Below are 50,432 nucleotides of genomic sequence, written 5' to 3' on the forward strand. Positions count from 1 at the left end.
CGCGGTGTTGCCGGCGGCATCGACGCCGGTGACCATCACCTGCACATCGTTGTTGCCTTCGTTCAGGGCATTCGTCGGCACCGGCACTTCATAGCGCAGCTGGCCGTTTTCATCGGTGACCACTTCGCCGCGATATTCATGGCCGTTAACACTGACGACGACTTTATCGCCCGCCTGCGCGTCACCGCTCACTACGCCGGAGATCAGGGTCGGCATCCGGGATTCATTGTGGTTCACGGTATCGTCACCGGCCACAGTTTCAATCGTCAGGACGTTATGCGCCTGGGTATCAAGCGTGACGTTGTGGTGCTCAACGGCAATCGCTTCGTTACCCGCCGCATCGTGGCTAACAACCTGAACCTGAACGTCGTTAGTCCCTTCAGTCAGAATGCTGGTTGGAACCGGCACCTCATAACGCAGCGTGCCGTTGTCATTGACCACAAATCCATGGAAATTCTGCCCATGCACCGTCACGGTCACCGGATCGCCTGCCTGTGCATCACCACCGACCGCGCCGCTTATGAACGTCGGCATACGAGATTCGATGGCATTGACTACATCATCTCCCGCAACGGTTCCGATAGTGACCGAGTTATGAATATCCAGGTCAATATCAACGTGATGATCCGCATAGGCCTGAGTCGTGTTGCCCGCCGCATCGGTAGAGGTGACGGTGGCATGAATATTGGGGTCAGTGAGTAAGCCCTGGGTTGAGACATTAATCTGATAGCCCAGATTGCCATCGGCTAACACAATGACCTCGCCGCTATAGTTCTGACCATGAACGGTGAGTGTCACCGCGTCGCCAGGTTTAGCATCGCCTGACACATTGCCATGGACTAATGTCTGCGGCTGGTGAGATTCGGCGATGTTAATCACGTTGTCTGGCGTGACGCTATCAATGGTTATCTGGTCTTGCGGGCCGTGGGTGTCAATTTCCGATTCGGCGGTGCTTTGCGCAGTGCGCCCGGAAACATCAGTGGCGGTGGCAACCACGGTAATTTCACCGTCTACAAGACCGCTTAAATCAGGCTGGATTGTCCAGTGTCCGTTAGAAACAGGAACATCGACGCTGATTGTGTTTTTTTGGCTATCTGTGAAGACCAGCGTGACGTGATTTTGGTTACTGGTGCCGCTGACGTTGGCGTGATTTATTTCTTCTTTGTTAATGAAGCCATCGTTACCGGCAAAATCTTCAATGTTAACCAGCGGGGGAAGTACAGGCGGGGAGCCGCCGTCGTTTAAACCATTCTCGGGGAGGTTTATTGCCCAGGTCGGTGCGCCGATACCTTGCGTGTTGAAACCGGCCGTTGGGTCGATGATTTGCCCGGTTAAATCCAGCTGCACAAGGGTGTGTCCACCGCCACCGCCTTCAATCTGCACAGGGGGTTCATTGCCCGCTGCGGTCGCTTCTAAGGCTTGCGTCGGGTCAGTACCGTCGGCGATGGCCTGCTGTATGGATGCGACATCTTGCGTGTCATGCTCCACATTATTCACCGCGTTTAAGCCGTGTTCAGTCCAGTGGCTATTACGCCCGAGATCGAGTGTTTTACCGTCTGGCAAAGCCACACTTACCGCACCGCTGGCACCAGTGACAATTTCCTCGCCACTGTAGATTCGGTCACCTTCTTTCAAGAGACGCTGCGAGCCATCTGCTTCTACTACATAAACCTGGCCTATTACCGCCTTGATCACACCGAGTAAATTACTCACAGTACCCTCTCTTGAATATCATCTTTATTTTTATAAATGCCGCAATAAGTTAATTAACCAATAACATTATTCTTTCATTCGCAATACATTCACGGAATATAGAAAAATATCCATTAATGGACATCTCTAATTCGGAGATAATTTAAAATGTAGAAAAAAACACAGTTATTAGAACTCTATTACTGGAGGCTTGACTGAGCGTTAAATATAATCAAAAATGACGCAAAGTGAAACATCACATTACAAAACATTAAATTTCATTTCGAATGAAAGCCGCATTTATTGTGGACAGGCAAACACTTCAGCACTTGTTAATTAATATGATGTTTCGTGTTAAGAGATAATGGATATAAAGCGTGATGTAGGGATATCATTACTATGCGTAATAAGGCATTCAGACAATGCAGAAGTTTTTCTTTTTTATAATTGGTTGTTTATCAATACAATCTGTTAACGCAGAAAGTTTACAAAATACTGTCAAACAAGCCTTATCAAATCATCCTGAAGTTAATGCCTCTGTTAATAGTCGTTATTCTGCTGAACAAGACTTACGCGCAGCTCGCGGCGGCTATCTGCCAACATTAAATCTGGATGCCGAAGCAGGCCAGAAGAATATTAATGATGCTACTACACGCGCAGGCGGCAGTAACAAAGGGATGAACCTTTCCCCGAACGATGCCACGATTAACCTTAATCAGAATGTCTTCGACGGGTTTGCGACGTCAAGCGAAGTAGATCGCCAGAAAGCCACGGTGGACTCTCGTGCTTTTAACGTCTTGAATGTTAGCGAAACAACCGCATTCGAAGTGGTTCAGTCCTATCTCGACGTATTGCAACGCCAGGAATATGTCCGTCTGGCAGAAGACGATTTGGCAAACCATGAACGCATCTATGACCAGATTCGTTTGCGTACCGATCAGGGTGTTGGCCGTTCTGGTGATTTAATGCAGGCAGAGGCCCGTCTTGCGCAGGCTCGCAACAATTTACTGACCGAGCAAACCAACCTCGAAGATGCAAATACGACGTTCTTGAGTGTCACCGGTGAAGCGCCAGAAAACCTCAGTCTGCCGGAAAACATTGATGCTTTGTTGCCAAAATCGCTTGAAGATGCGAAACGGATTATGGAATCCAACAGTCCGCTTCTGAAATCTGCAAATGCCGATATTGAAGCGGCTCGTCAGCAATATGAAGCATCTAAATCAACGTTTTACCCACGCGTTGACGTCGAGCTTGCCCGTAGCGTCAGTAATGACACTGACACCACGCGTGCACATTCTGAAGAGTGGCAAGCGATGGTGAAAATGCATTACAACCTCTATCAGGGTGGCAGCGATAAAGCCGCAATGCAGTCTCGTGCCTATTTGCAAAAACAAGCGCAGGATGTTCGTAATAACACACTACGCCAGATGAATCAGGAAATTGGCCTGGCATGGTCGGCATTAAAAAGTGCCCGTGACCAATTACCCGCAGCCGCTGATTATGCCGACCGTAGTGTAAAAGTCCGTACCGCTTATCAGGATCAATTTAGTTTGGGTGAACGTACGCTGTTAGATTTATTAGACAGTGAAAATGAAGTTTTTTCATCCAAACGTCGTTTAGTGGAATTACGTTACCTGGAAATATCCAGCGGCTACCGTATTTTTGCCCGGACAGGTGAATTATTAAAATCGCTGAAAATTAACCCAACAGCCGCAGGCCAGCCAATAGATTCGGCAAGTAATAATACGCTGCCAGAACTTAATTAATCTCTCGGTGTAAATGGTGGATGACGCTACGCTTATCCACCCTACAAACACAAAACAGTTATTTCGTAGGTCGGATAAGCGCAGCGCCATCCGGCAGAAATTATTTCGTTCACCAGACATAACGCCTAAATGAATTCACAAGTTGAACAGATGAATACCCTGTCAGAAACGCCTCCTGTTGAGGAGTCGCATTATCATGACCCACGTAGCCGCCACGATGATCCTTTGCTCGACTGTCTGTTGGTGCTGTGCTCTTTGCATGGTAAATCTGCGAGCCGCTCAACATTAAGTAGTGGTTTGCCGCTGGAAAACGATCGTCTGACGTTAGCGATATTACCGCGCGCGGCAGCTCGCGCCGGTTTGAAAGCGCGGGTCATCAAACGCACGCTCGATAAAATTCCGGCAATGTCTCTGCCTGCGGTAGTTCTACTTCGTGATGGCGGCGCTGCCGTATTACTGGGCTGGAATGCCGACGGCAAAGCACGCATTATGCCAAGCGAAAGTGAAGGCGGTGAAATCACCATTGACGCAACCGAGCTTGAGTCAATCTATGCAGGCCAGGTCATTTTCGCCCATCCGCGCCATGAGTTTGATTTGCAGTCGGAATCATTCCTGCCACGTACCAAGTCCTGGTTTAAAGATACGCTCAAGCTGTCGCGCTATCTGTATATGGATGCGGTGCTGGCAAGTTTGCTGATTAACCTGATTGCGCTCGGAACGCCGCTGTTTACCATGAACGTGTATGACCGTGTGGTTCCTAACCACGCCACGGTGACGTTGTGGGTTCTGGCGGTTGGGATTTGCATGGCGTTCATTTTTGATTTGATATTAAAAATGCTGCGCGGTGTCTGTCTCGATATCGCCGGGAAAAAGAGTGACCTGATTATTTCCGCCACGCTTTTTGAGCGTATCACCGGCATGGAAATGAAAGCGCGCCCGGCACGCGTCGGCAGCTTTGCACAGAATATTCATGAGTTTCAGTCGCTGCGCGACTTCCTGTCTTCGCTGACGCTGACCACGCTTATCGACCTGCCGTTTACGCTGGTGCTGTTGCTGGTTATCGGGATTATCGGCGGCACTCTGGCGTGGATCCCACTGCTCACCTTCCCTATCGCATTGCTGATTAGCTGGGCATTACAAAAGCCAGTGAATGCGGCAGTGGCCAAAACCATGAGTCTGGCAAGCGAGCGCCAGGCATTGCTGATTGAAACCCTCAGCGGCCTGGATGCCATCAAAGTTAATAACGCCCAGAGCGAGCGCCAGTATCAGTGGGAACAAACGCTGGGTAGCCTGAGTCGCCTGGAATTGCGCGTGAAAACGCTGTCCAGTTTTGCCAGCAACCTGACCGGATGGTTCCAGCAAATGTCTGGCGTCATCATGATTATTGTCGGCGTGTATATGATTATCGGCGGCAAGCTAAGCATGGGTGGCCTGATTGCCTGCTACATGCTCAATAGCCGTGCACTGATGCCGATGGGGCAATTGACCGGGTTGATTGCGCGTTATCAGCAAGCCCGTCTGACCATCAACAGTACCGAAAAAATGATGTCGATGCCGCAGGAACGTCGCGAGCACGAACATCCGCTCAAGCGTGAAAACTTCCGGGGCAGCATTGAGTTTAAAGACGTTGATTTCAGCTATCCCGAGCAGAAAAACCCTTCGCTGCAAAAAATTAATCTGACGATTAAGCCTGGCGAGCGCGTCGGGATTATTGGCCGTAGCGGCTCCGGTAAAAGCTCCATCAGCAAGCTAATTATCAATTTGTACCAGCCAACCGGCGGTAACATTTTGATCGACGACGTCGATGCACGCCAGCTGGATGTGAATGATTTACGCCATAGCATTGGTTACGTTCCGCAGGATATTCAGCTATTTAACGGCACGCTGCGCGATAACCTGATTTCTGGCGCGCGTTATGTTGACGATGAAACCATGCTGCGTGCGGCGGAACTGGCGGGGGTTAACGAGTTCGCACGTATTCACCCGGACGGTTATAACCTGCAAGTGGGCGAGCGTGGAATGCAGTTGTCTGGCGGGCAACGCCAGGCCGTAGCGCTGGCTCGCGCGCTTCTGCTCGAACCTCCTGTTCTGCTGCTTGATGAACCAACCAGCGCTATGGACAACACCAGCGAAGACAGAATCAAACAGGGCCTGGTGCCGTTTGTTGCTGATAAAACCTTGCTACTGGTGACACATAAAGCGTCGATGCTGTCGTTGGTTGATCGCCTGATTATTGTTGATAAAGGACGCATTATTGCTGATGGCCCGAAAGCTATCGTGATGGATGCGCTGAAGAAGGGTCAAATCAATGCGTCTCGCTGAGTTATTTAAAGATTTCCGTCAGCAAGCCCGCCACTATTTTAGTGGTCGCGATGAGAACCAGGCGGAAAATATTAACGAGGTCAGTCATGCACTTATTGATGATTCACCGCGTGTTATCCGTCTGACGCTATGGACTATTTTGGCGTTGGTGGTGTTGGCGTTCATCTGGGCCGGATTTGCCCAGCTTGACGAGGTAACGCGTGGCGAAGGCAAGGCAATTCCCTCCTCCCGCCTGCAAAAAATTCAGAACCTGGAAGGCGGGATTGTCACTGAACTGTTTGTTCACGAAGGGCAAATTGTTGAAGCCGGAACCCCTCTGCTGCATCTGGACGACACGCGTTTTGCATCGAACGTCGGTGAAACGGAAGCAGACAAACTTGGCCTGCAGGCTAAAATTGACCGCCTGAGTGCTGAAGCGGAAGACAAAGATTTCATTATTTCGGATGAGATAATGAAAAAAGCGCCTGATGTCGCTCGTGGCGAACTCGACCTTTTCAACAGCCGCCGTCGACAGTTCCAGAATGAAATCGAAGGGCTTCAGGAACAGTTGGTGCAGAAGAGACAAGAGCTGCGCGATTTCCAGTCTAAGCAGTCGCAATACAAAAACAGCCTCAGCTTGTTACAGCAAGAGATCAAAATGTCTGAGCCACTGTTGGCGTCAGGTGCGATTTCTAAAGTCGAGATTTTGCGTTTACGCCGCACCGAAGTGGAAACCAAAGGTTTGCTGGACTCTGTCGCGCTTTCCATTCCTAAATCTGCGTCCGAAACCAAAGAGATTGAGAATAAGATTGGTGAAAGCCGCAACCGCTTCCAGAGCGATGCACTTTCCCAGCTCAACGAAGCACGCACTAACCTGAGCAAAGCCGAAGCCACGGGCAAAGCCCTGGAAGACCGCGTTAATCGCACTATGGTGGTTTCACCTGTTCGCGGTATCGTTCAGCAAATAATGGTCAACACCATTGGCGGCGTGATTCAGCCGGGCAGTGATTTAGTCGAAATCGTTCCACTTGACGATAAGCTGCTGATTGAAGTGAAGATCCAACCACGTGATATTGCTTTCTTGCATCCAGGCCAGCATGCGATGGTGAAATTTACCGCTTACGATTACACCACTTACGGCGGACTGGACGGTGAACTGGTGCAGATTAGCCCTGATACCGTGACGGATAAAGAAGGCCACAGTTACTATATTGCCCGTCTGCGTACCGACAAGAACTACCTGGGAACAAAGGAGCATCCAATGCTTATTATTCCGGGAATGGTCGCATCGGTAGATATATTGACGGGTAAGAAATCCATTCTGAGTTATCTGCTAAAACCGATTATCCGGGCAAAAGCAGAAGCCTTACGCGAAAGATAAAAAAAAGCCGCAACGAATAACGTTGCGGCTTTTTTCGTCGGCCAGATTAGCTACTGAACGAAGACAACTTCCCACGATTGAGTGTCAACTTACCTTCATTAACCAGTTCCTGTAGAACCTTATGAATAGCACTACGAGAAATATGGTTTCTGCTCAAAATGAAAGTATAAACTGACGTCTTTTCGCGGATCTCAGGCTCAAGTGACCATATATGTTTCACATGCTCAATCACGATTTCGCGAATGGTCTTGTGCGAACGCATATTTTCGCGCTGGAAATAACGTTGCAGATGATTGGTTAAAATATCAAATGCATGCATCCACAAACTTTTTCTGGTGAGCATTTCATTGGCATTAGCCGAACTCATTACCCACATCTCACAGTCGCTATCACAACGCAGATAATGAGACATGACATCATTACGCATCTGTGCCAGGCCGAGTATGGCGGGGGCCGTGAAACTCACCGTGACTAAATCGTTTTCAACCCGGTAAACAGAGACGGAACCTTTTTCAAGGTAAAATATGTTGCCATCCTTTCTCATTTCGATGCGCTGACGTTTCTTTCTCAATGAGAAATACGCGTTTTCAGATTTTTTTATCTCGTCTCCGATGAGCATTACAGATTCATCAAAATTAGGAGTGAACATCAGCTTCTCTTACTCGTGTTATGGGATTGAGATTATCTCCCGATGCAAGGCAAAAGGAGACAGCCCTAAGTGATGATACGTGCTACCAGCAACGTCTATCAATATAGGACATAACGACAAACATGTACTTATACGCCAGGCTTATCTAAATCGTAGGGTGGCAATTTGAAAAGAAACACACAATGAGTGCAATCGCGGTAAGTTAATACCGCAACAATATTATTATATTGAGAATGAATAAACCCGTAGCTCACTATTATTACCCACAGTCGAAATCACCTGTTGAGTAAAGGCGACAGAAATAGTCAGGTATTAAATAGAGCTGGAAAAACTTGCAGCACTGAGCAGCTGAACGCTGAAAATGACCGTTCGCTACCTCTCATGCCATTGCGTCAGCGAGTATATTTATTAATGGACATAAACGTAATTTTTTTAATCTTTCCACCGGGATCTTTCTCTTTGCAATTAAAAAAGAATCAGGGAAAACATGTAAGATATTGATAATTATGGATTTAATGTGTTTAAGAAGAGTGATTAATTTGTTATACAATTTGTCTTTGCAGGCTTCATTCGCAAGCAGAGGGTAAAGTCCCGAAAACACTGAGTTCTTCCATGCTTCATTATGCTTATAATGGCGTGTCAAAAAACTGCCTGAGTTAACGAGAGTACTGGCAACATGTCCGAAGCAGATAATTTATGTTATCTCATTGAAAATAAAATATTATTTAACCCTGAGAAGCAGAGCCTTGTGCATGCTGATAGCCATGAACAGATAAAACTCAAACCAACGGCATCTTTATGCCTGCTGTTGTTGCTCAGAAATCACGGCGAGATAGTCACGCAGAATGAACTGTTGGCCTTTGCGTGGGGAGAAAGTCACAGGCAAGTGAGCTTTAATGCTTTTTATCAAAGTATCCTTTCTTTGCGTAAGTCTTTCCTACAAATGAATGTGGATAAACAAATAATCACCACGATTCCACGTAAAGGATTGGTCATTCAGCAAGAAATAACCATAGAAAAAAAGTGTGTTCTCATTCCTGAAACAGTTACGGAACCTACGGCAGAGGTTGTTCCTCAGAGCACCCCTTTAGCAACTCAAGATGAAACGACCGCCATTTTAGTCGGCAAAACAAAACGTGCTTTGTTAACGCCGGTCGAAGGCATGATTATTATGTTAACCATGCTAATAATCGCGCTACTTATTTATCCACGGGTCATCGGCAAACAATATTTCTCTGGTTATGTTGTCTCAAACAAATATGCTGGCCAATGCCATTATTTCTTAAACGATGATGCCAGTGACCACACGCGGCATGAGGACTTTATCAAGCGACATCCCGAGATGTGTAATAATGATAAATACCTTTATATAACGGCTTACCCTGAGACGAAGAATATTTCTATCATCCTTTGTGCTACCCGCATGGAATTGTCACACGATAATGCCTGCCAGTCCGTCTATTATCCACGGTACGATAGCCAATGAAGATATTCGCAACGATTGCCTCTTTCAGAACTCAGACGCGCATCATTTTTTTAGCGTGTCTGGCTATTGCTACCAGCCTGGCGCTGTACCTTTATCATCCCCAGATAAACGAGAATCAGCACAGTCTGGTTTGCCGGGCAAACTTACAGATAGTCAGAGATAACGCAACATTTCGTGGAATCATCGATTTCAAAGCTGGCGAAGGGAAAGGCATTGCCCATATAAACGGTATTATTGATGCAGCCCCGCAAGAGTACACTGTTCAACGTACTATCCTTTTTACACACACTGATTATGGCCTAAGCCCGGTGTGGGTCTCCCGACAAATTGTCATTTCAAATCGGGAAACCGTACCCTCAGAATTGCTCATAAAATTCCTTCCTGACTTCTACCTGAAGAACTCCGGCGTGACCGATATTGATATTTTTACACTGAACAAGGACGCGGACCTGATCACCAGAGAGGGCATCCCTTACTTGTATTGCCAAAAATATCTGCTGCCTGAAGACGAATAATATTCGCTTAACAGCCTGATTGAGCTAAAGCTTAAGGAAAATTTACTTAAGCTTCATCTTTCCGATAAAAATGCTTCGAACTCCACTTCGCGCCGCATAACACCCTTTGTGCCAAAAAACACTTGTTTAATATACTGTTCAGACCAGATAACCACTACTAATGATATAAAATAAAATACACATAATGATAACCAAAAACACCATAAATATTAACAAGGTAATAGATAACACCGATCTGTATTTAATAAATTGATCACCAATACCTATCAATTACACCTATTAATTATTAGTTATTGATCGTCAATACCGATCTATGTTTGTATTTTATACATTAAGTATGGCGCTTACTCCGCTGACATCCAGGAATTCGACTCTGAAATTCGTTCATTTTTTTCGCTGACCTGATTTCCAGATAGTTATCTTTCTTATTATGAAGAAACATTAAAGTGTTTAGCCAATCATTCGATGAGATGTCTTTCAACAGCACCTGAAAATAATCTTCCAGCAATCATTTACCCCAAAAAAAATAACCTGATGGTGGTTTTCACAATGGTACGTGTGTGGTTTCAGAACAATTTCATTTATCAGTTGAACACCAGCAAGGCATTATTTTTTAACAACAACATTGTTAAATCTATTGTCGCCAGTTCGTTAGCTATTGTTCCCTTTGCAATTATTCGCGCGTTACTCCTGGTATGCTCTGTTATATCGGGCTATGTCGGGTGGCATGCTTTTGCCCTCTGGCTCGATCAATTACAACAAACGCTTATGGATTTCATGCCAATCCTGATGAATGCCTTTATGGCATTACACTGGGCAATTCGTAATCGGAGATCGGTCACTCACTTCCTGACTGTAAATATATGTAGCCTGCTATTTATAAGTCGCGCAATCAGTAACGACCGGCTATTTTTCCTTGATATCTCCATTCCTATTGCACTTTTCTCGGGTATTATTGTTAATTACTGTCTGGATAGATTTATAGGACAGGTCGATAAACAATTAGGTGCGCAGACTAAAAATATCAAAAACACAGTCCTGTTCTTCTTTTCCATATTCACCATTTCATTCTGCACTTTTGTGATGAGTTTTTTGGCACATCATCTGTTTTCACTGGTGCCAGGTTACATAGAAAATGCGCTGCAACACAGCTATCCGCAAACCTTCTCCACAGGGCTTCTGTATATCGTACTACGCTGTATTCCTTGGTTTTTTGGCTTGCACGGTTATTTTTTATTCTACGACATTGATGCCAACTTCCTGGCTGAAGCTCAGGCAAACATCGCGGCATGGCATGCAGGGCACGCCGATCTCAATATATTAAGCCCAGAGTTTTACAATATCTGGTGCACCATCGGCGGAACGGGCAGCACCCTGAGCATGCTGCTGTGCATCATCTTTACTAAGAATAGTTCACACCGCCATATCATCGGCCCGTCAGTCCCATTGGCAATCTTTAATATTAACGAGCCCCTGATTTTTGGCCTGCCTATTGTGATGAACCCAGTGCTGATTATCCCCTTCATTCTGGTGCCCGCGGTTTCATACATCATTGCTTATACAGCGACAGCATGGCATTTGGTACCGGCAATTTCAGTTGCCGTGAACTGGAGTGTGCCGCCAATTATTAGCACGTGGATAGGAACCAATGGTTCCATTGCCGCCATCATTCTGAACTTCATTATTATTGCCGTAGGCATGTTGATATATGCCCCGTTCTTGCAACGCTGGACTATCAGCAAGAAAAATAACCAACAGCAGCACTTATTCTTACCGCCGACAAATCTCGAGTTAATGCCTAACCATCGCAAACTCAAGGACGAAAAAGAGTATATGGAGGCGCTGGATCATGTGCATCAATTGCAATCTAGCGGGCACTTTATTCTCTATTTCCAGCCTCAGGTTCGGCTTTCAGACCGGCGGATTATTGGCATGGAAGCGCTTATTCGACATAAAGATAACGACGGTAAAATATCTCCACCTGTCTTTTTACAATATTACGACCGCTTAAATGCCATGCCAGATATCGATTTTTGGGTAATGGAACAGGCCGTCAGCTATCTTCGTCAGCACTTGAGCCATAACACAGGGATGACACTATCGGTCAACGTATCGCCGCAAACCCTCGTCGATAAACGCCTGTTTAATGTTATTTCACGCATTTTGAGCGAACCTTTGCCTGCTGGCTGGGAGCTTGAAATTGAGATCACCGAGTCGCAGGCCGTGAATGCACCTGAACAAGTTGCTGAGGTTCTCGCTCAACTGAAACTACGCGGGATAAAAATTGCTCTTGATGATTTTGGTGCCGGTTACTCAACGCTCAACTACCTGACTCGCTATCCACTCGACAAAATCAAGCTGGACCGCTCCCTGGTAATAGGATTAGGCAAAAAAGGCGGGCTGCAGTTTCTCAGACAAGTCACAAAATTGTGCCAGATTACCGAGTGTCACGTGGTGATTGAAGGTGTCGAAACAGAAGATGAACTACGACAGATTCTTATTGAAGGTGTTGAAACAGAAGATGAAATGGCGCTGGTACGGTCTGCCGGAATTGAACTCGCTCAAGGATTTTTGTTCTGGCGCCCGTTGCCAATTGATGAAATATGCAAGGTGTTAGAGAAAAATAACGCATCGAAAGAAGCTCAGGACCAGGAACAACACTGATACGCATCAACCCTGTTCAAGGAGTGCAAAAAAGACAACTCGTAAACGGGTTGTCTTTTATTTCCTAAAATTAATAGAAATCTCTTGAAGATAATATGCACATCGTTATTATCCAACCGCAGCTCGATTATAATAAACACATGCCTACCAAGAGTAAATTTTAAGTTAAAGATGTTATTTAATTATGATATTTCATTAGTCCTACTCGCAGTAATTATTGCGTGCCTCACTTTTTATGTCTCTTTTTGGCTATGTAAAGCGGGTGCGCGCAAAAATCATTATTGCTGGCCTTTATGCAGTGGCCCAACGATGGGATGTGGCGTTTGGGTTTTGCATTACATGATAATGCAGGCTCATCATCATAGTCAGGTTATCAATTACAACATTCATAAAACAATGGCTTCACTGTTAATCGCCATTATTGGATGCACACTGGGATTTGGTTGCTTTCTATTCAAAAAATTCCGTGGTAAACGCTATCTTCTTCCAGCGCTGTTATTTTCCTCAACAATTGCATCAATGCATTATCTGGGAGTGGCAGCAATCATCAATGCAGGCCACAGACATGCCAGCATCACGTATGTCATTCTATCGTTAGCCGTTATTTTTATTACCTCATTAATTATGTTGCGTTTAACTCACATGATGTTGGTAATGACGGGTAAAAATGATAGCTATGCCAATTTCTATCGACTCAGTGCAACGGTGACTCTTTGCCTCGGCGTCGCCATTATGCATTTTTTAGGCACCAGTGATTTAAATATGGCGCCTTCATTCAGAGCTTTAACAGCCATCAATCAGGAAGTTCACATAGAAAAAACCATTGCGATGATGTTAATCGTGCTTATTGTCATGATATTTATCATTTCTATATTTATTTGGTTTGTTAATTTCAAAGAACATTTAAGCAATGAGATTCTCAAGCGCGAGTTAATTGCTAAAAACTTGCAGCTGAAAAAAATGACGCAACACGATGCGCTGACTCAATTACCTAATCGCTTTTATCTGCAAAACCATTTGCACACTCTGTTTGAGCGTCAGGTAGAACCGCTGCACATTTTGTTTCTTGACCTGGATGGCTTTAAACGTGTGAATGATGTCTGGGGGCACGCCATTGGCGATGAGTTGCTGGTTAGCATTTCACAAACGCTCAGAATCGTGGTCAGTGATGAGGGTTTTGTTGCCAGAATTGGCGGTGATGAATTTATCATCGTGGTTTGCCAACGTGAGAAAGCAGCCGTTATTGAACTTGCTAAGAAAGTACTCGCCTCGGTCTCCGGTGTTTACACTCTCTCTGCAACCACCATTGATTTTTTGTCTGCCAGTATTGGCATTTCCATTTACCCCGAACACGGGCGCGATATTGCCACATTGTTGAAAAAGGCAGACACGGCAATGTATTACATAAAAAACAAGAGTAAAAACAATGTGATAATTTATGACGATACCGAGATGATATTACCAACATAAAGTATGAAATTAAAATAACCGAGTATAAATACTACTCACTCTTAAGCAATGGATGCTTGTTAATCATTCCAGAATCTGGAATTTGTGTATAAAAGCAGACATTGATGATGCAAATTTCTTCGTTGTACAACAAATACAAAGATAATTGGTGGGCACTTCCATTAATTCTCCCGTTCATACTCTATCCCATCACGCAGCGCCTGAGTACCTACGGTATTGTTGACGGGTTTGACATTCCTTTCATTTATTTCAATATGGCGCTGATGACGGTCCTTACCATGATGTATGGTGTAAAGGCCATTCCAGGAATCGCTCTTTGCATATTCTCCCGGGTGTATCCCGACAGGGGGTTTGAACCTGCACTGATGTCGATTTTGCATTATTTCACCTCGATCGTCATTAGCTGCGCCGGGTATTACTACTTCACCGGTAAGAAAGGTCTGGCAAGTTTCGGGCGTTATAACTTGACCTGGCAGCGTATATTTTGGTTAGTATTTATTAACACCACTCTCTTCTTAAATTATTTCCAGGCGGTGCTTTACCTGGGGTTATTTGGAGGGTATGACAAGATGATGTACGTTAACCCTTTCACTACACGTACATTAATTAATTATCACGCCATGCTGGTCGGAAATATGATCGGGTTGCCAATGGTTTATCTGGTTATTCGCTCTATCCGAAATCCTTTCTATTTAATTAAGTATGGAAAAAAAGTTCGTCATCAGCTTGCAGAAGACTTGCGCGTTATTGAGCTTATTTGTTTACTCGGTTCTCTAACGTTGTTAACAGCGCTCATGATTTATGAAAGAAATCATACGCTAATGCTGATGAATTCAGTCTACACGCTGACATTATTGCTACCCGTAATGATATGGGCAACGTTGCGACTGGGACATGCCGCTGTTTCTATCGTATGGTGGGTGATCGTTATTGTTTTGTGCAAATATTATCAGAGCTACGTCCCCAGTGGTGGTGATTTCGATTTGCATCTAGCGATCGCGACTTCTTGCTTCTCTGCTTTCTCAATAACCATCACGTTAATGGCGATCAATATTACTCGCCAGCGGGCTTTGAACGTAAAAACCAAAAGGTTAATGAGCATTGACCCGGTCGTTCACTTACCAAATTTGCTTGCCCTCGATGCCGATTTAAAACAGAACACTATCTCAATTTTGTGCCAACTCTATGCTCCGGATCTCGAGTTGCTAGGCCGCCATTATGGTCTGCTGATGCAGGTTCAATACAAACAGCAATTGGCTCAGTTTTTAAAACCCGTGCTAAAAGAAGATGAGCGAATTTATATTAGCTCAGGCCATGACTTAATCGTTCGTATGTCCCCATTGAATGCCGAAAAACGAATTGCCGAGCTTTATAACAAAGCCAAAAAATTCCGTTTCATTCGTGACGGCGTAAAACTGTACCCGCAAATCGGCTGTAGCTACTGCATCATTAATTACCCCGTCGGCCATCTGTATATGTTGATTGGCGAACTCCGCGCGCTGGCAGAAATTTCACTGACCACCAACCTGCCTGTCGATATGAGAAAACACAGCAGCCGCCAGGTGCAAAACCAGGTTAAAACCAAAGTTGATATGATGAATCAACTTCAGCACGCGCTCGAATTAGATCGATTCGTATTGATGGCTCAACCCATTGAGAGCAAAAATGGCGATCGATACCATGAGGTGCTGCTGCGGATGCGGGGTAACAATGACGAGATTATCTTCCCGGATACCTTCCTGCCGGTGGCACATGAATTTGGCATGTCTTCCAGCATTGATCTGTGGGTGTTAAACAACACGATGAAGTTTATGGATGAAAATCGTGACTCGCTGCCAAACCAACGCTTTGCCATAAACCTGACTCCTGCCTCTATCTGTCGCGCAGACATGGCAGCGCTGATTGAAAGACTGTTAATCCAGCATGGAATTGCTCCTGAGCAGATTGTCCTGGAAGTCACGGAAACAGATGAACTGACCAACAATGTGCAGGCAGAAAAAACGCTGGATGCGATGCAGCGCCTGGGCTGCAAAATTGCCATTGATGATTTTGGCACCGGTTATGCCAGCTATGCTCGCCTGAAAAATATGCGTGCCGACATTCTCAAAATTGATGGCAGTTTTATACACAAAATCAATTCCAGCGAGATGGATTACAAGATTGTGCAGTCCATTTGCGAACTGGCGCGCATGAAGAATATGACCCTAGTGGCGGAGTTTGTTGAAACCGAAGAGATTCGCCATACGTTATTCCGCATGGGCGTAGATTATGTGCAGGGCTATTTGATTGGTAAACCCGCACCGATTGAGAGCATTCAGACAATAAATTGAGGTTTATTTAACAATTTAAAACAATACAGGGGAGCCTCAGCTCCCCAAAATCAATGACCGCTTATCCGGCGTTACTTTTTCATGTTGGCGGCCGTTGCACTTGCCACTACAATTCCAGGCATTGATGAATACCATTCATAATCCCTATCCTCCCCTCTGTGATTATCAATAAGCACAAACCCGTTAGCATACCCCTATCTATTCATGTCCAACGGATCACCATGCTCATTCAAAAGACACGTACACAGTCGGTTACAGCTAACAATACCGGTCTCTCGTTTCTACTCATTCTCAGCGCCCTGATGGCTGTTACCTCTTTATCAACCGACATTTATCTTCCGGCTATGCCCGTCATGGCGAAAGATTTACAGGGTGATGCAGAGCTGACGATCACAGGGTTCCTTATCGGCTTTTGCATTGCACAACTGATTTGGGGACCGATTAGCGATCGTTATGGGCGTCGACTGCCACTGTTCATCGGTTTAGGCCTGTTCATCATCGGCTCGGTGGGCTGCGCATTATCAACAGATATCGTGCAAATTATCTTCTGGCGTGTTTTTCAGGCGTTAGGTGCCTGTACCGGGCCGATGTTAGCTCGAGCAATGATCCGTGACCTGTTTAGCCGCACTCGTGCAGCACAAATGCTTTCGACACTGATGATAATCATGGCCATCGCTCCGATTGCCGGGCCCCTGATCGGCGGGCAGATGATTAAAGTCACCTCGTGGCATGCCATTTTCTGGCTGCTGGCGATTATCGGAACATTAATGCTGATGTCTTTATTCTGGTTGCCGGAGACATTACCTGCTGAAAAACGCTCGCAAACCTCCGTAAGCAAAGCCTTTCACAACTACTATGCTTTGCTAACCAACGCCAAATACATGCGTTTTACGCTATGCCTGACTTTCTATTACGTTGCAGCCTACGCCTTTATCACGGGCTCTCCGTTTGTGTACATCACGTACTTCGGCGTAGATCCGCAGCATTACGGTTGGCTGTTTGCAGTAAACATTGTGGGATTAATGGCAGTGAGCATGGTCAACAGACGTCTGGTTCACCGCTATCCACTGGAAGCGTTGCTCAGGAATGCCGTATTCATCGCCACTCTTGCAGCAATAGTGCTGGCGGTCACAACCGGCTTGGGAGTGGGTGGAATTACCGTGATTGTCGGCGCGGTGTTCGTATTCTTCTCAATGAATGGCATCATCGCTGCGACATCCACGGCTTGCGCACTTGATGCCGTTCCTAATGTTGCAGGCTCAGCGTCGGCGCTAATGGGAGCATTACAATACGGTAGTGGCATCATCTCTTCACTGCTTCTCGCTCTGTTCAGTGACGGCACGCCATGGACGATGGGCTGGATAATTGCGGTGTTTACGGCAGCCAGCGCCTTGATGGCATTGACTGTTCAGGTAAAAAACAACTATCCCCTGCCCGAATGATTTTATGAATTTCATTCATAGTGGCTATTAACCAGGCGTAATTATCTTTCATCCCGACTCCGTTAATCTGAACGATAAATTCTGGATAAGTCGATACCCACCGGGGTATCGACAGATGCGGATTAAATATTCTTATCGAAGAAGACGTCTAACTTTTGCAGTGCCTGGTCAACGTATTTTGGCACCCAATACGTCTCGATATGGGTAGCGCCATCGATCAGGAAGAGTTCTTTGTCCTTCGTACCGGTGGCTTTCGCGAACGCATCTTCAGTCATATAGAGCGTATCCGCTTTTGTACCGGCAATCATCAGCAGCGGTTTATTGATGAGCTTGATATGGTCCGTTACGTCAAAGCTCATCAAATCCAGCAGACTGCTGGTGGTGTATTTAAACGTAGAGTTCGGGTGCGCGTGGGTTTTCCAGTAGTACTCGTAACCCTGGCGATACAAGGCAAAAGGTAATTTAGCAATCTGCTCATCAGTCAGGTTAGCATCGCCGGAGTAAAGCACTTCTCCTCCGGCGGCTTCCTGAGCACGCGCGTCAGAAGCCTGCTGAAGACGCTGCTGGATAGTATCCAGCTGTGAATCCTGCATACCGTTGCGGCGCACAAGGCCTGAATTAAACATGCTGATGGTTGCTATCGATTTGAACCGCTTGTCAGTTTCGACCGCAACGAGTGAATAACCGCCGCCACCGCAAATGCCCAGCAGACCGAGGCGGGAAGTATCAACCCCCGGATACTGGCTGATGTAGTCCGCCATGCCGTGGACATCCTCTATACGGTTAGCCGGTTTATCTACGCTGCGAGGCATACCACCGCTAGCGCCTTGATAAGCTGCATCGGCGGTAATCGTGATGTACCCATGCTCGGCAAGGCGCTGCGCATACAACCCGGCGACCTGCTCTTTTACGCCACCATTAGGATGTGCAACCACCACGGCAGGGTATTTTTTGGCGGGATCATAGTTAGCAGGGGTATAGACATTCGCAGCAATCTGGACGCCATGCAGATCGTATTTCACCGGATGAATGTTGACCTTGCCTTTGACGTTCTCGGTGATGGCACCGTCATAGGCCAGTGTGAATGGATTTTTTTTGTAATCAGCCGCATTGACTGAGGTGGCTCCGGCCATTGCCGTGATTAGCATTGCACTGATAAGCGTAAATTTCATGCTCTCTCCCGATGAGTGTTTGCCTGGTTATGCAGGCTCGCGGAATCAAATTTGCAGGCTTAGAGTAGGCAGAGAGGGCTGTCAGCATCGTGACGGGGAAATAACATTTTCGTCAGGAATGGGACTGAGATGGGTAATTGTTTCTGACAACGCTGTCAGGTAACTGTCAGCTTTATGTTGGCAATCAGGAGGCAGAATGGTCTCGCTTAATGAGTTTCACGTTCAATTTTCTGATAAAAGGAGCGATCAATGAAAAGCCAGAATGACCCAACAATGCCAGCGCGACGCAAACTATTAGTCGCCGGGGCGGGTATTGCCGCCGCCTCGCTGATCCCTCACGTATCGGTAGCGAGCCCATCCTCTCAGGTCGATTCCTCCAGACAAACCAGCCAACGCAATGCTGCTCCGGGCAAGCGTAAACTCGGCAAGCTGGAAGTTTCTTCCGTCGGTCTGGGCGTGCAGAACATGAGTCGCAAATATGACACCTCTGTTCCCTGGCGTCCCGAGATGCTCAATGTTATCCACCGGGCCTTTGATGAAGGGGTAACGTTCTTCGACGCAGCTGAAGCCTACGGCCCGTTTGAAGTCGAAAAAATTCTCGGGGAAGGCGTCGCCCCGTTCAGGGACAAAATCGTTATCGCCACCAAGTTTGGCTGGAACATTGACCAACAGACGGGTAAGCGTCTGCCGGGCCTTAACAGCAGACCTGAGCATATCAGGAAGGTCGTCGACAATATGCTCAAACGCCTGCGTACCGATCGTATCGACTTACTGTATCAACACCGGGTTGATCCACAGATCCCGATCGAAGATGTCGCCGGTGTGGTGAAAGATTTAATGGATCAAGGGAAAGTCCTGCACTGGGGTCTGTCTGAAATGGGCATCAACACGTTGAGACGCGCTCATGCAGCATTACCCGTTACCGCCGTACAAAGTGAATACTCCATGCTCTGGCGTGGCCCTGAAAAGCAGGTATTTCCGGTGTGTGAAGAGCTGGGCATTGGGTTCGTGCCATGGAGCCCACTCGGCGTGCAATTTTTAACGGGCTGGATTGATGAGAATACCCGGTTCGCTGCCGGTGATTTCCGCGCGACAGAAACGCGTTTCTCGCCTGAAAACTTGCCACACAACTTACAGCTGGTTGAACTACTGAAATCCTGGGCGATAAGAAAAAATGCCGCGCCGGGTCAGATTGCGCTGGCATGGCTCCTGGCCCGTAAATCCTGGATTGTTCCCATCCCTGGCACCACCAATAAAGACCATATGCTGCAAAACACAACAGCTACCGGCGTGTCGCTGACCGCCACAGAGATGACCGAGCTCACCCGCTCACTGGATGCCATCACTATCCAGGGTCAACGTCTGCCGGATGCCGTGCAGGTTTATTCCGATGTTGAAGCACCATTGAAAAGTTAAGAGGAAGTCCCGTTATGCGCCTGTTGTTAGTCGAAGATGAAGAAAAAACGTCAACCTATCTCAACCGTGCGTTGAGTGAGTCCGGATTTACGGTAGATGTCTCTGCAGATGGCGCTGAAGGTCTTCATTACGCGCTGGAGTTCGACTACGACGCGATAATACTGGATGTGATGCTGCCAGGGATGGATGGCTACCGGGTACTTGAGGGTGTGCGAGCAGCCAAACAGACGCCGGTATTGATGCTCTCGGCACGGGGATCGGTCGACGAGCGCGTTAAAGGGCTTCGTCTTGGCGCGGATGATTATCTGCCCAAGCCCTTTTCGCTTATTGAGCTGGTGGCGCGTATTCAGGCACTGGTGCGTCGTCGCGCTACGGATGGCGCAGACATCACCCAACTGCAAATTCACGATCTGCATCTCGACCTGCTAGCTCGCCGCGTATTTCGCGCCGGAACGCGACTGGAGCTGACCGCGAAAGAGTTTTCCCTGTTGAGCCTTCTGGCCCGGCATCAGGGAGAAATTCTGTCAAAGATGATGATTGCCGAGCAGATATGGGACATGAATTTTGACAGCGATGCCAATGTGGTTGAAGTCGCCATTAAACGACTTCGAGCCAAAGTGGATGCCCCGTTCGATATCAAACTACTGCATACCGTTCGTGGCATGGGTTATGTTCTCGAAGTCCGGTCCGAATAAATGAAGGGGATAAGCATGCCTAAGCGTTCCATCTCCGTTCATCTGGCGCTGATGTTTGCCTTATCCGCGCTGCTGATTGTATCCGTTATCGGCATCCTGCTAAGAAGCTCCTTACATGACTCTTTGCAAAAGCAGATGCACAACGAACTGCTGTTCCGGGAATCATTAATGAGTCCGTGGATCACCGCCCGAACCTCGGCTGACGGCTGGTCTACGCTGGCCAATAAATTCACTGTGTTAACCAATTCTGAAGGTGAACGCGTTCGCTACTGGATAGTGAGCGATAACCCACGCTTTAGCATAGGGGGAACACCACCAGTGGGTGTTCAGTGGTCTTCTTTACAGGAAGGCTTTAATAAAGTGCCAGGTACATCAGAAGGTGCATGCTCGCTGTTTCTGTTAGTGAATACCATCCCCGCCAACGGTGAAAGGCCTGAGCTGCGCTATGTGGTTGCCATCGACTCCACACCGTACATGGGAACACTTGATGCGTTCACGCGTACATTGCTGATCATTACCGCACTGGGCGTCGTGATTGTCGCCTTACTGGGATACATCGTATCAAGAATCGGTCTTCGTCCGGTTAGGGCGCTCAGTAAACAGGCCCGGCAACTCGCTCCCGGGGACCATGGTCAGCGCCTGAATACCGAAGCATTACCTGACGAATTACAGCAGTTAGCATCATCTTTTAATGGCGTGCTGGAACGGCAAGAGGTCGCCTGGAGGCAGCTCGAAAGCTTCAATGCCGATGTTGCGCATGAACTCCGGACTCCGCTGACTAACCTGATTGGCCAGACGCAGCTGGGGCTCTCACGCCGACGTTCGCAAGATGAACTGGAAGAGTTATTGGGTTCCAATCTGGAAGAGCTTGAACGTATGACATCTATAGTTAACGACATGCTGTTCCTGTCGCATGCTCACGCGGGTGAACATGCTTCCCAGCTTACGCAGGTGTCCCTGAGAGAAGAAACCCTGAAAACAGCGGAGTATGTTGAACCCTCTTTTGCTGAAAAACAGCTCTCTCTGGATGTTCAGGGCGACGTCACCGTGCACATCGACCGACGACTGTTCCACCGCTCACTGGCTAATTTACTGGAAAATAGCGCAAGACACTCCCCCTCCAACAGCACGGTTACGGTGCGGTTAAGCGAAACCGGTCATCAAGCCTGTGTTGAAGTTTCAAACCCGGGCGATCCGATAGCACCAGAGCACTTACACCGGCTTTTCGAGCGGTTCTATCGCGTTGATACCTCCCGGGCCAGGAGTGATACCCATCATGGGCTGGGCCTGTCGATCGTGCGCGCCGTCGCCATTATGCACCGGGGAGATGTCTTTGCGCGAAGTGAAGGTGGCATCAATACATTTGGTCTCACCTTTGCGATGCAAGCGGATAAAGCTGAGGGCAATGCTCACTCCGACACTGAGTCGGGACAAGGGTTAACTGACAGAATTGTCAGGAGGGCGTCAGCCTGACGTCATTACTCGCTCGATAAAATCATCGCAGGCAATTCCCTCTTCATTGATAAGGACGCTTTGCATGATCGGACATTTACGTTACCTCGGGCTGTTATTTCCCTTCTTCACATTTTCATCCTGGGCAGCGGAGCAAAATCCCGCTGTCCATATCGCCCCCGCAGGAAGTCAGAATGCGGTGTACGGGCCTGCCGAGAACTTTACCGGTCGCGTCCGGGTTGATCCTCTTTTCAAACCGGATAACGACATCAGTGTTTCCGGGGCGTATGTCACGTTTGAGCCTGGTGCCCGCTCCGCCTGGCATACGCATCCGGCAGGTCAGCGGCTGATTGTGACCTCGGGTGTTGGGCTCACCCAACAAGAAGGCCAGCCGGTGCAGGTTATCCGCGCCGGTGACGTTGTCTCTTGCCCGGCGGGCGTCAAACACTGGCACGGGGCGGCCCCCGGCAGCGCGATGACGCATCTGGCGATAACCGGGATTGTGGATGGCAAAAGCGTTAACTGGATGGAGAAAGTGACAGATGAACAATACCACGCCCATTAAAGCATTAGCGGCAGCGGTACTGCTGACCTTTGGTTTTGGTCTCGCAGCACATGCTGCGCCCGTCAATAAAGGAGCCTCAGAAGTGAACCACGAACAAAAGGTTTCAGATACGTTGTCAGCCCGCCAACAGGCTATCCCGTTGATTGCGGCATCGATGGCCAGCAGTCAGATGGATAAGCTGAATGCAGCCCTTAATCAGGGTCTTGACGCAGGGCTCACCATAAACGAAACCAAAGAGATTCTCGTTCAGCTTTATGCCTACACGGGCTTCCCCCGTAGCCTGAATGCGCTTACCGAACTGATGAAGGTCGTCGAAGCACGTAAACAACGTGGCATCGAAGACGTTGAGGGCAAAGAACCGGTCGCCCCAATCCCTGTCGGGGATGAGCTTCGCCGTGTCGGTACCGCAAACCAGACAAAAATCTCAGGCGCTCCCGTTCAGGGCCCGCTGTTTGACTTTGCCCCGGTCATTAATCAGTTCCTGCAAACGCACCTGTTCGGCGACATTTTCGCCCGCGATAACCTCGACTGGCAAAGCCGCGAGCTGGCAACGGTTGGCGCATTAGCGGCCACGCCGGGCGTCGAATCACAACTGCTGTCGCATACGCGAGCAAGCATGCGGGTCGGCCTGACGGCGTCGCAGCTGCGCCAACTGGCGCAGGTTCTGCGTGAACATGGCGAAAATGATGCAGCAACGCGAGCTGAAAAGGCGCTGCAACAAGCCCTCGCAAACTAACAGGAGCTGGTTATGGAGCATGATCCCAACCGCAGAATGCTGATAACCGCGCTTGCCGGGCTCACGCTGGCGAACGTCTCCCTGGCGACAGCTGCCACCGGAAATGCAAACGTGCAGGGTAAAAGTCGAATTCTGGTAGCGTACTTTTCTCGCAGCGGAAATACACGGGTGATTGCGGGTGTCATTCACCGTAGCCTGAACACCGATCTGTTTGAAATTGAACCGGCAACGCCTTATCCGGAAGACTATTTTCAGACCGTTGAACAGGCGAAAAATGAGCGTGAGCGAGGCGTAAAACCGGCATTAAAAAATAACATTGCAGATATCTCACGCTACGAGACCGTGTATTTAGGCTTTCCCATCTGGGGAACCAGCGTGCCGCCTGTAGTGCAAGCATTTATCAGCAGCCACAACCTTGCGGGCAAATTACTCATCCCTTTCATTACTCACGGTGGCTACGGTAAAGGAGACAGCGACGACATCCTTGCCCGTCTCGCCCCAACTGCGCGTCGGGAAAAACCGCTGGTTATTGAATGCGACCAGGAGCGAAGAACAACTGAAACGGTCACTAGTTGGTTAGAGACAATACGCAGTTAATCGTCCGCATTCATGAGTCTGCCAAATAAGGGCAATCAGGGGTGCTAAATAATTAACGCTGACAACTCAGATATGATTGAACAGCAAACATAACAGAGGATGTAATCTTGAAGACAATCTTAAAAACGCTGGCCATCTGCGTAATGGCGGGTGGTCTGGTGGCTCAGTCGGTATATGCCGAGCCGCTGGTCATTCAGGAACAGGGAAGCTTTTCTGCTGGTGGCACCATCATCACCGCACCAGGAACATTTGACGCGAAAAAGCCGCTGGAGTCTGCTGGCCAAACCTACCATGGCGATCATGCGTCTGTGTTCTACCAAATCCCGGAGAATCCGCATAAATACCCTATCGTCATGCTGCACGGCGCAGGTCAGTTCTCCCGTACCTGGGAAAGCACGCCGGATGGCCGTGAAGGGTTCCAGAACATATTCCTGCGTCGCGGGTTCTCAACCTATCTGGTCGATCAGCCACGCCGGGGCAGCGCCGGGCGCACGACTGTAGAAGGTACTGTTACGCCTAAACCGGATGAACAGATGTGGTTCAATCAGTTCCGCGTTGGCGTGTGGCCAGAGTATTTTAAGGGCGTTCAGTTCTCTCACGACAAAGAAGCCCTGAATCAGTATTTCCGTCAGATGACCCCGAATACCGGGCCGTTTGATATCAATGTCATCTCTGATGCGATGTCCGCCGTCGTGGATAAATCCGGCCCGGCTATCCTCTTCACCCACTCTCAGGGTGGCGGACCAGGCTGGTACACGGCGATGAAAAACGACAAGGTTAAAGCCATTGTCGCCTTCGAGCCTGGCAGCAGCTTTGTCTTTCCGGAAAAAGAACTCCCAGCCCCTATGCCAAGCGCGTTTGACACGCTGAAGGGGGAACCGGTGCCGATGGAGCAATTTATGGCACTGACCAAAATCCCGATTCTGATTATTTACGGCGATAACATACCGGATAAACCTGTCGCCATGCCCGCGCAGGACAGCTGGCGCGTACGTCTGGCGATGGCTCGTGAGTGGCGTGACGTAGTGAACAAGCATGGCGGGGATGTGACGGTAACGCATCTGCCAGAAGTGGGAATCAAAGGAAATACTCACTTCCCGTTCTCTGACCTCAATAATGTGCAGATTGCTGATTTAGTCGGTCAGTTTTTGAAAGAGAAAAATCTGCAGTAGGACGAAATAGTATTGAGCTTTCATTATTGAGGGCTCAATACAAAAATCAATTTTTATCAAAAAAATAAAATGAGAACGTGACGGTCTGCTTTGAGCGATCAGCGGAAGTTAGCCTAACATTGTATTGAGCCGTTGAAGTAACCACTTTACCGATGAGACATTCACAATTGGATGTATCGCGAGTGGTACACATCGCACCTCTGCGCCCAATGTCACCAATGGAGCGTGGACTCCGCTTAACTTACAGAGCTATCCAGATTAACGTCCCGAGTTTCCAGCTGAACACATTGAATCCCATTACGTTCCACATATGAATCCCCCCAATTTTTCATTGCATGTAGAACGGGCTCCAGAGTTTTTCCGTATTGAGTCAAAGAATACTCTACCCGTGGTGGTACTTCGGCGAAGACCGCCCTGTTTATGATGCCATGCGATTCCAGTTCCCGAAGCTGTAGCGTCAGCGAACGCTGAGATACATTCCCTGCGAGCCGACGGAGTTCCCCAAACCGTTTAGTACCTGACATTAAATGGAAAATAATCAGAGGTTTCCATTTTCCTCCAGCCACGGCAATGGTCACTTCTACCGGGCAGTTAAACGGTTTTGATTTCATGCCAATCCCATTAGTGTAAAAAATACACCTATATATAAAAAATGTGCCTACTTGCGATTTTATACTCTTGGACTGATTATCACATAGTCCTTTGGCGAAATATTTAATGGGATTTATGGAGATAATGGAATGAAAGCAGCATTTTATGAAAAGTGCGGTACAGCACATGATGTTTTGCTAATAAGCGAGTTACCCGATCCGATCCCTGGACCAGGTGAGGTGCGCGTCCGCATTGCCTTCTCCGGACTCAATCCGACTGACATCAAATCTCGTACTGGCTTTGCGGGATCAAAACAGAAATTTCCTCGAATTATTCCGCATCAGGATGGTTCCGGCGTGATTGATATGATCGGATCTGGAGTTACGGCAGAGCGCATTGGACAGAAAGTGTGGGTTTATGAGGCACAATCAGGGCGTGCTTTTGGAACCGCTGCACAATATGTCGTTATTCCTTCACAAAATGCCGTTGTATTACCGGACAATATTTCTTTTGAAACAGGTGCATGCCTCGGTATTCCCGCGATGACAGCACACCGCTGTTTGTTTGCCGATGGAGATTTACGTGGAAAATGGGTACTTATTCAGGGCGGTGCAGGGGCTGTAGGAACAGCAGCCATTCTTCTGAGTAAATGGGCTGGGGCAAGAGTTATAACCACAGTGAGTCGTCCGGAGCAAGAAGATGTCGTTCGTAAACTTGGCGCCGATATTATTGTTAACCGGCATACCGAAGATGTGGCTGAGCGAGTCAAGCAAGCAACCGGTGGGTTCGGTGTTGATCGAATTGTCGATGTCGACTTAGTGAGTAACCTCAATACAGATGTGACTTGCCTGAAAAAATCTGGTGTCATTAGTGCCTACGCCACTGAAGAGCCATCGGCTCAGCTGCATATTCCTTTTTTGAAAACAATGTTTGAAGGTTTTGTCTTTCGTTTTGTATTTGTCTATACCATGCCGGAAGAAGCACGAAACGAAGCCATCCGTGATATCACAGCCTGTCTGAGAATGGAGTCCTACACTCCTGAGATCGCGCTAACGCTTCCTCTTGTTGATATTGCTGTTGGTCATGAGGCTATGGAGCAGGGTAAGGCTATCGGCAAAATATTAATCAGCCTGGAATAGCGCTTCTTGAATCATTTTAATGTCCGCTTCACGCACTAAGCCGACCGCCAACCCTTCTAAATTAATGAGCCTCACTAATAAACCCTAGCTAATTACCCCATCTAATCGAATAAATAACTTTGCGTTATGCTTTTCCTACACAACAGCTGAAGGATAACGTCATGCAAACTGTAAAACTGAACAACGGTATTGAAATGCCCCTGCTGGGCTTTGGTGTCTTTCAGATGACAGATGCCGGAGAATGCGAAAGAGCCGTTATTGATGCCATCGATACAGGATACCGCCTGATCGATACCGCTGCGTCTTACCAGAATGAAACCCAGGTCGGGAACGCACTGAAACAGACCGGTATTGCACGTAACGAACTTTTTGTAACGACCAAACTTTGGCTACAGGATACCCATTACGAAGGCGCTAAAGCCCAGTTCGAACGCTCCCTGAACCGGCTGCAACTTGATTACGTCGACCTGTATCTGATTCACCAGCCTTATGGCGATGTCCATGGGGCATGGCGTGCTATGGAAGAACTGCAGCAGGCAGGCAAAATTCGCGCCATTGGTGTCAGCAATTTCCATCCTGACCGACTGGCCGACCTTATCGCCTTCAACAAAGTTGCCCCTGCGGTAAACCAGATTGAAGTTAACCCCTTCAACCAGCAGCTGCATGCCGTTCCATGGAATCAAAGCCGTGGCATTCAGCCGGAAGCCTGGGCACCGTTTGCTGAGGGTAAAAATGGCCTGTTCCAGCATCCCGTGTTAACGACGATTGGTCAGAAATACGGCAAAAGCGTGGGTCAGGTGGTTCTGCGTTGGATCTTCCAGCGAGGTATCGTTTCACTGGCCAAATCGGTGCGCAAAGAACGCATGGAAGAAAACATCAACATTCTCGATTTTGAACTCAGCGCTGAAGATATGCTGCAAATTGCCGCCCTCGACACCGCAACCAGTGCCTTCTTCTCTCACCGCGACCCCGCGATGGTGGAATGGCTGACTGGCCGCAAACTTGATGTTTAAGACGCGATAAAAGAGGTATTTATTCAATGCAAAAACGTTATCTGGGTCAATCCAGGCTCGAAGTCTCAGCGCTTGGACTCGGCTGCATGGGCTTAAGCCACGGCTACGGCCCGGCGACCGATACCCGTCAGGCTATCGAGCTCATTCGCGCTGCGGTTGAACGTGGCGTCACCTTCTTCGATACCGCCGAAGTATATGGCCCCTTCCTTAATGAAGAGGTTGTCGGCGAAGCCTTAAAACCGTTTCGTGATCGCGTGGTCATCGCCACCAAGTTTGGTTTTACTTTTGGCGACGACAACAAGCAGCAGATTTTAAACAGCCGTCCGGAGCATATCCGTGAAGCCGTTGAAGGCTCATTACGCCGTCTTAAGACTGATGTCATTGACCTGCTATATCAACACCGTGTCGATCCGGATGTCCCCATTGAAGATGTTGCGGGTACCGTAAAAGACCTGATCGCTGAAGGCAAAGTTAAACATTTCGGTTTGTCCGAAGCGGGTGCGCAAACCATTCGTCGTGCCCATGCCGTACAACCGGTCACTGCGCTGCAAAGCGAATATTCCATGTGGTGGCGCGAGCCTGAGCAGGAGATCCTGCCGTTACTGGAGGAACTGGATATTGGTTTTGTACCCTTCAGCCCATTAGGCAAGGGCTTCCTGACGGGTTCGATTAAACCAGGAACGACGTTTGGCAAGGATGATTACAGAAGCCAAGTGCCGCGTTTCGCCGAGCAGGCGATTGAAGCCAATGAAAAGCTGGTCTCATTACTGGGTGAACTGGCGGCAGAGAAAGGCGTGACGTCTGCGCAAATTGCGCTGGCATGGCTGCTGGCACAAAAGCCGTGGATTGTTCCTATCCCTGGTACCACCAAACTGCACCGGCTGGAGGAAAACCTGGGGGCTGCCGACATCATTCTTTCACAGGATGACACGCGGCAGATAACACAGGCGCTTGAAACGATTAAAGTCGTCGGCGAACGTTACTCTCCTGAGCACCAGGCTCGCGTAGGCCGTTAATATCCGGACGGGTCCGCTGAGATTGGCGGACCCTTTATTCCTGATAGCGAAGTGCATCGATCATCAGCGCAAAAGCTGGCGGATGCTGCTTACGGCTCGGGTAGTAAAGATAATATCCGGGGAAAGACGGACACCAGTCCTGCAGAACCTGAATCAGCTCTCCTGACTTTATATAATCCTGCACCCTGTCTTCAGGTATACAGGCGATGCCAAAACCGGATAAAGCCGCATCAATTCTTTCCGCCTGCAGATTAAACGTTACCTGCCCTTCCACTCTGACGCGTAACGGTTTCCCATCCTTCTCAAACTCCCAATGGTAAAGTCCACCGGCAGTCGGCAGGCGCATATTGATACACCGATGGTTTTGTAGCTCGTGCGGTGTTTCGGGTACGGGGCTAGCGGCAAAATAGGACGGTGCTCCCACCACTGCCATACGCATTTCCGGTCCAATCCTCACCGCGATCATATCCTTATCTACGCTTTCGCCAAGGCGGATCCCCGCATCAAAACGCCCCTCAACAATATCGACAAAACCGTTATCAACCACCAGTTCGAGATTGATTTCCGGATATTCCCTGAGGAAGGATTTTAACTTCGGCCATACCAGACTTCGCGCGGAATGCTCCCCGGCAGATAAACGGATATTGCCGGAGGCAGTGCCGTTCAGTTGAACAAGCGATTCGAGCTCCTGCTCAAGATCGGCAATACGGGGTTCAAGGCAGGCAATAATTCTTTCACCGGCTTCGGTAGGGGCAACGCTTCGGGTAGTGCGGGTCAGAAGGCGGATATTCAGCCTTTCCTCCAGGGCCTTCATCGCGTGGCTGAGTGCAGACTGAGAAACGCCCAGTTTGCCCGCTGCTTTGGTAAAACTTCGCTCCCTTGCCACCACAAGAAAGATTTGCAGTTCGTTGAAGTTTTCTTTGAGCATCGGCGATTTCCTTATGGAGGCATTCCCTTCATCGCACACTCATGAAGGGTGTTCATAGACACAATCATTTTAGCCCTATTACTGACAATAATGATAATTGATATTCTGACCGTATCGAAAATAAGTCTGAATTATCAGAAGGTTTATCATGAAAATACTCGTTGCAGGAGCGACAGGAAGTATTGGTCTTCATGTCGTGAATACCGCTATTGAAATGGGACATCAGCCCGTAGCGCTGGTCAGAAATAAACGCAAAGTAAAATTGCTTCCTCGTGGAACGGATGTTTTTTACGGCGATGTTTCACTGCCTGAAACACTCACCGATTTGCCGAAAAATATTGATGCCATCATCTTCACTCTCGGTTCCGATGGCCAGGGTCGTATTGGTGCCAGAGCGATAGATTACGGCGGTGTGCGTAATATTTTAAGGATATTCAAGGATACGCCTGTTCGCATCGGCTTAATGACCACGATTGGCGTGACTGAACGGCTCAGCACCTGGAACCAGCGTACTGAAGTTCATGACTGGAAAAGACGTGCCGAACGTCTGGTCAGGGCAAGTGGTCATCCCTATACCATCGTCAGGCCCGGCTGGTTTGATTACAACAATGATGATGAACACAGAATCGTTATGCTTCAGGGAGATCGTCGCCATGCAGGAACACCGGAAGATGGTGTGATATCCCGGGAGCAAATAGCCCAGGTTCTGGTCAGTGCCCTGACCAACGACGAGGCAAAAAATAAAACGTTCGAGCTGGTGGCTGTACCAGGAGAAGCACAGCAGGATCTTACCCCACTGTTTGCAGACCTGCAGACTGATAATCCACAAAAAAATGATGGAGTTCTAGACATAGACAATATGCCTCTACGTGAAGAACCTGACTGCATTATTAACGAGCTGAACCTGTATTCAAAAAAATTAACCAATCTACAACCCTGACAATTTTGTCATATAGCGGTCAGTCTCATGACAGCTTAGGTCTGTATATTTGAATATACAGACGGAGGAAGTTACTCCTGATAAAAACCCAGCTTCAAACATATTGTTAAATGAGGAGCTAGATATGAAAACACTACTTATTACTACTTTGGTCATGGGATTTATTTCAGTGAATGCCGCCTCTGCTGCTCAGGAAATTAATCATGCCGATGGGAAACAAAAGATGGGTGTAGTCTCAGCCAGCAATGCCTATACGCTTGAGGAGTTATCGGATGTCCTTTCTCGTAAGGCTGATGGGGAAGGAGCAACGTCGTTCAAAATTCTGTCAACCACGGGGAATAACCGGCTGCATGGGGTTGCTGAAATCTATAAATAATCATTAGCATCCTGAACAGGATGTGTCACAGCCCTCTTATAGTGAGTGTCGATTTATGTTCAGACCTCTCCACACCTTTGGCGAACTTTACGGACCTTCTCTGACCAGCGGTCATAGCGACGCTGATACCACTCACGAGTGATAGCCTCAAAGGAGTTTTCTGCGTCTTGTTGACGACTAAGTTTCTCAATTTTGCGTTCAAGCGAAGGATCGTTACCAGCCGCTAATGCCCTTTTAGCATCCTCACGCTTACTTCAGGCTTCAGCTAAAGAGACATCAGGGTAAACGCCAATCGCGGGCAGCTTCTCTTTAGGTTTTGCAGTTTCAACCTGACGAGCAGTTAACTTCAATGTGGGGTATGGATGGGGGTACAATTGAGTTCAATAGACTAATAGAATGCTATAACTACTGACTTATTAAGGGAAAATTGAGTTTGGTAGACTTCAGGAGACTTGAGATTGGAGCGGGTGAAGGGAATCGAACCCTCGTATGCAGCTTGGGAAGCTGCCGTTCTACCATTGAACTACACCCGCTTTGAAGTGCGTAGGCATTATAGACGTTCAGCTTTTACTGGCAAGCGCCTTTTAAGTTATGTGATGGATTATTAAGCGATTGTTTTTATTAAGCAGGGGAAACTATCGGTTTCCCCTGCTTAATAAAGCCTGACTCAGCTCTTTTTCGGGCACACAAACAGCGCCACGATTGGAGAGACAACCATTAACGCAAATGCCCAAATGAAGCCCATGGTGAACCCGCCGGTTGCATCGATAGATCAGCCAATTAGCTGGCTATTTGCGGTAGCGATAACAAACGTGCATACCCAGAATGTCGACATGGTGTAGGTCACGGTTTACGTATTCGCGCCTTTTAACGTCTCTTTTGGAATCGAGAAGATAAAGGCAAACCAGGTCGCAAACACAAAACCGGTCAGGAACGAACAAACCAGAATCAGGATGTCATTGGTCGCGAACAGCATGATAAAAGTGGTAATCGCCATCACAATGCTGGTGCTAAATAGCCAGTTTTTATAATGATAGCCACGAGCTTTGCAGAACGGGTCCGCTATCGCTCCGAGCATAATCCCCACCTGGTTCACCGTCCCGCTCAGATGAGCGTGAGATTCGGGCGGCAGGTGCGCGTATTTCGCGTAGTACAACGGCAGGAAGGTGAACCAAACCGCGCCGAGCACCAGGGTAATGCGTGACAGAGATCAAGCGCGAGGGGATTTATTAAAAGCCAGATTAACTCTGGCTTTTAATCATTAGCAGGAAGGTTTACTGCCCGCAGGAGGCAAATAACGCTGCGGATCAATAGCGGTCGCACGATAGCGAATCTGGAAATGTAGATTCACTGAATCTGAACCGCTGCTGCCCATGGTGGCAATTTTCTGCCCGGCAGCCACTTTTTGGCTGGTGTTCACAAGCGTCGTTTCGTTGTGGGCGTAGGCGGTGATGTAATCTTCATTATGTTTAATCATCACCAGATTGCCGTAGCCACGAAGCTGGTTGCCAACATAAACCACGGTGCCAGCGGCAGAGGCGTAAATGGGTTGCCCGCGTTTGCCCGCGATATCAATGCCTTTGTTGCCGCCATCGCTATTGGAGAACGGCACGATCACTTTGCCCGTTGTCGGCCAGCGCCAGCATTTTGATCCCACAGGAGGTGCTGCCACTTTGGCAACGCTGCTGGTCGAAGATGAACGTGGTTTGGATGTTTTCGCCACCGCCGTTTTCTTCGAGGAAGAACCGGAGCTGCCTTTAACGCGAAGCTTTTGCCCGACTTCCAGGGTATAAGGCGCGGAAATGCCATTAAGACGCGCCAACTCGCCAACACTTGAGCCGGTCATGCGTGAAATTCGATAGAGTGTGTCGCCACGTTTAACGGTGTAAACCGGCCCACTATAGTTTCCTGCGGAGGCTTTAGAAGTGCTCGCTTTGTTTGATGAGCAAGCGACGAGAAACAGGCCCAGGAGCAGGACGATGGCGTTGAGTGACCATTTTCTGACTGTGCTTTCCTTGCGCAAACTAATCCTCGGAATACATTAACTGAAAAGAAGATGTTCCTCCCCGCAGTGACGCAGGGAGGAACGAGTACCACTTACTTAACCGGGCGCAGGGCCGGGAACAGGATAACGTCGCGGATGGTGTGGCTGTTTGTGAACAGCATAACCATACGGTCGATACCAATGCCCAGACCCGCTGTTGGCGGCAAGCCGTGCTCCAGAGCAGTCACGTAGTCTTCGTCGAAGAACATTGCTTCGTCGTCGCCTGCATCTTTTGCAGAAACCTGGTCTGCAAAGCGCTGAGCCTGATCTTCTGCATCGTTCAGCTCAGAGAAGCCGTTACCGATTTCACGGCCACCGATGAAGAACTCGAAGCGGTCAGTAATTTCTGGGTTTTCGTCGTTACGACGCGCCAGTGGAGAAACTTCTGCCGGGTATTCGGTGATGAAGGTCGGCTGAATCAGATGGCTTTCAGCCACTTCTTCAAAGATTTCTGTCACAACGCGGCCCAGGCCCCAGCTCTTCTCAACTTTGATGCCGATAGCCGCTGCGATTTCCAGAGCCTTAGCCATATCGTCCAGATCCGCAATATCGGTTTCCGGGCGGTATTTTTTAATAGCTTCGCGCATGGTCAGTTTTGCGAACGGCTGGTCGAAATCAAACACCTCTTCGCCATACTGAACTTGTGCTGTACCCAACACATCATGTGCCAGAGTACGGAACAGAGACTCGGTCAGCTCGATAAGGTCCTTGTAATCCGCATACGCCATATAGAGTTCCATCATGGTGAACTCTGGGTTATGACGCGGAGAAATGCCTTCGTTACGGAAGTTACGGTTGATTTCGAAGACGCGATCGAAGCCACCTACAACCAGACGTTTCAGATACAGTTCCGGCGCAATACGCAGGTACATATCGATGTCCAGCGCATTGTGGTGGGTGATGAACGGACGCGCAGAAGCACCACCAGGGATGACTTGCATCATTGGAGTTTCAACTTCCATAAAGCCACGGTTAACCATGAAGTTACGGACGCCAGCCATGATCTGAGAACGAATTTTAAAGGTCTTGCGGGATTCATCGTTGGAGATCAAATCCAAATAACGCTGACGATAACGCGCTTCTTGATCCTGCAAACCGTGGAATTTGTCTGGCAGCGGACGCAATGCTTTGGTCAGCAGACGCAGCTCAGTACAGTGAATTGAAAGCTCACCGGTTTTGGTTTTGAACAGCTTGCCGCGAGCGCCCAGGATATCGCCAAGGTCCCATTTTTTGAACTGCTCGTTGTAGATGCCTTCTGGCAAATCATCACGGGCAACGTAAAGCTGAATGCGGCCACCGACATCTTGCAGAGTCACGAAAGACGCTTTACCCATAATACGGCGCGTCATCATACGGCCCGCAACGGCAACTTCGATGCCCAGCTCTTCCAGCTCTTCGTTCTCTTTGGCGTCGAAGTCAGCGTGCAGTTGGTCAGAGGTGTGATCGCGACGGAAATCATTTGGGAAAGCAATGCCCTGCTCACGCAGGCCAGCCAGCTTCTCGCGGCGTGCTTTCAGTTCATTGTTAAGATCAACCGCTTCGGTGCCCTGCTCTTGTTGTTCAGACATGTTGGTTCCTCATAACCCTGCTTTCAAACTTGCTTCGATAAATTTGTCCAGATCGCCATCCAGTACCGCCTGCGTGTTACGGGTTTCTACACCAGTACGCAAGTCTTTGATACGTGAGTCGTCCAGTACGTAAGAACGAATCTGGCTGCCCCAGCCGATATCCGATTTGTTGTCTTCCAGCGACTGCTTCTCAGCATTTTTCTTCTGCATTTCCAGCTCGTATAACTTCGCCTTCATCTGCTTCATCGCCTGATCTTTGTTCTTATGCTGCGAACGATCGTTCTGGCACTGAGTCACGGTATTGGTCGGAAGGTGGGTAATACGTACCGCAGATTCTGTACGGTTAACGTGCTGACCACCAGCGCCCGATGCACGGTAAACGTCGATACGCAGATCCGCTGGATTGATTTCGATATCAATGTCGTCATCCACTTCTGGATACACGAAAGCGGAGCTAAAGGAGGTATGGCGACGGCCACCGGAATCGAATGGGCTTTTACGCACCAGGCGGTGCACGCCAGTTTCGGTACGCAACCAGCCAAAGGCATATTCACCCTGAATGCGAATAGTCACGGATTTAATCCCGGCGACTTCACCTTCAGACTCTTCAATGATTTCAGTTTTGAAGCCACGCGCTTCTGCCCAACGCAGATACATACGCATCAACATGCTGGCCCAGTCTTGCGCCTCGGTGCCGCCAGAACCTGCCTGAATGTCGATATAGCAATCCGCGCTATCGTATTCGCCGGAGAACATGCGACGGAATTCCAGCTGCGCCAGTTTGGCTTCGAGTTGGTCTATCTCAACAATGGTTTCATTGAAGGTATCTTCGTCGTCGGCTTCGACGGCCAATTCCAGCAAGCCGTTAACATCTTCCAGCCCCTGAGTCATTTGGTCTAAGGTATCGACAATGGCTTCCAGTGCAGAACGCTCTTTACCTAACGCTTGCGCGCGCTCAGGTTCGTTCCACACATCAGGCTGTTCAAGCTCTGCGTTTACTTCTTCCAGGCGCTCTTTCTTGGCATCGTAGTCAAAGATACCCCCTAAGAACGTCGCTGCGCTCGGTGAGGTCCTGGATGCGGTTTTTTACCGGGTTAATTTCAAACATGGTCTGTATTATCTTATGTTGATGACAGAAGACGAAAATGCGGTCGTAAACCGGAAAGTTTACCGGAATTACGCCGCTTTTTATAGTTTTGGTTGGCTATATCGGCCAGATATGGTCGATTAAAAGCTGAACACTGCGGTTGCCGCGAAACTCGTTTACATCAAGCTTGAAAGCCAGTTCGACTTCGCGCACGCCGTTATCTGGCCAGTATGCGGTGTCGACGTTAAAGGCAATCCCGTCGATAAGCGGGCCGCCGCCGATAGGCTCCACCATGACTTTCAGATGGCGTTCACCCACCAGCCGTTGCTGCAATAAACGGAATTTGCCGTCGAACAGCGGCTCCGGGAACATCTGCCCCCACGGCCCGGCATCACGCAATAGCTCGGCGGTTTCCAGCGTCATTTCTTGCGCAGTAATGGCACCATCAGACCAAACCACACCTTGCAGCAGCGCGGGATCGAGCCATTCGCCTACCAAATCGCCAAAGCGCTTACGGAACTCTTCAAATTTCGCTTCTTCCAGCGATAAACCCGCTGCCATCGCATGGCCGCCGAATTTCAGCATCAAGCCAGGATGCAGGGTATCAAGGCGCTCGAGTGCATCACGCATATGCAAACCTTGCACTGAACGCCCGGAGCCTTTCAGCGTGCCGTCACCCGCTGGCGCAAAGGCGATAACCGGGCGGTTAAAGCGCTCTTTAATACGAGATGCGAGGATACCGACTACGCCCTGATGCCATTCAGGGTGATACATTGCGAGGCCATACGGCAATTCATCGTTACTGTGCTCGAGCTGCTGGCATAGCGTCAGCGCTTCGACCTGCATCCCCTGCTCTATTTCTTTGCGCGTCTGGTTTAGCGCGTCAAGTTCATTGGCAAGCATGCGCGCTTCGCCGATGTTTTCACTAAGCAGCAACGCAACGCCGACTGACATATCATCCAGCCGCCCCGCCGCATTCAGTCGTGGCCCTAAAGCAAAACCTAAATCGCTGGCGGCCAGTTTTTGTGGCTCACGATTGGCGATTTCAATGAGCGCTTTAATGCCAGGACGGCATTTCCCCGCACGAATGCGGCTCAGCCCTTGCCAGGTCAAAATACGGTTATTGGTGTCGAGGGGAACCACATCCGCGACGGTGCCTAATGCAACCAAATCCAGCAATTCTGCGATGTTAGGAATCGCCAGACCTTGCTGCTCAAACCAGCCGCAATCCCGTAAATGTGCACGCATCGCCAGCATCAAATAAAACGCCACGCCGACACCCGCAAGAGACTTAGACGGAAACTCGCAATCAACCAGATTCGGGTTAATGATGGCGTCTGCCGCAGGCAATTCTGGCCCCGGCAAGTGGTGGTCAGTCACCACCACAGGAATTCCCAGCTCATGTGCGCGTTCAACGCCGCTATGAGATGAGATGCCGTTATCGACGGTCAAAATCATTTGCGCGCCGCGCGCATGAGCTTGATCCACCACTTCTGGGCTTAAACCGTAACCATCTTCAAAACGGTTTGGAACGAGGTAACTGATATTTTGGCAACCGAGGCTGCGCAGCCCCAGCACGCTCAGCGCGGTGCTGGTTGCACCATCAGCATCAAAATCGCCGACCACGATAATGCGCAAACCTTCGCGGAAAGCGTTGTGTAACAACTCAACGGCTTTATCCATGCCGTTGAGTTGCTGCCAGGGCAGCATGCCTTTCACACTACGTTCGAGGTCTTGCTCGCCCTGCACCCCGCGACTGGCATACAGGCGCTTTAAGAGTGGATGCAGTTGCTGAGGCAGCACGACGGATTCATCAACGGTACGACGGCGAAGTTGTGTTTGCTGTTTCACCCGTCAACTACCCGCCAATATTCGTAAGCTGCTGGTGAGCATCCAGCATTTGTTTCATCTCTTTCGGCCCTTGATAGCCAGGAATAACGGTGCCATTGCTTAGTACAATTGCCGGCGTTCCCTGGATACCAAACTGCACGCCGAGGTTGTAATGATTGGCGATGTTCATGTCACACGTTCCACCTGTCACTGTTTCACCTTTCATCGCCGCATCGAAGGCTTTTTTAGGGTCTTTTGCGCACCAGATACCTTTCATGTCGTTTTCTGTCTGGCTTTGCAGACCCTGACGTGGGAAGGCCAGATAACGCACGGTAATCCCCAACGCGTTGTAGTCTTTCATCTCTTCGTGCAACTTGTGGCAATAGCCGCAAGTGATGTCGGTAAACACGGTAATAACGTGTTTTTCCTGTGGCGCTTTATAGACGATCATCTCTTTTTCGAGCGCGTTCAGTTTACCCACCAGCAGTTTGTTGGTGACGTTAACCGGCTGCGCACCGCTGACATCGTACAGCGGCCCTTGAATGAAATGTTTACCGTCTTCAGTCACATACAGAACACCGCTATCGGTTAGTACCGTTTTCATGCCCGCAACAGGTGCTGGCTGAATGTCAGCGTTTTGCACACCTAACTTCGCAAGAGACTGCTTGATTGCTGCGTCGTCAGCATGAACAAAACCGGACACAGAGGCCGCTAATAATGGGAGCAGCCACAAACGCTTTTTCATGATGATTCCTTTATCTTCTGCCACTCACGCACGTGGGTGGTGCTGTTGATGTAGCTTGCGTAACCGCTCAGTCGCTACATGCGTATAAATTTGTGTGGTGGACAAATCACTATGCCCAAGCAACATCTGTACGACTCGTAAATCTGCGCCATGGTTCAGTAAATGCGTCGCAAAAGCATGCCTGAGAACATGGGGGGACAGCTTCTCGCTGTCGATTCCCGCCTGCACCGCATAATGTTTGATGCGATGCCAGAATGTCTGGCGCGTCATTTGTTGCGCGCGATTACTGGGGAAAACGGTATCAATCGACACGCCATTAAGCAGCCACGGCCGACCGTGTTCAAGGTAGTTTTCTACCCAATAAACCGCTTCCTCACCCATTGGCACCAGACGCTCTTTGTTACCTTTACCGATAACTCGCACTACGCCCTGACGCAGACTCATATCACTCATTGTCAGGCCGACTAATTCAGAAACACGCAGCCCGGTAGCATACAATAATTCGAGCATGGCTTTATCACGTAACTCGATAGGCTGGTCAATACAGGGGGCTTGTAACAAGCGTTCGACCTGCGCTTCGCTTAAATCTTTCGGCAAACGCTGCGGTAACTTTGGCGATGACAGCATCACGCTGGGGTCGTCATCGCGAAGTTTTTCGCGGTAGAGATACTGAAACAATCGGCGCATCGCACTTAACATTCGTGCCGAACTTGTTGCTTTATAGCCGCCTTCAAGACGCTCAGCAAATAGCGATTGCAAATCGCCCGTTTGGACATTCAGCAAATCTAAATCATGGCGTTCAAGCCACTCTGCCACCATCTTTAAATCCCGGCGGTAGGAGTCCAATGTGTTCTGTGCCAGATTCCGCTCAAGCCAGAGCGCATCAAGAAATTGTTCGATTCGGGCCTGATCTTGTTCCACTGCTGCCTCACTTACTTGCCCCGCGTTTGGCGAATTGTGTCCATTATGCCTGATGCACAATGGGATCTGATACAATTGCCAGTCTGCACGTTTTTAAAAGAGTTATTAACGCGATGAACATTGGCCTTTTTTATGGCTCCAGCACTTGTTACACCGAAATGGCTGCCGAAAAAATTCGTGACATCATTGGCCCGGAACTGGTGACACTTCACAATCTGAAAGATGATTCACCGGCCATGATGGAACAGTACGATGTGCTGATTCTCGGTATCCCAACCTGGGATTTCGGCGAATTACAGGAAGACTGGGAAGCCGTCTGGGATCAACTGGATAATCTGAATCTTGAAGGCAAACCGGTTGCGCTTTATGGCATGGGCGATCAACTTGGCTACGGCGAATGGTTCCTGGATGCGCTGGGTATGTTGCACGACAAACTTGCCCCACGCGGCGCTCAGTTTATTGGCTACTGGCCAACTGAAGGCTATGAATTTACTAGCCCAAAACCGGTGATTGCTGACGGACAGCTGTTTGTAGGCCTGGCACTTGATGAAACCAATCAATACGATTTAAGCGATGAGCGAATCGAAAACTGGTGTGATCAAATTCTCATAGAAATGGCCGAGAAGTTTGCCTGAAAACCGCTCAGACTTGACCTCTGCCGCTGGCTTGCTGTTGCAGCATCAGGCGGCGCAAATCACGCCATTCACTTGTATCCATGCTGTCGGCAGACAACCATAGATGTTGACAGCGTTTACGCCCAACGCGGCGTAAGCGCAACATCATGCCGCTACGTAGCATCCAGGGTGAACCCACGATCTCCCATTCCTGATTTTGCCAACGCAGGTGGTAGTCGGTCAGGATTTTCATTTCGCCCTGGCAGGCATGTATACGGCGCTGGCTACGTACGCTGTCAAAAACCACCAGCGAAAGTAGTAGCATCCAGATTAGCGTGTAGCTCATCGGCCACGGCATCAGCAGCACAAACAGTGCGACCAGACCGTGGGCCAATAGAGAAAGCCATTGTGCACGCCAGGAGACGCGAAGATCAGATTGCCACAGGACCACGTTCTTTATTCCGTGTCTGAATCAGTGTCACCATCCGTTGCAGCTCTGTATCTGCCGGTTTGCCATGATTCATTAACCAATTGAACAGGTCTGGATCATCGCTTTCCAGCAAGCGAACAAACAATTGTTTATCCTCAGCGCTTAACGAGTCATATTCATATTCAAAGAATGGCATAATTGAAATATCCAGCTCGCGCATTCCCCGGCGGCACGCCCAATGAATTCGGGCTTTGTTATTGATATCCATGTGCTCTTTCCTGGTTATCTGATAAAGAAGGTACAAATCTTAGTGTAACGTGTTTTTATTGCACGCATTAACTGAATGTTACCGTTTGCGCACTTTCTCGAGAGAATAATTTGCAACGTGTTGTCGTTGCATTCACCTTGCGAGAATTCCCGTAAGCGCACAATTCGCATGATCAAACTGCTTGCATTGCCAAATGGCTCTTTTACCATTGAGCCATATCTCTGCTCAATAACCTGGGACATCTCTATGGCTTTCACTCCATTTCCTCCACGTCAGCCTACGGCCGCAACCCGCCTGCCGCTAACTCTCATGACTCTTGATGATTGGGCTTTGGCAAACGTGACGGGCAAAGATGCAGAATCCTATCTGCAAGGCCAGGTCACTGCTGACGTTGCGCAGTTGACACCAAATCAGCACACACTTTGCGCCCACTGCGACGCGAAAGGGAAAATGTGGAGTAACCTGCGCCTGTTCCACCGCGGCGAAGGGTTTTCGCTGATTGAGCGCCGTAATCTGCGCGACGCGCAACTTGTCGAACTGAAAAAATACGCGGTGTTTTCCAAAGTCACCATCGCACCTGATGACGAAAGCGTGCTGCTGGGCGTGGCAGGTTTCCAGGCTCGCGCCGCTTTGGCAAATGTGTTTACCGCACTGCCTGATGAAGAAAACCCGGTCGTTCAGGAAGGCGCAACCACCCTTCTGTGGTTTAACCTCCCTGCCGAGCGTTTCATGCTGGTCACCGATGAGGCTACCGCGCAGGCGCTGGCTGAAAAGTTACACGGTGAAGCGCAGCGCAATGATAGCCAACAATGGCTGGCACTAGAGATCGAAGCGGGTATTCCGGTCATTGATGCTCCAAATAGTGCGCAGTTCATTCCGCAGGCCACCAATATTCAGGCACTTGGCGGTATCAGCTTCAAAAAAGGCTGTTACACAGGCCAGGAAATGGTTGCCCGTGCGAAGTTCCGTGGCGCGAATAAACGTGCGCTGTGGTTCCTCGCAGGCAAAGCCAGCCGTCTGCCGGAAGCGGGGGAAGATCTCGAGCTGAAAATGGGCGAAAACTGGCGTCGTACTGGCACCGTGCTGGCTGCAAGTCAGCTTGATGATGGGCGCGTATTGGTGCAGGTGGTGATGAATAACGATCTGGAAGCCGACAGCGTGCTGCGTGTTCGTGATGATGTTGGCAGTGAGCTTGTTATTGAGCGACTGCCTTATTCATTAGAAGACGAGTAAAAGAACCCGCCGTCGCCCTGCTCAAGCGGGCGACGGTTGATTAATGGATGTATAAATAAATTGCAAGAAAGTGGCAAACGCTGCCGCCCAGTACAAATCCGTGCCAGATGGCGTGGTTGTACGGAATACGTTTGCAGACGTAGAAAATAACGCCTAACGAGTAAATTATACCGCCCGCAGCCAGCAACGTTACGCTGCCCGGCGCGAGTTTAATGATCATCTGGTAAATCACTACCAGCGATAGCCACCCCATCAGCAGATAAGTGACGAGCGACAAAACTTTGAAGCGATGCGCGATGGTTAATTTGAAGAGAATACCCGCCAGAGCCAGTCCCCAGATAACAATCATCAGCCCTCGGGCCAAAGGTGAATCAAGACCAACGAGTAAAAATGGGGTGTATGTCCCGGCAATCAGCAAATAGATTGCGCAGTGGTCAAATTTCTTCAGCCAGCGTTTGGCGCGTTGATGTGGAATGGCGTGATACAGCGTTGAAGCCAGAAACAGCAAAATCATGCTGCCGCCGTACAGACTATAACTGGTTATCGCCGTCACACTGGCGTTGCTATCCACCGCCTGGACCAGTAACAAAACCAACCCGACAATCCCGAACACCAGCCCGATACCGTGGCTAATACTGTTGGCAACTTCCTCTGCCAGTGAATATCCTTTCGCGATCAATGGTTTGTCAGCCATGTGGCAACTCCCGGTGAGACAAAAGAGTGAAAATACATCACAGCTAGCATAACTGAGAATAATTCCAGCTAACACCTGTACGCTAAAATAAATCTGTCAGAGTTGATAACCATACTCATACACCACAGACACATTTGCCCGGCTGATGAAATCCCTGCGGGGGCGAAAGCTGAGGCGAAATATGGCACTATGTCGTTAGTTATCACTCTTGTGCGCACGAAAAAGGCTGGTTAATTTAATGTTCACTCATGCAGCAATTGCCAGGCTAAACGGCCTGGAAATGATGGTCTATAACTTTGTCATCAAAAACCGCGACAAAGTGATGTACATGACTATTCGCGAGTTAGCCGATGCGGCGGGCGTTTCCACCACCACGGTGCTGCGCTTTTGTCGCAAATTAAACTGTGAAGGTTATTCTGAATTTCGTGTGCGCTTTAAATTATATCTTGAGCAAAATGACGAGCAGTTAGTTAATTTTGGCCCAAGCGAAATCATCAGTTTTTTTAAAAGCACTAATAATGAAGAGTTTGATAATTTAATTGACCAGGCCGTTGATATTATTTGTTCATCAGAAAGAATTATATTTGTTGGCGCAGGCACCTCTGGCGCATTAGCGAAATATGGCGCTCGCTTCTTCTCTAACGTCGGTAAATTTAGTAACCATATTGATGACCCTTATTTTCCTGTCACCAATGACATGGCGAAAAACGCGCTGGCGATTGTGCTTTCCGTTTCCGGTGAAACCGAAGAGATCCTGCGCTTCGCCAGCCAATTCAGCCTGCATAACTGCAAGGTGCTCTCCATCACCAGCCACGAAAACTCAGCTCTGGCAAGGCTCGCCGATTTTAATATTTCCTGGCATATTCCGCTTACTCGCGTCGGCGGGGTTTATGACATCACCACACAAATCCCTGTTATTTATATTTTAGAAACCATTGGCCGTAAACTGGCTAAAAAAATGGCATAAAAAAACAGGCTGTTTTTTCTATGTAACAAATCACATTACCGGTGATTTGTTATATCGTGACAATTAATTCTCGTTTGTTAGACTCCAGAACAGAGCTTATTAACGCACTGCCATTTTGTGATGTATCGCACATTATTTCTGGCGCTGACAGTGAGATTAAAAATATGAAGAAACTGACTTTACCAAAAGACTTTTTATGGGGCGGCGCGGTAGCGGCGCACCAGGTTGAAGGTGGCTGGAACAAAGAAGGTAAAGGCCCAAGTATTTGTGATGTGTTGACCGGCGGCTCGCACGGTGTACCGCGTGAAATCACCCAGGAAGTTGTCCCTGGTAAATTTTATCCAAACCACGAAGCTATTGATTTCCATGGCCGTTATAAAGAAGACATCGCGCTGTTTGCCGAAATGGGCTTCAAATGCTTCCGCACCTCTATTGCCTGGACGCGTATCTTCCCAAAAGGGGATGAGCAGCAACCTAATGAAGAAGGTCTGAAATTCTACGACGACATGTTCGACGAACTGCTGAAATACAACATCGAGCCGGTCATCACCCTGTCCCACTTCGAAATGCCGCACCACCTGGTGACCGAATACGGTGGCTGGACTAACCGTAAAGTTGTCGATTTCTTTGTTCGTTTTGCCGAAGTGGTGTTTGAACGCTACAAGAGCAAAGTGAAGTACTGGATGACGTTTAACGAGATCAATAACCAGCGTAACTGGCGTGCGCCGCTGTTCGGTTACTGCTGCTCTGGCGTGGTTTACACCGAGCACGACAACCCAGAAGAAGTGATGTATCAGGTGCTGCATCATCAGTTTGTGGCAAGCGCCATGGCGGTGAAGATTGGTCATCGCATCAACCCTGAAATGCAAATCGGCTGCATGCTGGCGATGGTGCCGCTGTATCCGTTCTCCTGCAAACCAGAAGATCAAATGTTCGCGCAGGAATCCATGCGTGAGCGTTATGTCTTTACCGACGTGCAACTGCGCGGCTACTACCCATCTTATGTGTTAAACGAGTGGGAACGCCGCGAGTTCAACATCAAAATGGAAGCCGGCGACGAGCAAATCCTGCGTGAAGGCGTGTGTGATTATCTCGGTTTCAGCTACTACATGACCAATGCAGTGAAAGCAGACGGCGGCACTGGCGATGCATTATCTGGCTTCCAGGGCAGCGTGCCGAACCCGTTTGTAAAAGCATCCGATTGGGGATGGCAGATTGACCCGGTTGGCCTGCGTTACGCGCTGTGCGAACTGTATGAACGCTACCAGAAACCGCTGTTTATCGTCGAAAACGGCTTTGGTGCATACGACACCGTCGAAGAAGACGGTTCAATCAATGATGATTACCGCATCGATTACCTGCGAGCGCACGTTTCAGAGATGATGAAAGCGGTCACGTACGACGGCGTGGATTTGATGGGTTACACCCCGTGGGGCTGCATTGACTGCGTTTCCTTCACCACCGGTCAGTACAACAAACGCTACGGTTTTATCTACGTGAACAAACACGACGATGGCACTGGCGATATGTCCCGTTCGCGCAAGAAGAGCTTTAACTGGTACAAAGAAGTGATTGCCAGCAACGGCGAAAAACTCTGATTGATTGGCTCACCAGAACGCCCCGTTTTCGGGGCGTTTTTTTCAGGTAGGTAATCCAAAACGGAAACACGCACCCGTTTCTGGCCTTTCCACCAGCGCAATATCGCTGCCATGAAGTTGCAACATCTGGCGCACAATCATCAGCCCTAAACCGCCGACTCTGACATGAGACTGGCTGACTATCGACGGGCGCACAAATAAACCTTCCTTGAGTTCCTGCGGAATACCAGGCCCGTTATCGCTTATCTGCACCATTACTTTTTCGCCCTCTTTCCACAAGCGAACGGCAACGGTTCCCTGCTCCGGCGTATGGCGAATCGCGTTATCCAGCAGATTAGTCAGCACTCGCTCAATCATGCCTAAATCTGCATCGATCAGCGGCAAACCTGGCTGGATATCAGCGACCAACTGTAATTGCCGTGTTTGGGTCATCAACTCAAATTTCTGGAAGACATCCTGCAATAACTCACCGAGACAAAAGCGTTCTTTTTGCGGCTTTACAACGCCATATTCCAGACGCGCTAACTCAAACAATGATTGCGCAAGGGTGCGGACTTTCTGGCTTTGCGCTAAAGCGATTTCCAGATAACGTTTTTTCTCAGCTTCCGAAAGCGTCGCCGACATCACGGATAAGCTTTCAAGATAACCATGCATCGACGTCAGTGGCGTGCGTAAGTCATGGGAAATATTGGCAATGAATTCTCGACGCAGTTGGTCTTGCTGTGAAAGCCGATGCCACTGTTCTGAAATACGGCGCGCCATCGTGATAACACCCTGGCGCAGCAGGCTAATTTCATCGTTACTGTTCGATTTATCAAGCGGCAGTGCCGCCATGGCCTGCATCTCAGCCATACCGCCCGTTTCCAGCGCGTTCACCTGGCGTGAAAGCGAACGCAGAGGCCGCGTTATCCAGCGAAATGCCAGGCCACCGACTATCAGGCCTAATAATGCAATCAGGCTTATGGTCAGCAGTACTACTTTTGAAATGGTATTAAATCGCGCATCGTTTGCCAGGGCATTGTAATTTTCACCCAGCAAAATGATGTATAAATACCCCTTAACCTCGCCGTTTTGCATCATTGGCGCGACGCTAAACACTTTTTTGCCGTCAGGGCTGCGCGGGTCGTCGCCGTAGAGTGGAAATTGCTGTTTATCGAGAGCGGCCTGAATCGGCTCCAAATCTACATGATGGCGTTTAATATGATTCGGTGGTGCCGCATCACCAATAATATTGCCTTTTTGATCAAGCAGATAAACCTCAACACTTGGGTTTACCGTCATCAGGTGGTCAAACAGACTGCGCACAGAATCATTGTTCAAGCCATCCTGACCAAGCAATGGATAGCTTTGGTTAATGTGCTCCGCGAGCGAACCAGAAAGTTGTTGTATTACCGCCTGGCTGTACTGTGTGCTGGTGCGAATTTGCAGCCACCCCAACAATGAACAAGAGGTGATAAGCAGCAACGCAAAAACCAGTGTCAGGCGCTGAGAAAGCGTGAGTTTTCGCATGGTTTACTCGTGTCGAGGTGCAATGAATTTATACCCTTTTCCCCACACCGTCAGAATGAATTCAGGCTCTGCGGGGTTATCCTCAATCTTGATACGTAAGCGGTTGATATGGGTGTTTACGGTGTGTTCGTAGCCTTCGTGCTGATAACCCCATACCTGGTTGAGCAGATTAAGGCGCGAGAAAACTTTGCCAGGGTGCTTGGCAAAAAACCACAGCAAATCAAACTCACGCGGTGTCAGTTCAACAGGCTGATTTCTCAGCCGCACATCACGGGCAAGGGGGTCGATAGTCAGCCGTTCAAAAGTGAGCGTTCCGGCATCCTGCATCAGGTTCTGGCTCATTGCTTCCTGGCGGCGAAATAGCGCTTTGACGCGTGCCACTAGCTCCAGCATTGAAAACGGTTTTGCCAGGTAGTCATCTGCGCCCAGTTCCAGCCCCAGAACCCGGTGCGTTTCGCTTGAACGCGCGCTGATCATCACAATCGGCGTGTAACGGGTCATGGTGCGGGCATAGCGACATATTTCCAGGCCATCAACACCGGGCAGCATCAGATCCAGAATCAGCGCATCCCATCCGCCCTGTTTTAGCAATTCCAGCCCTTGCGATCCATCTGCCGCATGGACAATTTCATAGCCTTCTTCCCGCAAATGCAGTTGCAGGAGTTCAGCAATATTTTCGTCATCCTCAACGATTAACAACTTTTTGGGCTTCATTGCTTCGCCTTATCTGCCTCTCTTAGAAGGAGTCTATACAACATTCGGCCGTGGAGTTATCACATTTAATTTAACTTTTCGTGAGACTTTGGCGAACAGATTTGAGCCACACTCATTTCAACGCAATAACCGGAAATAAAACGATGGATACGCCAACGTTTCAGGTTAAACCCGCCATAGTGCATCCATTATGGCTAAGGCTTTGTCACTGGCTGAATGCCCTTGCCATGCTCATTATGGTGACCAGCGGCTGGCGAATTTATAACGCTTCGCCACTGTTTAATTTCAGCTTTCCGAATGAGTTAACGCTCGGCGGTTGGTTAGGCGGCGCGTTGCAATGGCATTTTGCGGGGATGTGGTTATTTGGCATAAATGGCGTGATTTATCTGCTGATAAATATCTTCAGCGGACGCCTGAAACGCAAATTCTGGCCGCTTTCACCACGTGAATTAATCAGCGATTTTATTTCAGCATTGCGCGGGAAGCTCGCTCATAACGATCTTAACCATTACAACACAGTGCAAAAAATGGCGTATTTATTCGTGATGATCGACGGGATCATTCTGGTGTGCTCCGGTTTTGTGGTGTGGAAATCTGTGCAGTTTCCATTGCTGCGTGAATTACTCGGAGGTTATGAAAGTGCGCGGTTGATTCATTTCTTTGCGATGTCCGGCATGGTGGGATTTATCGTCATCCATTTAATTATGGTCGCGCTGGTGCCGAAAACTTTACTCGCTATGTTGCGTGGGCGCTAAGGAAAAATAATGTCTAATAAAACGAAGCTTTTTTCGGATTCCGACAAAGCGGTCATTATTCAGGACGCCTCTGAACAAATTAATAAACAGCTATCATCTGAAGGCCGTCGCCGTTTTTTAAAGCATGGTTTAACGCTTGGCGGTTTAATGATGCTGACCGGCTGCGATATCAGCAGTAATGAATCTGTCGAGTCTACATTAAGCGGTATTTCGCGCTTTAATGACAGGATCCAGGGCTGGCTATTTAATGCCAACGATCTGGCTCCGGTTTATCCCGAAAGCATGATGACGCGTCCTTTCCCGTTTAACGCCTTTTATAGCGAGGATGAAGCGCCAACAATTAATGGCGATGATTATCGCCTGGAGCTTGCAGGCTTAGTGGCAGATAAGCGGCCATGGACGCTGGCACAATTGCATCAGATGGCGCAGGTCAGCCAGGTAACACGCCACATTTGCGTCGAAGGATGGAGCGCCATTGGCAAATGGGGAGGCGTGCCGTTTTCTCTATTTCTTAAAGGCATTGGTGCTGATTTAAATGCCCGTTACGTGAGTTTTAAATGTGCCGACGATTACTACACCAGCATTGATATGGCGACGGCATTACACCCACAAACCATCATTGCATTGACTTACGACGGCGAAATATTACCACGTAAATATGGTTTCCCGATGAAATTAAGAATGCCAACCAAGTTGGGATATAAAAACCCAAAACACATTCAAGTTATAGAAGTCACGAATCGCTATCCCGGTGGATATTGGGAGGACCAGGGTTATAACTGGTTCGGCGGCAGCTAGTTTCTGACCATGTAGTTATTAAAACGACGAGGAAATACAAAATGAAAAAACTCTACACTGCTTTGATGTGCTCAGCATTATTCTTTGGCGTAACAGCAGCAAACGCGGCTGATAATATGGCTAAAGACAATATGTCTAAAGATAATATGGGAAAGATGTCCCATGATTGTTCTAAGGACAGCATGAAAAAAGACTGTATGAATAAAGATAATATGTCTAAGGACCACATGTCCAAAGACGGAATGAAGAAAGATGATATGTCTAAAGATGGAATGGCCAAGGATAGTATGTCCAAAGACAGCATGTCTAAAGGCGAAATGGACAAAAAATAAGACGTTAAGCTAACACCAGGATAATGGCAGTTCGCCTGTTACTTTAGGAGGCTGCCATTTTTTTATTTGCCACCCGCTAAATCGAGGAAACTGCCCGTCACATATGAGGCTTTTTCACTCAGTAACCAGACGATAGCCTCCGCCACTTCTTCCGGTTGCCCACCGCGTTTCATCGGCAAGAGATCTTTTACGCGGTCAACGCGTCCGGCTTCGCCGCCCGAAGCATGTATATCGGTATAAATTAATCCAGGACGCACTCCATTAACGCGAATACCTTGGGCAGCAACTTCCAAAGAAAGCCCGATAGTTAGCGAATCCACAGCCCCTTTTGACGCTGCGTAATCAACATATTCCCCCGGCGCACCTAAACGTGATGCCGCCGACGAGACATTCACAATCGCCCCACCGTTTCCACCGTGACGCAATGCCATGCGTTTTACCGCTTCACGGCAGCAAAGAAAATAGCCCGTTACGTTGGTTGCCATCACGCGATTAATACGTTCAGCCGTGAGTTCTTCGACTGTAGATTGCTGGAACAAAATCCCGGCGTTGTTGACCAGTGCGGTCACAGGGCCGAACGCGTTGTCGATTTCCACAAACATTGCCATCACTTGCAGTTCATCGGCAATATCCGCTTTGATGGCGATCGCCTCGCCGCTATGGGCACGAATAATGCTCACCACTTCATCAGCGGCTTGTTTGTTTTGCAGATAATTAACCACGACTTTGTAGCCGGATTGCGCCAGCAGGATGGCGGTGGCTCGGCCGATTCCACGGCTGCCACCGGTGACTAATGCAACGGACATTTTACCTCCTGGAAC

Annotated in this window: 46 protein-coding genes, 1 tRNA gene and 1 pseudogene; 28 read left to right on the top strand and 20 right to left on the bottom strand. The window is 48.8% G+C overall.

From position 1 onward, the window contains the following. The coding region (locus tag GBAG_RS16455) for a retention module-containing protein (protein WP_034498169.1) at positions 1-1,713 on the bottom strand (1,713 nt) is incomplete at its 3' end. A 401-nt stretch (positions 1,714-2,114) separates the two neighbouring features. On the opposite strand from GBAG_RS16455, the gene GBAG_RS16460 reads away from it, so the two are divergent. The 3 genes from GBAG_RS16460 to GBAG_RS16470 all read left to right on the top strand — a co-directional run bounded on the left by GBAG_RS16460 (position 2,115) and on the right by GBAG_RS16470 (position 7,140). Next, complete coding sequence (locus tag GBAG_RS16460) at positions 2,115-3,458, top strand: TolC family outer membrane protein (RefSeq protein ID WP_034498171.1); 1,344 nt, start codon at positions 2,115-2,117, stop codon at positions 3,456-3,458. Positions 3,459-3,608: 150 nt separating this feature from the next. Then, positions 3,609-5,780, top strand: coding sequence for a type I secretion system permease/ATPase (locus tag GBAG_RS16465; RefSeq protein WP_051873744.1), 2,172 nt, complete (start codon positions 3,609-3,611; stop codon positions 5,778-5,780). Then, the gene (locus GBAG_RS16470; RefSeq protein ID WP_034498175.1) at positions 5,767-7,140 is read left to right on the top strand and encodes an HlyD family type I secretion periplasmic adaptor subunit; all 1,374 of its coding nucleotides are present in this window, start codon (positions 5,767-5,769) and stop codon (positions 7,138-7,140) included. Before GBAG_RS16465 ends, GBAG_RS16470 begins: the two co-directional genes overlap by 14 nt. Positions 7,141-7,186: 46 nt before the next feature. Here the strand turns inward: GBAG_RS16470 and GBAG_RS16475 are convergent, their stop codons facing one another. Continuing rightward, positions 7,187-7,789, bottom strand: coding sequence for a helix-turn-helix domain-containing protein (locus GBAG_RS16475; protein WP_034498177.1), 603 nt, complete (start codon positions 7,787-7,789; stop codon positions 7,187-7,189). Between the two features lie 676 nt (positions 7,790-8,465). Here GBAG_RS16475 and GBAG_RS16485 point away from each other — a divergent pair. The 6 genes from GBAG_RS16485 (at position 8,466) to GBAG_RS16510 (ending at position 17,696) form a co-directional block, all read left to right on the top strand. Beyond that, positions 8,466-9,275: a winged helix-turn-helix domain-containing protein gene (locus GBAG_RS16485; protein WP_034498181.1), complete on the top strand. Its 810-nt coding sequence runs from the start codon at positions 8,466-8,468 to the stop codon at positions 9,273-9,275. Then, a complete protein-coding gene (locus tag GBAG_RS16490; RefSeq protein ID WP_034498183.1) occupies positions 9,272-9,790 on the top strand; it encodes a hypothetical protein in 519 nt (172 codons plus the stop codon). The genes GBAG_RS16485 and GBAG_RS16490 overlap by 4 nt, the downstream gene beginning before the upstream one ends. A gap of 549 nt (positions 9,791-10,339) precedes the next feature. After that, a complete protein-coding gene (locus tag GBAG_RS16495; RefSeq protein WP_167333348.1) occupies positions 10,340-12,454 on the top strand; it encodes an EAL domain-containing protein in 2,115 nt (704 codons plus the stop codon). Between the two features lie 171 nt (positions 12,455-12,625). Next, positions 12,626-13,924 carry a sensor domain-containing diguanylate cyclase gene (locus GBAG_RS16500; protein WP_081908426.1) on the top strand — a complete coding sequence of 433 codons (1,299 nt, stop codon included), beginning with the start codon at positions 12,626-12,628 and terminating at the stop codon, positions 13,922-13,924. Positions 13,925-14,028: 104 nt separating this feature from the next. Next, the gene (locus tag GBAG_RS16505; RefSeq protein WP_081908427.1) at positions 14,029-16,254 is read left to right on the top strand and encodes a sensor domain-containing phosphodiesterase; all 2,226 of its coding nucleotides are present in this window, start codon (positions 14,029-14,031) and stop codon (positions 16,252-16,254) included. Positions 16,255-16,475: 221 nt separating this feature from the next. Next, entirely contained in the window at positions 16,476-17,696 is a 1,221-nt protein-coding gene (locus tag GBAG_RS16510; protein WP_034498189.1) for a multidrug effflux MFS transporter, read from the top strand. Positions 17,697-17,818: 122 nt separating this feature from the next. On the opposite strand, the gene GBAG_RS16515 is transcribed toward GBAG_RS16510, so the two are convergent. Next, the gene (locus GBAG_RS16515) at positions 17,819-18,868 is read right to left on the bottom strand and encodes an alpha/beta hydrolase (protein WP_034498191.1); all 1,050 of its coding nucleotides are present in this window, start codon (positions 18,866-18,868) and stop codon (positions 17,819-17,821) included. Positions 18,869-19,117: 249 nt separating this feature from the next. On the opposite strand from GBAG_RS16515, the gene GBAG_RS16520 reads away from it, so the two are divergent. The 7 genes from GBAG_RS16520 to GBAG_RS16550 all read left to right on the top strand — a co-directional run bounded on the left by GBAG_RS16520 (position 19,118) and on the right by GBAG_RS16550 (position 25,501). Beyond that, positions 19,118-20,284, top strand: coding sequence for an aldo/keto reductase (locus GBAG_RS16520; protein ID WP_210434946.1), 1,167 nt, complete (start codon positions 19,118-19,120; stop codon positions 20,282-20,284). Between the two features lie 14 nt (positions 20,285-20,298). Then, positions 20,299-20,979 (top strand): heavy metal response regulator transcription factor, encoded by a 681-nt coding sequence (locus GBAG_RS16525; protein WP_012606387.1) that lies wholly within the window; start codon positions 20,299-20,301, stop codon positions 20,977-20,979. Positions 20,980-20,994: 15 nt separating this feature from the next. Beyond that, on the top strand, positions 20,995-22,452 hold the full coding sequence (locus GBAG_RS16530; protein WP_034498194.1) for a heavy metal sensor histidine kinase: 1,458 nt from the start codon (positions 20,995-20,997) through the stop codon (positions 22,450-22,452). Positions 22,453-22,516: 64 nt separating this feature from the next. Further along, entirely contained in the window at positions 22,517-22,996 is a 480-nt protein-coding gene (locus tag GBAG_RS16535; RefSeq protein WP_034498195.1) for a (R)-mandelonitrile lyase, read from the top strand. Next, the gene (locus GBAG_RS16540; protein ID WP_034498198.1) at positions 22,974-23,732 is read left to right on the top strand and encodes a carboxymuconolactone decarboxylase family protein; all 759 of its coding nucleotides are present in this window, start codon (positions 22,974-22,976) and stop codon (positions 23,730-23,732) included. Before GBAG_RS16535 ends, GBAG_RS16540 begins: the two co-directional genes overlap by 23 nt. Before the next feature lie 12 nt (positions 23,733-23,744). After that, entirely contained in the window at positions 23,745-24,329 is a 585-nt protein-coding gene (locus tag GBAG_RS16545) for a flavodoxin (protein ID WP_034498200.1), read from the top strand. Between the two features lie 107 nt (positions 24,330-24,436). Next, positions 24,437-25,501: an alpha/beta hydrolase gene (locus GBAG_RS16550; RefSeq protein ID WP_034498201.1), complete on the top strand. Its 1,065-nt coding sequence runs from the start codon at positions 24,437-24,439 to the stop codon at positions 25,499-25,501. Positions 25,502-25,737: 236 nt separating this feature from the next. Here the strand turns inward: GBAG_RS16550 and GBAG_RS16555 are convergent, their stop codons facing one another. Further along, positions 25,738-26,112 (bottom strand): winged helix-turn-helix transcriptional regulator, encoded by a 375-nt coding sequence (locus tag GBAG_RS16555; RefSeq protein WP_051873742.1) that lies wholly within the window; start codon positions 26,110-26,112, stop codon positions 25,738-25,740. Positions 26,113-26,241: 129 nt separating this feature from the next. Between GBAG_RS16555 and GBAG_RS16560 the strand changes: the two genes are divergently transcribed. The 3 genes from GBAG_RS16560 (at position 26,242) to GBAG_RS16570 (ending at position 29,260) form a co-directional block, all read left to right on the top strand. Further along, on the top strand, positions 26,242-27,231 hold the full coding sequence (locus tag GBAG_RS16560) for an NADPH:quinone reductase (RefSeq protein ID WP_034498203.1): 990 nt from the start codon (positions 26,242-26,244) through the stop codon (positions 27,229-27,231). A gap of 161 nt (positions 27,232-27,392) precedes the next feature. Further along, positions 27,393-28,244, top strand: coding sequence for an aldo/keto reductase (locus GBAG_RS16565; protein WP_034498205.1), 852 nt, complete (start codon positions 27,393-27,395; stop codon positions 28,242-28,244). Positions 28,245-28,270: 26 nt separating this feature from the next. Continuing rightward, positions 28,271-29,260: an aldo/keto reductase gene (locus GBAG_RS16570; RefSeq protein WP_034498207.1), complete on the top strand. Its 990-nt coding sequence runs from the start codon at positions 28,271-28,273 to the stop codon at positions 29,258-29,260. 34 nt (positions 29,261-29,294) lie between these two features. Here the strand turns inward: GBAG_RS16570 and GBAG_RS16575 are convergent, their stop codons facing one another. Beyond that, positions 29,295-30,188, bottom strand: coding sequence for a LysR family transcriptional regulator (locus GBAG_RS16575; RefSeq protein ID WP_034498209.1), 894 nt, complete (start codon positions 30,186-30,188; stop codon positions 29,295-29,297). Between the two features lie 148 nt (positions 30,189-30,336). Here GBAG_RS16575 and GBAG_RS16580 point away from each other — a divergent pair, with 148 nt between their 5' ends. Then, positions 30,337-31,128 carry an SDR family oxidoreductase gene (locus tag GBAG_RS16580; protein WP_034498211.1) on the top strand — a complete coding sequence of 264 codons (792 nt, stop codon included), beginning with the start codon at positions 30,337-30,339 and terminating at the stop codon, positions 31,126-31,128. Positions 31,129-31,252: 124 nt separating this feature from the next. Next, positions 31,253-31,504, top strand: coding sequence for a YdgH/BhsA/McbA family protein (locus GBAG_RS16585; RefSeq protein WP_034498213.1), 252 nt, complete (start codon positions 31,253-31,255; stop codon positions 31,502-31,504). 62 nt (positions 31,505-31,566) lie between these two features. Here GBAG_RS16585 and GBAG_RS23135 read toward each other — a convergent pair. The 9 genes and pseudogenes from GBAG_RS23135 to xerD all read right to left on the bottom strand — a co-directional run. Continuing rightward, positions 31,567-31,854 (bottom strand): annotated as a pseudogene (locus GBAG_RS23135) (integrase arm-type DNA-binding domain-containing protein); the annotation flags it as partial. 109 nt (positions 31,855-31,963) lie between these two features. Next, positions 31,964-32,037, bottom strand: a tRNA-Gly gene (locus GBAG_RS16590). Between the two features lie 317 nt (positions 32,038-32,354). Further along, positions 32,355-32,693 carry a hypothetical protein gene (locus tag GBAG_RS16595; protein WP_034498215.1) on the bottom strand — a complete coding sequence of 113 codons (339 nt, stop codon included), beginning with the start codon at positions 32,691-32,693 and terminating at the stop codon, positions 32,355-32,357. A gap of 72 nt (positions 32,694-32,765) precedes the next feature. Continuing rightward, positions 32,766-33,527 (bottom strand): amidase activator ActS, encoded by a 762-nt coding sequence (gene actS / locus GBAG_RS16600; RefSeq protein WP_034498217.1) that lies wholly within the window; start codon positions 33,525-33,527, stop codon positions 32,766-32,768. A gap of 74 nt (positions 33,528-33,601) precedes the next feature. Continuing rightward, positions 33,602-35,116, bottom strand: a complete 1,515-nt coding sequence (gene lysS / locus GBAG_RS16605; RefSeq protein WP_034498219.1) for a lysine--tRNA ligase — start codon at positions 35,114-35,116, stop codon at positions 33,602-33,604. A 9-nt stretch (positions 35,117-35,125) separates the two neighbouring features. After that, a protein-coding gene (prfB, locus tag GBAG_RS16610) for a peptide chain release factor 2 (RefSeq protein WP_115627376.1) occupies positions 35,126-36,224 on the bottom strand; the annotation gives its coding sequence in 2 pieces (ribosomal slippage) (positions 35,126-36,148 and positions 36,150-36,224; 1,098 coding nt in all). 96 nt (positions 36,225-36,320) lie between these two features. Continuing rightward, the gene (recJ, locus tag GBAG_RS16615) at positions 36,321-38,054 is read right to left on the bottom strand and encodes a single-stranded-DNA-specific exonuclease RecJ (RefSeq protein ID WP_034498221.1); all 1,734 of its coding nucleotides are present in this window, start codon (positions 38,052-38,054) and stop codon (positions 36,321-36,323) included. A 7-nt stretch (positions 38,055-38,061) separates the two neighbouring features. Beyond that, positions 38,062-38,778: a bifunctional protein-disulfide isomerase/oxidoreductase DsbC gene (gene dsbC, locus GBAG_RS16620; RefSeq protein ID WP_034498224.1), complete on the bottom strand. Its 717-nt coding sequence runs from the start codon at positions 38,776-38,778 to the stop codon at positions 38,062-38,064. A gap of 24 nt (positions 38,779-38,802) precedes the next feature. Beyond that, positions 38,803-39,699 (bottom strand): site-specific tyrosine recombinase XerD, encoded by an 897-nt coding sequence (gene xerD, locus GBAG_RS16625; RefSeq protein ID WP_034498228.1) that lies wholly within the window; start codon positions 39,697-39,699, stop codon positions 38,803-38,805. 113 nt (positions 39,700-39,812) lie between these two features. Here xerD and fldB point away from each other — a divergent pair, with 113 nt between their 5' ends. Further along, on the top strand, positions 39,813-40,334 hold the full coding sequence (gene fldB, locus GBAG_RS16630; RefSeq protein WP_034498296.1) for a flavodoxin FldB: 522 nt from the start codon (positions 39,813-39,815) through the stop codon (positions 40,332-40,334). Between the two features lie 7 nt (positions 40,335-40,341). Here the strand turns inward: fldB and GBAG_RS16635 are convergent, their stop codons facing one another. Together GBAG_RS16635 and sdhE are read right to left on the bottom strand one after the other, a co-directional pair. Beyond that, a complete protein-coding gene (locus tag GBAG_RS16635) occupies positions 40,342-40,764 on the bottom strand; it encodes a protein YgfX (RefSeq protein WP_034498230.1) in 423 nt (140 codons plus the stop codon). After that, the gene (gene sdhE, locus GBAG_RS16640; RefSeq protein WP_034498232.1) at positions 40,745-41,011 is read right to left on the bottom strand and encodes an FAD assembly factor SdhE; all 267 of its coding nucleotides are present in this window, start codon (positions 41,009-41,011) and stop codon (positions 40,745-40,747) included. The genes GBAG_RS16635 and sdhE overlap by 20 nt, the downstream gene beginning before the upstream one ends. A gap of 246 nt (positions 41,012-41,257) precedes the next feature. On the opposite strand from sdhE, the gene ygfZ reads away from it, so the two are divergent. After that, positions 41,258-42,244 carry a tRNA-modifying protein YgfZ gene (gene ygfZ, locus GBAG_RS16650; protein WP_034498237.1) on the top strand — a complete coding sequence of 329 codons (987 nt, stop codon included), beginning with the start codon at positions 41,258-41,260 and terminating at the stop codon, positions 42,242-42,244. Positions 42,245-42,284: 40 nt separating this feature from the next. Here ygfZ and trhA read toward each other — a convergent pair whose 3' ends face one another. Beyond that, on the bottom strand, positions 42,285-42,938 hold the full coding sequence (gene trhA / locus GBAG_RS16655; RefSeq protein WP_034498239.1) for a PAQR family membrane homeostasis protein TrhA: 654 nt from the start codon (positions 42,936-42,938) through the stop codon (positions 42,285-42,287). A gap of 238 nt (positions 42,939-43,176) precedes the next feature. Between trhA and GBAG_RS16660 the strand changes: the two genes are divergently transcribed. Continuing rightward, on the top strand, positions 43,177-43,905 hold the full coding sequence (locus GBAG_RS16660; protein WP_034498249.1) for a MurR/RpiR family transcriptional regulator: 729 nt from the start codon (positions 43,177-43,179) through the stop codon (positions 43,903-43,905). 164 nt (positions 43,906-44,069) lie between these two features. Further along, entirely contained in the window at positions 44,070-45,503 is a 1,434-nt protein-coding gene (locus GBAG_RS16665) for a 6-phospho-beta-glucosidase (protein ID WP_034498299.1), read from the top strand. 42 nt (positions 45,504-45,545) lie between these two features. Here GBAG_RS16665 and GBAG_RS16670 read toward each other — a convergent pair whose 3' ends face one another. Together GBAG_RS16670 and GBAG_RS16675 are read right to left on the bottom strand one after the other, a co-directional pair. Next, positions 45,546-47,012, bottom strand: a complete 1,467-nt coding sequence (locus GBAG_RS16670; protein ID WP_034498260.1) for a sensor histidine kinase — start codon at positions 47,010-47,012, stop codon at positions 45,546-45,548. A 3-nt stretch (positions 47,013-47,015) separates the two neighbouring features. After that, positions 47,016-47,726, bottom strand: a complete 711-nt coding sequence (locus tag GBAG_RS16675) for a response regulator transcription factor (RefSeq protein WP_034498272.1) — start codon at positions 47,724-47,726, stop codon at positions 47,016-47,018. 143 nt (positions 47,727-47,869) lie between these two features. Between GBAG_RS16675 and GBAG_RS16680 the strand changes: the two genes are divergently transcribed. The 3 genes from GBAG_RS16680 to GBAG_RS16690 are packed head-to-tail and all read left to right on the top strand — an operon-like array spanning position 47,870 to position 49,611. Next, a complete protein-coding gene (locus GBAG_RS16680) occupies positions 47,870-48,481 on the top strand; it encodes a cytochrome b/b6 domain-containing protein (RefSeq protein ID WP_034498277.1) in 612 nt (203 codons plus the stop codon). Between the two features lie 9 nt (positions 48,482-48,490). Then, a complete protein-coding gene (locus tag GBAG_RS16685) occupies positions 48,491-49,279 on the top strand; it encodes a molybdopterin-dependent oxidoreductase (protein WP_034498279.1) in 789 nt (262 codons plus the stop codon). 41 nt (positions 49,280-49,320) lie between these two features. Continuing rightward, entirely contained in the window at positions 49,321-49,611 is a 291-nt protein-coding gene (locus tag GBAG_RS16690; RefSeq protein ID WP_034498280.1) for a pentapeptide MXKDX repeat protein, read from the top strand. 62 nt (positions 49,612-49,673) lie between these two features. On the opposite strand, the gene GBAG_RS16695 is transcribed toward GBAG_RS16690, so the two are convergent. Next, the gene (locus GBAG_RS16695) at positions 49,674-50,417 is read right to left on the bottom strand and encodes an SDR family oxidoreductase (protein ID WP_034498282.1); all 744 of its coding nucleotides are present in this window, start codon (positions 50,415-50,417) and stop codon (positions 49,674-49,676) included. Positions 50,418-50,432 lie beyond the last annotated feature (15 nt).

Source organism: Buttiauxella agrestis ATCC 33320 (assembly GCF_000735355.1).
GTDB lineage: Bacteria > Pseudomonadota > Gammaproteobacteria > Enterobacterales > Enterobacteriaceae > Buttiauxella > Buttiauxella agrestis.

Bases quoted from the DNA above. Each gene is read 5' to 3' on its own strand.
- GBAG_RS16460 (WP_034498171.1), top strand. From the start codon at position 2,115: ATGCAGAAGTTTTTCTTTTTTATAATTGGTTGTTTATCAATACAATCT.
- GBAG_RS16465 (WP_051873744.1), top strand. From the start codon at position 3,609: ATGAATACCCTGTCAGAAACGCCTCCTGTTGAGGAGTCGCATTATCAT.
- GBAG_RS16470 (WP_034498175.1), top strand. From the start codon at position 5,767: ATGCGTCTCGCTGAGTTATTTAAAGATTTCCGTCAGCAAGCCCGCCAC.
- GBAG_RS16475 (WP_034498177.1), bottom strand. From the start codon at position 7,789: ATGTTCACTCCTAATTTTGATGAATCTGTAATGCTCATCGGAGACGAG.
- GBAG_RS16485 (WP_034498181.1), top strand. From the start codon at position 8,466: ATGTCCGAAGCAGATAATTTATGTTATCTCATTGAAAATAAAATATTA.
- GBAG_RS16490 (WP_034498183.1), top strand. From the start codon at position 9,272: ATGAAGATATTCGCAACGATTGCCTCTTTCAGAACTCAGACGCGCATC.
- GBAG_RS16495 (WP_167333348.1), top strand. From the start codon at position 10,340: ATGGTACGTGTGTGGTTTCAGAACAATTTCATTTATCAGTTGAACACC.
- GBAG_RS16500 (WP_081908426.1), top strand. From the start codon at position 12,626: ATGTTATTTAATTATGATATTTCATTAGTCCTACTCGCAGTAATTATT.
- GBAG_RS16505 (WP_081908427.1), top strand. From the start codon at position 14,029: ATGATGCAAATTTCTTCGTTGTACAACAAATACAAAGATAATTGGTGG.
- GBAG_RS16510 (WP_034498189.1), top strand. From the start codon at position 16,476: ATGCTCATTCAAAAGACACGTACACAGTCGGTTACAGCTAACAATACC.
- GBAG_RS16515 (WP_034498191.1), bottom strand. From the start codon at position 18,868: ATGAAATTTACGCTTATCAGTGCAATGCTAATCACGGCAATGGCCGGA.
- GBAG_RS16520 (WP_210434946.1), top strand. From the start codon at position 19,118: ATGAAAAGCCAGAATGACCCAACAATGCCAGCGCGACGCAAACTATTA.
- GBAG_RS16525 (WP_012606387.1), top strand. From the start codon at position 20,299: ATGCGCCTGTTGTTAGTCGAAGATGAAGAAAAAACGTCAACCTATCTC.
- GBAG_RS16530 (WP_034498194.1), top strand. From the start codon at position 20,995: ATGCCTAAGCGTTCCATCTCCGTTCATCTGGCGCTGATGTTTGCCTTA.
- GBAG_RS16535 (WP_034498195.1), top strand. From the start codon at position 22,517: ATGATCGGACATTTACGTTACCTCGGGCTGTTATTTCCCTTCTTCACA.
- GBAG_RS16540 (WP_034498198.1), top strand. From the start codon at position 22,974: ATGAACAATACCACGCCCATTAAAGCATTAGCGGCAGCGGTACTGCTG.
- GBAG_RS16545 (WP_034498200.1), top strand. From the start codon at position 23,745: ATGGAGCATGATCCCAACCGCAGAATGCTGATAACCGCGCTTGCCGGG.
- GBAG_RS16555 (WP_051873742.1), bottom strand. From the start codon at position 26,112: ATGAAATCAAAACCGTTTAACTGCCCGGTAGAAGTGACCATTGCCGTG.
- GBAG_RS16560 (WP_034498203.1), top strand. From the start codon at position 26,242: ATGAAAGCAGCATTTTATGAAAAGTGCGGTACAGCACATGATGTTTTG.
- GBAG_RS16565 (WP_034498205.1), top strand. From the start codon at position 27,393: ATGCAAACTGTAAAACTGAACAACGGTATTGAAATGCCCCTGCTGGGC.
- GBAG_RS16570 (WP_034498207.1), top strand. From the start codon at position 28,271: ATGCAAAAACGTTATCTGGGTCAATCCAGGCTCGAAGTCTCAGCGCTT.
- GBAG_RS16575 (WP_034498209.1), bottom strand. From the start codon at position 30,188: ATGCTCAAAGAAAACTTCAACGAACTGCAAATCTTTCTTGTGGTGGCA.
- GBAG_RS16580 (WP_034498211.1), top strand. From the start codon at position 30,337: ATGAAAATACTCGTTGCAGGAGCGACAGGAAGTATTGGTCTTCATGTC.
- GBAG_RS16585 (WP_034498213.1), top strand. From the start codon at position 31,253: ATGAAAACACTACTTATTACTACTTTGGTCATGGGATTTATTTCAGTG.
- lysS (WP_034498219.1), bottom strand. From the start codon at position 35,116: ATGTCTGAACAACAAGAGCAGGGCACCGAAGCGGTTGATCTTAACAAT.
- dsbC (WP_034498224.1), bottom strand. From the start codon at position 38,778: ATGAAAAAGCGTTTGTGGCTGCTCCCATTATTAGCGGCCTCTGTGTCC.
- fldB (WP_034498296.1), top strand. From the start codon at position 39,813: ATGAACATTGGCCTTTTTTATGGCTCCAGCACTTGTTACACCGAAATG.
- sdhE (WP_034498232.1), bottom strand. From the start codon at position 41,011: ATGGATATCAATAACAAAGCCCGAATTCATTGGGCGTGCCGCCGGGGA.
- ygfZ (WP_034498237.1), top strand. From the start codon at position 41,258: ATGGCTTTCACTCCATTTCCTCCACGTCAGCCTACGGCCGCAACCCGC.
- trhA (WP_034498239.1), bottom strand. From the start codon at position 42,938: ATGGCTGACAAACCATTGATCGCGAAAGGATATTCACTGGCAGAGGAA.
- GBAG_RS16660 (WP_034498249.1), top strand. From the start codon at position 43,177: ATGTTCACTCATGCAGCAATTGCCAGGCTAAACGGCCTGGAAATGATG.
- GBAG_RS16665 (WP_034498299.1), top strand. From the start codon at position 44,070: ATGAAGAAACTGACTTTACCAAAAGACTTTTTATGGGGCGGCGCGGTA.
- GBAG_RS16670 (WP_034498260.1), bottom strand. From the start codon at position 47,012: ATGCGAAAACTCACGCTTTCTCAGCGCCTGACACTGGTTTTTGCGTTG.
- GBAG_RS16675 (WP_034498272.1), bottom strand. From the start codon at position 47,726: ATGAAGCCCAAAAAGTTGTTAATCGTTGAGGATGACGAAAATATTGCT.
- GBAG_RS16680 (WP_034498277.1), top strand. From the start codon at position 47,870: ATGGATACGCCAACGTTTCAGGTTAAACCCGCCATAGTGCATCCATTA.
- GBAG_RS16685 (WP_034498279.1), top strand. From the start codon at position 48,491: ATGTCTAATAAAACGAAGCTTTTTTCGGATTCCGACAAAGCGGTCATT.
- GBAG_RS16690 (WP_034498280.1), top strand. From the start codon at position 49,321: ATGAAAAAACTCTACACTGCTTTGATGTGCTCAGCATTATTCTTTGGC.
- GBAG_RS16695 (WP_034498282.1), bottom strand. From the start codon at position 50,417: ATGTCCGTTGCATTAGTCACCGGTGGCAGCCGTGGAATCGGCCGAGCC.